The sequence below is a fragment of the Psychrobacter sp. FME13 genome (assembly GCF_014861395.1).
GTDB lineage: Bacteria > Pseudomonadota > Gammaproteobacteria > Pseudomonadales > Moraxellaceae > Psychrobacter.
The window spans coordinates 1-41,940 of record NZ_RRYV01000013.1 but is presented as its reverse complement, the minus strand read 5'-3'; the positions used below and the strand labels follow the sequence as shown (position 1 = coordinate 41,940).

General features: G+C 42.2%; 34 protein-coding genes, 4 tRNA genes and 1 pseudogene. 19 read left to right on the top strand and 20 right to left on the bottom strand.

Annotated features, from left to right (window positions below; translation table 11 throughout):
• On the top strand, nt 1–392 hold a 392-nt coding region (locus EI164_RS03355), incomplete at its 5' end, for a transposase (protein ID WP_192518588.1).
• Nucleotides 393–502: 110 nt separating this feature from the next.
• On the opposite strand, the gene EI164_RS03350 is transcribed toward EI164_RS03355, so the two are convergent.
• Nucleotides 503–2,296, bottom strand: coding sequence for an amino acid ABC transporter ATP-binding/permease protein (locus tag EI164_RS03350; protein WP_192518587.1), 1,794 nt, complete (start codon nt 2,294–2,296; stop codon nt 503–505).
• Nucleotides 2,293–4,188 carry a thiol reductant ABC exporter subunit CydD gene (gene cydD, locus EI164_RS03345; protein ID WP_192518586.1) on the bottom strand — a complete coding sequence of 632 codons (1,896 nt, stop codon included), beginning with the start codon at nt 4,186–4,188 and terminating at the stop codon, nt 2,293–2,295. Before cydD ends, EI164_RS03350 begins: the two co-directional genes overlap by 4 nt.
• 709 nt (nt 4,189–4,897) lie before the next feature.
• On the opposite strand from cydD, the gene EI164_RS03340 reads away from it, so the two are divergent.
• The 4 genes from EI164_RS03340 to hemL all read left to right on the top strand — a co-directional run bounded on the left by EI164_RS03340 (nt 4,898) and on the right by hemL (nt 9,279).
• On the top strand, nt 4,898–6,496 hold the full coding sequence (locus EI164_RS03340) for a cytochrome ubiquinol oxidase subunit I (protein ID WP_192518585.1): 1,599 nt from the start codon (nt 4,898–4,900) through the stop codon (nt 6,494–6,496).
• Nucleotides 6,489–7,625 carry a cytochrome d ubiquinol oxidase subunit II gene (gene cydB, locus EI164_RS03335; RefSeq protein WP_225739086.1) on the top strand — a complete coding sequence of 379 codons (1,137 nt, stop codon included), beginning with the start codon at nt 6,489–6,491 and terminating at the stop codon, nt 7,623–7,625. Before EI164_RS03340 ends, cydB begins: the two co-directional genes overlap by 8 nt.
• 27 nt (nt 7,626–7,652) lie before the next feature.
• The gene (gene cydX, locus EI164_RS03330) at nt 7,653–7,808 is read left to right on the top strand and encodes a cytochrome bd-I oxidase subunit CydX (protein WP_192518583.1); all 156 of its coding nucleotides are present in this window, start codon (nt 7,653–7,655) and stop codon (nt 7,806–7,808) included.
• Between the two features lie 169 nt (nt 7,809–7,977).
• On the top strand, nt 7,978–9,279 hold the full coding sequence (gene hemL / locus EI164_RS03325) for a glutamate-1-semialdehyde 2,1-aminomutase (RefSeq protein WP_192518582.1): 1,302 nt from the start codon (nt 7,978–7,980) through the stop codon (nt 9,277–9,279).
• A 177-nt stretch (nt 9,280–9,456) separates the two neighbouring features.
• On the opposite strand, the gene EI164_RS03320 is transcribed toward hemL, so the two are convergent.
• The gene (locus EI164_RS03320) at nt 9,457–9,789 is read right to left on the bottom strand and encodes a DUF962 domain-containing protein (protein ID WP_192518589.1); all 333 of its coding nucleotides are present in this window, start codon (nt 9,787–9,789) and stop codon (nt 9,457–9,459) included.
• Nucleotides 9,790–10,257: 468 nt separating this feature from the next.
• Between EI164_RS03320 and ppx the strand changes: the two genes are divergently transcribed.
• The 5 genes from ppx to EI164_RS03295 all read left to right on the top strand — a co-directional run bounded on the left by ppx (nt 10,258) and on the right by EI164_RS03295 (nt 16,329).
• Nucleotides 10,258–11,784, top strand: coding sequence for an exopolyphosphatase (ppx, locus tag EI164_RS03315; RefSeq protein ID WP_192518581.1), 1,527 nt, complete (start codon nt 10,258–10,260; stop codon nt 11,782–11,784).
• Between the two features lie 186 nt (nt 11,785–11,970).
• The gene (locus EI164_RS03310) at nt 11,971–12,774 is read left to right on the top strand and encodes an acetyl-CoA carboxylase carboxyltransferase subunit alpha (RefSeq protein ID WP_192518580.1); all 804 of its coding nucleotides are present in this window, start codon (nt 11,971–11,973) and stop codon (nt 12,772–12,774) included.
• 182 nt (nt 12,775–12,956) lie between these two features.
• Nucleotides 12,957–14,603 (top strand): tRNA lysidine(34) synthetase TilS, encoded by a 1,647-nt coding sequence (gene tilS / locus EI164_RS03305; protein ID WP_192518579.1) that lies wholly within the window; start codon nt 12,957–12,959, stop codon nt 14,601–14,603.
• Between the two features lie 196 nt (nt 14,604–14,799).
• Nucleotides 14,800–15,633, top strand: coding sequence for a pyrroline-5-carboxylate reductase (proC, locus tag EI164_RS03300; protein ID WP_192518578.1), 834 nt, complete (start codon nt 14,800–14,802; stop codon nt 15,631–15,633).
• Between the two features lie 126 nt (nt 15,634–15,759).
• Complete coding sequence (locus EI164_RS03295) at nt 15,760–16,329, top strand: YggT family protein (protein ID WP_192518577.1); 570 nt, start codon at nt 15,760–15,762, stop codon at nt 16,327–16,329.
• Between the two features lie 109 nt (nt 16,330–16,438).
• On the opposite strand, the gene EI164_RS03290 is transcribed toward EI164_RS03295, so the two are convergent.
• The gene (locus EI164_RS03290) at nt 16,439–17,233 is read right to left on the bottom strand and encodes a hydroxymethylpyrimidine/phosphomethylpyrimidine kinase (protein WP_192518576.1); all 795 of its coding nucleotides are present in this window, start codon (nt 17,231–17,233) and stop codon (nt 16,439–16,441) included.
• A 466-nt stretch (nt 17,234–17,699) separates the two neighbouring features.
• Between EI164_RS03290 and EI164_RS03285 the strand changes: the two genes are divergently transcribed.
• From EI164_RS03285 to EI164_RS03275, 3 genes are all read left to right on the top strand, one after another.
• Nucleotides 17,700–17,789 (top strand) — tRNA-Ser (locus EI164_RS03285).
• A 184-nt stretch (nt 17,790–17,973) separates the two neighbouring features.
• Nucleotides 17,974–18,050: transfer RNA gene (locus tag EI164_RS03280), tRNA-Arg, on the top strand.
• 212 nt (nt 18,051–18,262) lie between these two features.
• Entirely contained in the window at nt 18,263–18,925 is a 663-nt protein-coding gene (locus EI164_RS03275) for an RDD family protein (protein ID WP_192518575.1), read from the top strand.
• A gap of 39 nt (nt 18,926–18,964) precedes the next feature.
• Here EI164_RS03275 and EI164_RS03270 read toward each other — a convergent pair whose 3' ends face one another.
• The 10 genes from EI164_RS03270 to EI164_RS03225 form a co-directional block, all read right to left on the bottom strand.
• Nucleotides 18,965–19,945, bottom strand: a complete 981-nt coding sequence (locus EI164_RS03270) for a calcium/sodium antiporter (RefSeq protein ID WP_192518574.1) — start codon at nt 19,943–19,945, stop codon at nt 18,965–18,967.
• A 206-nt stretch (nt 19,946–20,151) separates the two neighbouring features.
• Nucleotides 20,152–20,532, bottom strand: a complete 381-nt coding sequence (gene panD / locus EI164_RS03265; RefSeq protein ID WP_192518573.1) for an aspartate 1-decarboxylase — start codon at nt 20,530–20,532, stop codon at nt 20,152–20,154.
• A gap of 96 nt (nt 20,533–20,628) precedes the next feature.
• Nucleotides 20,629–21,210, bottom strand: a complete 582-nt coding sequence (pth, locus tag EI164_RS03260; RefSeq protein ID WP_192518572.1) for an aminoacyl-tRNA hydrolase — start codon at nt 21,208–21,210, stop codon at nt 20,629–20,631.
• A gap of 191 nt (nt 21,211–21,401) precedes the next feature.
• Entirely contained in the window at nt 21,402–22,082 is a 681-nt protein-coding gene (locus tag EI164_RS03255; RefSeq protein WP_192518571.1) for a 50S ribosomal protein L25/general stress protein Ctc, read from the bottom strand.
• A gap of 413 nt (nt 22,083–22,495) precedes the next feature.
• The gene (locus EI164_RS03250; RefSeq protein ID WP_192518570.1) at nt 22,496–23,443 is read right to left on the bottom strand and encodes a ribose-phosphate pyrophosphokinase; all 948 of its coding nucleotides are present in this window, start codon (nt 23,441–23,443) and stop codon (nt 22,496–22,498) included.
• 108 nt (nt 23,444–23,551) lie between these two features.
• Nucleotides 23,552–23,627: transfer RNA gene (locus tag EI164_RS03245), tRNA-Gln, on the bottom strand.
• Between the two features lie 243 nt (nt 23,628–23,870).
• Nucleotides 23,871–23,946: transfer RNA gene (locus EI164_RS03240), tRNA-Gln, on the bottom strand.
• A 112-nt stretch (nt 23,947–24,058) separates the two neighbouring features.
• A complete protein-coding gene (gene ispE, locus EI164_RS03235; protein WP_192518569.1) occupies nt 24,059–25,021 on the bottom strand; it encodes a 4-(cytidine 5'-diphospho)-2-C-methyl-D-erythritol kinase in 963 nt (320 codons plus the stop codon).
• A gap of 54 nt (nt 25,022–25,075) precedes the next feature.
• Complete coding sequence (gene lolB, locus EI164_RS03230) at nt 25,076–25,696, bottom strand: lipoprotein insertase outer membrane protein LolB (RefSeq protein ID WP_192518568.1); 621 nt, start codon at nt 25,694–25,696, stop codon at nt 25,076–25,078.
• A gap of 129 nt (nt 25,697–25,825) precedes the next feature.
• Nucleotides 25,826–27,724 carry a hypothetical protein gene (locus EI164_RS03225; RefSeq protein ID WP_192518567.1) on the bottom strand — a complete coding sequence of 633 codons (1,899 nt, stop codon included), beginning with the start codon at nt 27,722–27,724 and terminating at the stop codon, nt 25,826–25,828.
• A 521-nt stretch (nt 27,725–28,245) separates the two neighbouring features.
• Here EI164_RS03225 and hemA point away from each other — a divergent pair.
• From hemA to EI164_RS03205, 4 genes are all read left to right on the top strand, one after another.
• Complete coding sequence (hemA, locus tag EI164_RS03220) at nt 28,246–29,691, top strand: glutamyl-tRNA reductase (protein ID WP_192518566.1); 1,446 nt, start codon at nt 28,246–28,248, stop codon at nt 29,689–29,691.
• A 644-nt stretch (nt 29,692–30,335) separates the two neighbouring features.
• Nucleotides 30,336–31,469, top strand: a complete 1,134-nt coding sequence (locus EI164_RS03215; RefSeq protein WP_192518565.1) for an aminotransferase class V-fold PLP-dependent enzyme — start codon at nt 30,336–30,338, stop codon at nt 31,467–31,469.
• 277 nt (nt 31,470–31,746) lie between these two features.
• A complete protein-coding gene (locus EI164_RS03210) occupies nt 31,747–32,184 on the top strand; it encodes a YeeE/YedE family protein (protein ID WP_192518564.1) in 438 nt (145 codons plus the stop codon).
• A 72-nt stretch (nt 32,185–32,256) separates the two neighbouring features.
• Nucleotides 32,257–32,676 (top strand): DUF6691 family protein, encoded by a 420-nt coding sequence (locus EI164_RS03205; RefSeq protein ID WP_192518563.1) that lies wholly within the window; start codon nt 32,257–32,259, stop codon nt 32,674–32,676.
• 456 nt (nt 32,677–33,132) lie between these two features.
• Here EI164_RS03205 and EI164_RS03200 read toward each other — a convergent pair whose 3' ends face one another.
• Nucleotides 33,133–34,797 (bottom strand): AMP-binding protein, encoded by a 1,665-nt coding sequence (locus EI164_RS03200; RefSeq protein WP_192518562.1) that lies wholly within the window; start codon nt 34,795–34,797, stop codon nt 33,133–33,135.
• Nucleotides 34,798–35,101: 304 nt separating this feature from the next.
• On the opposite strand from EI164_RS03200, the gene EI164_RS03195 reads away from it, so the two are divergent.
• Nucleotides 35,102–37,237, top strand: a complete 2,136-nt coding sequence (locus tag EI164_RS03195; RefSeq protein ID WP_192518561.1) for an NADPH-dependent 2,4-dienoyl-CoA reductase — start codon at nt 35,102–35,104, stop codon at nt 37,235–37,237.
• A gap of 112 nt (nt 37,238–37,349) precedes the next feature.
• Here EI164_RS03195 and EI164_RS03190 read toward each other — a convergent pair whose 3' ends face one another.
• Nucleotides 37,350–38,123, bottom strand: coding sequence for a lysozyme inhibitor LprI family protein (locus EI164_RS03190; RefSeq protein WP_192518560.1), 774 nt, complete (start codon nt 38,121–38,123; stop codon nt 37,350–37,352).
• Between the two features lie 129 nt (nt 38,124–38,252).
• Here EI164_RS03190 and EI164_RS03185 point away from each other — a divergent pair, with 129 nt between their 5' ends.
• Nucleotides 38,253–39,209 carry a hypothetical protein gene (locus EI164_RS03185; RefSeq protein WP_192518559.1) on the top strand — a complete coding sequence of 319 codons (957 nt, stop codon included), beginning with the start codon at nt 38,253–38,255 and terminating at the stop codon, nt 39,207–39,209.
• 32 nt (nt 39,210–39,241) lie between these two features.
• Here EI164_RS03185 and EI164_RS03180 read toward each other — a convergent pair whose 3' ends face one another.
• The 4 genes and pseudogenes from EI164_RS03180 to EI164_RS16900 form a co-directional block, all read right to left on the bottom strand.
• The gene (locus tag EI164_RS03180; RefSeq protein ID WP_192518558.1) at nt 39,242–40,147 is read right to left on the bottom strand and encodes a tetratricopeptide repeat protein; all 906 of its coding nucleotides are present in this window, start codon (nt 40,145–40,147) and stop codon (nt 39,242–39,244) included.
• A 105-nt stretch (nt 40,148–40,252) separates the two neighbouring features.
• On the bottom strand, nt 40,253–40,894 hold the full coding sequence (locus EI164_RS03175) for a hypothetical protein (RefSeq protein WP_192518557.1): 642 nt from the start codon (nt 40,892–40,894) through the stop codon (nt 40,253–40,255).
• 121 nt (nt 40,895–41,015) lie between these two features.
• Nucleotides 41,016–41,339 (bottom strand): hypothetical protein, encoded by a 324-nt coding sequence (locus EI164_RS03170; RefSeq protein ID WP_192518556.1) that lies wholly within the window; start codon nt 41,337–41,339, stop codon nt 41,016–41,018.
• Between the two features lie 450 nt (nt 41,340–41,789).
• Nucleotides 41,790–41,940, bottom strand: a pseudogene (locus EI164_RS16900) (IS30 family transposase); the annotation flags it as partial.

Here is a 41,940-nt window from a genome sequence, read left to right as displayed (position 1 = left end):
CAGCTGATTTAAAGGCCATCTACGGTGCTGATACGCTTGAGATGGCAGAGGCCAACCTTGAGCACTTTGATGAAGTATGGGGTAAAGAGTACCCGCATGTCATCAAGTCTTGGCGCAATAACTGGGAGGGCTTAACGGTGTTCTTTGGTTATCCTAAAGACATCAGAAGAGCGATTTATACCACCAATGCGATAGAGTCGCTAAACAGTGTGATTCGAACGGCGGTGAATAAGCGTAAGGTGTTTCCCTCTGATCAGGCAGCATTCAAGGTAGTATATCTGGCAACCCAGCAGGCCTCTAAAAAGTGGTCGATGCCAATCCGTAACTGGACGTCTGCTTTAAATCGCTTTATGATTATGTTTGATGACCGTATCAGCAAGCATTTAATCTAAACGGCAGTTACACAGAATTCGGGATGGTCTCTTTAAAGCAGCGGCTTCTTGAAATAAAAAACCACTTAGGTAAGGTCTAAGTGGTTTTTTTATTATCAATATGTTTACACTCACGTGGATGCAAGGTCACTGGTAAATACACTTTCCTCTAGTATTAATGATTTACAGTGTCCCATGTTCCACTCATGGTGGCTGACGATAATTAATAAATCATTTTTTTGATGTGCGCGCACATTTTGCCACACCTGTGCTCGATTATCTGTATCAAGACCGGCAAATGGCTCATCGAGCAATAATACTCGCCGCGGTTTGAGCAACAGTCTTGCCAAAGCGATACGTCTTGCCTGACCACCAGAAATAGCTGCACCATATTCGCCGAGTGGCGTGGCAAGCCCTTGTGGCTGTGCTCGTAACCACGATGAAAGCCCAACTTTATCTAAAGCCGCAATCAATTCAGCATCAGAGGCATTTGCCTTTCCCAAACGTAAATTAGCTGCCAAACTTTGATCAAAAATATCGAGCTGCTGGCCTAAGTAACCAAGTTGATCTTTCCAATCGTAATCATCCCAAGCTTTACCGTTTAAAGTCACCTCACCTGATAAGGCTGGTAGTTCACCCGCGAGCATTTGTAGTAGTGTGGACTTTCCGCATCCTGAAGGGCCGCGAATGATCAACGGTGTGCCCGATTGAATAGAAGCACTGACATTTTGAGCACCCACCAATGCTTTGGGTATTTTTGTATAGACGTTTTTCAGCTCTGCTGTGAGTACATCAGTAGGCAGTGGTAATGAAGGGTGAGGTACGTTTATTTCGGCAGGCTCGTTTGTGGCATCCACTTTGCTTACCTTGTCTTTTGTCATATTAGCACTATCAGACTGTTGCTTTAGCAAAGCATTCAAACGATTTTTGGCGGCAATACTGTTTCCTAGTGATAGATAGTTTTGACCTAAAGGCACAACGATCTCTTGAATACCAAGTAGCCCAAGTATCACTGCTAATATTAATGGTACATTGAAGGAGGCACTTGTATCTGATGTGGCAACAGCAAACAACACCGCTAAAATGCTTAAATAAAAGAGCCATTGAATACCTAAAATATAACCTGATCGCTGTTTCTGTGCCTGCCACTCTAACTTCTGTAAGGCATTGTCTTGAGCCGTATAGTCTTTGGTTTGTGTATACCATTGTTGCCATAAAAGTAGTTGGGTAATGATTGCTAACGGCGCAAGCAGTTTATGGCGGCGAGATTCAGATGCTTCAGCCAACCGCTGTGCTTGAGCTATCCCTAAGTAGCTGGCGCACAAGGGTAGAAATAGTGCTAGTGTTAGTAGAGCAAAGATAACCAGCTTTAATAGGGTACTGATAGGCAGTACAAAACCGATGAAGACAGCCAGCAGTATCATCGTTATGGTGCTAATCAACCATGGGGAAATAACCCGAAGTATGAACTCATCAAGCTTGTCGATGTCGCTGACCAGTCGATGCATATATTGAGCGGAATGTAGAGCTTGTCGTTGCTCTGCTAAAGGTTTAGCTGCCAAGCGATTAAAGAAGCTTAATCTGAGAGTTTTTAATAAATCAAACACTGCATGATGCGAGACCATTAGCTCACCATAGCGACTGGCTGTACGAGCCATCGCTAGCATGCGTATGATTCCTGCTGGCACCATGTAGTTAAAAGCATGTGAGCCAACGGCCAGCATGCCTGCTAAAGCGGCACTGGTGATAAACCAGCCTGATATCATCAGCAGGGCGATGATAGAAATGGCAAATATCAATCCTAGCAGCCATGAGATGAGCCATAAATCAAATGACGGCTTGAACATATCCCGCAATCGAAAAGCTGGTACATGCTTATCCGTCATCTGATGTTCATGCGGGTTAGGTGATATACGCTGGCTCATTGTGCGCCTCCTAACTGATTAGGTGGTTCATTATCATCGAGAGTTTGGTGGTTAGCCGATAATGGTAGTGATAGTTGAATCACATTGTCTAGCCAATCTAGTTGTTCATGCGCATGTGTTACCCACAATACCGTTTTATTACGACTAACCGTTTCAAGTAAGGCATGAATATGTTGGGCAGTATCGGGATCTAAATGTTCGGTTGGTTCGTCGAGTAGCCAAAGACTGTCATCACGCAGTAGTAGTTGAGCGATGCCTAAGCGCTGCTGCTGACCACCCGATAAGCCCTGTCCACGCTCACCAAGCTGAGTGTTGATACCGTCAGGTAAACGTTGAATCAGCGGCCATAGGGCCACCACATCCAGCGCGTTAATCAGATCTTGATCTGTTGCTTCAGGATTGGCTAGGCGCAAATTCTCTGCAATCGTTAATGGCATCAGTGCCACTTGCTGTGCCAAATAACCTATATTTTGTCGTAGTAACTCTGGGTCAATGTCGTGATAAGGCACTTGCTCCGTGCTATTAGCATTCATGAAAGTGATGTCACCTTCATAAGACACAAAGCCCATCAATGCTTGGAGCAGACTTGATTTACCACTGCCACTATCGCCAATCAAAGCGACCCGTTCGCCCGCTTTTATATCAAAAGTAGTGGGTGCCAGACGGGTTCGATAAATAGGTTGGCGGCTGGATTGAGTATCTGATGTAGAATCAGGTGGCAGTTGATTGTCTAACTTTGTCGAGGTGATTATTTGGCTACGGATATTTAGGTTTGACAGTTTTATACCGAAAGCTTGGTAGACATCTAATGACGTTGAACCAGTAGTATTTATATTAGGATCAAACTGATGATTGTTGCCATTTATATCAGTCGTGCTCACTGGTTTTGCCGCCTCAATAATAGGCAACAAGCTTTGTATAGCGCCTTCGGCTTCTGCTTTAGCATGGTAGTCAGCACCTAACTGGCGCAATGGTAAATAAAACTCAGGTGCTAATAACAAGATAAATAATGCGCCAAAGTATGGTACTGGTACATGACCTTTATCCCATGGCAAGATACCAATCAAGCCAAAGCCAAGATAAACGGCCACTAGCGCAATACTCAGTGCGGCCAGTAACTCCAAGATAGCACCGTTTAAGAAGGCAATTTTCAGTACATCCATAGTACGGCGGCGATAATCTTCGCTACTAATGGCTAAGTCATGGCCTGCGATCTCAGTGGCTTGTAAGCGCTTTAACGTTGGCATACCACGTACCCAATCTAAAAAGCGACCACTAAGCTGAGCCAACGCGGTAAATTGATCCGCACTTTTACTGGCTGTTAAATGGCCAATCAATATCATAAATATAGGCACTAGGGGTGCGGTCAATAGCAGGAGAGCTGCGGCAACCCAACTTTGCCATGCGACAGCAGTTAATAGAATAATAGGCGTACTGGCAGCAACCTTGCGTTGCACACTAAAACTGCGGATAAAACCATCTAGCGCATCAGTTTGGTCAATAATTTGGCTAGATAAACTACCATCACTACCAAAATAGCGTAGATTAGGCCCTAGTTTTGCCATGATTGACAATAAAGACTCACGAAGATCACTGCGTACTTTGAAACTGGCGCGACTACTAATGAGCTCGCGTCCACTGTTGAGCAGTGGGCGTAGTATAAAACAGACCGTTAGCGCTGCAAGCCAATAGTTATTGACATTAGTGGCGAGTGGTAACTCATTAAAGTAGTTGTTAAGCCAAGTGCTAAAAAGGCTAGCAAGTAACCAGGCTTGGTAGACAAACAGCAATGTGTTGATGATAGTAAACAGCCAAGCTAAGTTAAGAGGGCGTTTGACCGATGTTACTAGCTCTTTGAGAAACCGTTTTTCGGCATTTGAAAGTGTTGCCATAGTATTATCTGCCGGCACAGTAAAAGTTAAAATAATAGGGTATATCTTCAACTCGATCGATGATTATCTACATGAACTAACCAGGGCTGAGTTTTATACTCTTGGGTCATTATTTATAGATATAAATATACACTACCATCAGTTTATCAGACGGTCATAGTATCAGTAGAACAGACGTGACTGACAAGTGTTGTTGATACATTATATTAGTAAGCCTTCATAGTATTTGGCTTATCAGGGTCTAAACCGCTTTGATTTAGGGTGCTGACATTATGGCGCGGATGTAATTTTCTGTAAACTATGTAATAATCTAGGCTTAAAACCACATATTTTATGTGGTTTTAAATACTTGTGTTGATTTAGCTTAAACATTATACTGTTAAATATATTGTAATTGTTAATAGTTTAGAATTTTTGTTTTTATCTTATTGCCATTTTATTAGGGCTAATAGAGTGGTTATTGCTTCGCTTCTTGTTGGTTTTTTTGGTACTACTTTGTATTTAATCAAGTGTTTGCAGCTTTTAAGAATAGTGATGACAAACATAAATGAATATTGGTACCAAAAAGGCTCAATCTTATGGGTAACGCAGGGCTAGTAGCTAAGTTAATTGAATATATTCAATAGATAAATATCTCTGATATAACATACAGGGTGTTTGTCTTGATAGTGAACTGTGCTGGTAAGCCCTTATTTTTAGGGAGTTTGGTATGATTACTGAACATCTAGTAGACATGTCCCGCTTGCAGTTTGCGGTGACAGCGCTTTACCATTTTTTGTTTATTCCACTCACGTTAGGCATGGTTTGGCTCCTGGTGATTATGGAGGCTGTCTATGTAACCACAGGGTTACAAGTGTGGAAGGATATGACGCGTTATTGGGGCAAGTTATTTGGTATTAACTTTGCGCTTGGTGTCACGACAGGCATCACCATGGAGTTTCAATTCGGCACCAACTGGTCTTATTATTCACAGTATGTAGGCGATATTTTTGGTGCGCCGCTTGCCATTGAGGGGCTGATGGCCTTCTTTCTTGAATCCACAATGGTAGGGTTATTCTTTTTTGGTTGGGACAGACTGTCTCGCTTTCAACATTTAGTTGTTACTGTCTTGATGGCAGTCGGAACCAATCTTTCAGCATTATGGATTTTGATTGCCAACGGCTGGATGCAAAGCCCTGTCGGTGCTGAATTTAATTATCAAACCATGCGCATGGAAATGGTTGATGTTTCAGCCATTCTATTTAACCCGGATGCCCAGAATAAATTTGTACATACGGTATCGGCAGGTTATGTCGTGGGATCATTGTTTGTATTGTCTATTTCAGCCTTATACTTACTGCGCAAACGAGACGTTGAATTTGCCAAGCGCAGTTTTCAGGTAGCAGCGGCTTTTGGTCTGGCGTCTATTTGTAGTGTGATTGTATTGGGTGATGAATCAGGCTACTCCGTTGGTAAAGCCCAACAAACCAAATTGGCGACGATGGAAGCGATGTGGCACACTGAGCCTGCGCCAGCACCGTTCAATTTGATTGCTAGTATTAACGAAGAAGAGCAGAAAAATAACTGGGAAGTGCAGATTCCTTATGCGATGGGACTGATCGGTACGCGTTCTTTGGATACAGAAATCCCTGGTATACATGATATTAAAGAGCTAAACCGTGAACGCATTACCACTGGTATCACTGCGGTAGGACTATTAGAGCAACTGCGTGAAACGCCAGATGATATGGCATTAAGGGCTGAGTTTGATAAGGTCAAAAATGACTTAGGATTTGGACTTCTACTTAAAAAATATACTGCTGATGTCTCACAGGCCACACCTGAAATGATTCAGAAAGCTGCAGATGACAGCATTCCTAAGGTAGCACCGATGTTTTGGTCTTTCCGTATCATGGTAGGGCTTGGATTCTTAATGTTGGCGTTATTCTTAACCAGCTTGTGGTTTACTTTTAAAGGAACGTTTGCTGAAAAAACATGGCTACTTAAATGGGCTGTTGTGATGTTACCAGCACCTTGGATAGCAGCTGAGCTTGGTTGGTTTGTCGCTGAATATGGGCGTCAGCCTTGGACTATTTATGGTGTACTGCCAACTTATGTATCAACATCGAATATCGGTGTGGCGAATGTTTATTGGTCGCTTGCTGGGTTTGTTGGGTTTTATACCGTCTTGTTGATTATCGAGATGTACTTGATGATTAAATACGTGAAGTTAGGGCCAGCAAGTTTGGGTACAGGACGTTATGATGGCGAGACACCTCGCAATGTAACGCCGACTGCCGCGGATCAGGAGGTGACTCATGTTGTTTGATTATGAAACATTAAAAATAATGTGGTGGCTGATCGTTGGTGTACTGCTAATTGGTTTTGCCATTATGGATGGGCATGATATGGGGGTTTGTACCCTGTTGCCATTCATTGGTAAAAATGATGAAGAACGCCGTCTAGTTATTAATACGATTGGACCACATTGGGAAGGCAACCAAGTTTGGTTTATTACTGCAGGTGGTGCATTATTTGCTGCTTGGCCGATGGTGTATGCAACGGCGTTCAGTGGTTTTTATTGGGCGATGATGGCAGTTCTATGGGCACTATTTTTTCGACCAGTTGGGTTTAAGTATCGTAGCATGGTTAAAGATCAAAGATGGCGTAACGCCTGGGACTGGGGGCTGTTTGTAGGCTCATTTGTACCTGCAGTGGTCTTCGGTGTTGCTTTTGGTAATCTATTTTTGGGTGTGCCATTTAGCTTTGATAATACGTTACGATCGACTTATACAGGCAATTTTTGGCAACTATTAAGTCCGTTTGCTATTCTTTGTGGTTTAGTCAGTGCTACCATGTTAATCATGCAAGGCGGTACCTATTTAGCGCATCGTACAGAAGGTCTTATTCAGACACGTACGATTCGTTACACCATGATTTCTGCTGTGGTGATGGTGGCATTGTTTGTTGGCGCTGGATTTTGGGTACAAACGCTTGATGGTTATGTCATTACATCAACAATTGATCCAGCTGGCTTACCGAATGTGCTTAGCAAGGAAGTGGTTTCGCAGCCTGGTGGTTGGATGACTAACTTTGCGACTTATCCAGTGGCGTGGGTCTTCCCTGCATTGGGTGTATTGATGGCATTAGTAACGGCTATGTTATTAAAAATCGGCAAAACACTGACAGCGTTTGTTAGCTCAAGTATTGCCGTATTAGGTGTTATCATGACGGCAGGTATCGCATTATTCCCATTCATTATGCCATCATCAACCTTTCCAAACTCTAGCTTGACGATTTGGGATAGCGTCTCTAGTCATTTAACACTAATGATTATGCTCTATGCTGTGGCTATTTTTGTACCACTCATTGTGATCTATACCAGTTGGGCGTATAGCGTCATGCGCGGTAAAGTCACTGCCGCTTATATCCGTGAAAATGATCACACGCTTTACTAAACGGTCTACTAATTTGGAGAGAACAATATGTGGTATTTCGCCTGGGTATTGGGGTTAGGATTCGCGGTGTTATTGGCCATTGTTAATGCAATTTGGTTAGAGCATGAGCAAGGTCGCTTAGAGTCATTTTCTCCTAAACAGAAACAGCAGGAAACACCTGAACCTGAGAAACTACCTGAGTAAAGCAGTGGTCAATTATTCTGGTAAAGCGCCTGAATGATAGCTGTTTTTATAATAGGTTTTATTGGTTAGATACAAAGTGAGCTCAGATGAGCTCACTTTTTTTTGTTAAGATAGGCGCACCAAGCTGTTTAATCGATATTTTTTATCAATATAATAAAGAGTCATGACTATGAGTACTAAAAACGAACAACTTTTTGCCCAAGCTCGCAAGCATATTCCGGGCGGCGTTAACTCACCTGTTCGCGCGTTTGCTGGGGTAGGTGGCACGCCTATTTTTATGCACCGTGCCAACGGCAGTAAAATTTATGACACTGAAGACAACGCCTATATTGATTATGTTGGGTCTTGGGGACCAATGATTTTAGGCCATGCGCATCCCAAAGTAATCGATGCCGTTAAAAAAGCAGCCGATGATGGCTTAAGTTTTGGTACGCCTACGCCATTTGAAACCACCGTGGCTGATAAAATTTGCGAAATTGTTCCTAGTGTGGAGATGATTCGTATGACCAGCTCTGGGACAGAAGCAACCATGAGCGCGATTCGCTTGGCTCGTGGCTATACGCAGCGTGACAAAATCGTTAAGTTTGAAGGCTGCTATCATGGTCACTCAGACAGTTTATTGGTAAAAGCGGGCTCAGGCATGCTTGATATTGGTGAGCCAACATCAAAAGGTGTTCCAGCTGACTTTGCCAAGCACACGATTACGATTCCTTATAATGACCCACAAGCGATTAAGGATTGTTTTGCAAAATGGGGCGAAGAGATTGCCTGTGTTATCTTAGAGCCAATCGCTGGTAACATGAACATGGTCATTCCAACACAAGACTTCCATGATACGTTGCGTGCCGAATGTACTGCTAATGGTGCGGTATTGATTTTTGATGAAGTGATGACTGGCTTCCGTGTTGGTCTTGGCGGCGCACAAGCACACTTCGGTATTACTCCTGATTTGACTTGCTTTGGTAAAATCATCGGTGCAGGTCTACCAGTTGGTGCTTTCGGTGGTAAGGAAGCCGTTATGTCTTGTATCGCCCCACTTGGTGGTGTCTATCAAGCTGGCACGTTATCAGGTAACCCGTTAGCAATGCGTGCTGGTATCGCTATGTTTGAAGACTTAACGGTAGAAGGTTTTTATGATGAATTGGCAGCGAAAGTAGATCGTCTAGTAGACGGTTTTCAAGAGGCTGCCGATAAGCATGGTATCAACCTACGCACCAATAAACTGGGTGGCATGTTTGGCATGTTCTTCGTCAAAGACGCAGCGACTGATACACCTAGCAACTTTGATGACGTGACAGAGTGCGATATGGAAGTGTTTAATACTTTCTTCCACGGTATGCTGGATCGTGGTATTTATTTGGCACCATCTGCCTATGAAGCAGGTTTTATGTCAATCAAGCATAGCGATGAAGATATTGATGCGTCAATCAAAGCTGCTGATGAGATATTTGCAGAAATGGCAAAGGCTTAGCTTTATAAGTAATCGCTTTCGGCATTAAAATAAAAACCAGCCACTGTGCTGGTTTTTTTATGCCCTAATATTTAAATGTTCAACAGACCCTAGCAAAAACCATGATTTCTTCGTCTATAAAATAGATAAAAAGTTGTATTAGTCTGATATGAGCGGACAATAACCAAGCATTGAATTTTATCGTGCTTTATCAAACTTACGGTCTTTTAGACTCAAGTTACCACGTAGCACATCGCTATACATTCGAAAGTCACTGGCAAAGCTTTTTAATGGAAACTTAAAAGAAGCTGGTTTGTTTTTTTCAAAGAAAAAATGCCCAACCCAAGCGCAAGCATATCCTGCGGCAATCCCTTTTAATACTGGTTTTGGTGAGCGGTCTTTTATTGATTTTGCCAAGCCTAATAAGCCAAAACTACTGCCTGCGAAGTGCAATCTTCGGCACGCCATGTTTTGATGCTCGTCCAAGTAGAAATCATAAAATTTTTGTTTGATGGGTGTACTAGCTTTCATTATACTCTTGCTAGATTGAGCACCAGTGGCTTTGACCTTACTTTGTGTGGCAGTTTGGTTCATTTTTAGCTTCCTTGCTAATGGCTGATATAGTACAAAGTTAAATGGCTATTGCTAATTGACAAGCACTCCATACGCCTTAAAAATCCTTTTATTTGCTGCATACTTATAAATAGTCAGTAAGTCACTGTTATTTATTATAATATGAGTGGCTTTCAATGTAGCAAACCAATATTATTAACACAAGTATTAGATGTGACGTTGGATTTTATCAAGTAGCTTATGATGTGCTTGCGATTTCAGCTTGATTTTGCGTCACTTGCCAGTGTTTGGCATAAATGCTTTAATGGCAAAACCTTATTGATGTGTGTGGGTTTCGCTGTCTTTTGTACTTGTGATGTTTGCACACTAATTTTCTGATGCTAGCTTCTGTTCTTTCATTTATCTTACACGGTAACGATGTCACTTATGCCTATTGAACACCTTACAAACCTACCACTTGCTGATGACGAAATGATGGCAGCCATTGATATTGGTTCCAACAGTTTTCACTTAGCCATTGCGCGTCTTGATCATGGTGAGGTGCGAAAAGTAGTCTCTATGTCTGAAAAGGTGCAGCTCGCTGCGGGATTGGACGAAAATAAAATTTTAAGTGCGGCAGCCGAAAAGCGCGGGCTTGAGTGTTTGAGCCGTTTCGTGGCACGTTTAGACTCGGTGCCACCTGAGCGTATTCGAATCGTAGCGACCAACGCATTGCGACAAGCCAAAAATGCAAATGATTTTATTGCACGTGCTAATAAGATTTTGCCAAAGCCTATTGAGATCATTGCAGGACGTGAAGAAGCGAGGCTGATTTACTTGGGAGTCTCGCATACCAATGCTAGTAGCGATAAACGCTTAGTGATGGACATTGGTGGTGGCTCGACAGAGTTTATTATCGGTCAAGAGTTCGATCCGCTATTAACCGAAAGCTTGCAGATGGGCTGTGTTTCTTTTACACAAAAATACTTTGCTGACGGACTGGTTACTAAAGAGGCTTTTAACAGTGCTATTTCGGGCGCGCGCAAAGAAGTGTTGGCTATTAATGGTCGTTATCAAAAAACAGGCTGGAGTAGTGTGGTTGGCTCAAGCGGCACGATCAAAGCAGTACGTAATGTTTTAGTGTCTAAAGGGTGGGCTGATGAGCAGGAGCGTATCACTTATAAAGGTGTCAAAAAACTAGAAAAGCTGCTGACTAAGATTGGTAACGTTAGTGATATTAATTTAGAAGGTGTTAAAGAACATCGTAAAGCAGTATTTCCAGCAGGTGTTGCCGTATTGCGTGCAGTCATGAAGGTGCTAGGTGTTGAGACCATTACTTATTCAGATGGTGCGCTACGTGAAGGGGTGATGTACGATATGCTTGGCCGCTTTGTTAGCGAAGATGTGCGTGACCGTAGTGTGTTAGCACTAATAAAACGCTATTCAGGCGACAAAAAGCAAGCTAAGCAAGTTGTCAAGACCAGCCGTCATTTGTTTGATCAGGTGCAGGAAAAGCTTGATCTCAGTAGCGATGACGGTGATTTGCTCAGACGTGCCGCGTTTTTGCATGAGATAGGACTGGCGATCAGTCATAGTAGTTACCATAAGCACAGTGCTTATTTGCTCGAATATTCAGATATTCCAGGGTTTTCGCAAGTCGATCAAAAACGTATGGCGCAGTTAATGCTCAATCATCGCCGTAAGCTCAAAGCCGATATGCTTGAGCAAACCTGTACTATCGGTGGTGATCAGCTCGTGTATCTTTGCTTACTATTACGGTTGGCAGTACTGGCGCATCATAGCCGCAGTGATTATGAATTGCCAGAATTACAATTAACAGTTGTGGATGATAACTGTTGGCAAATTACCGTTACCAATAGTAGTGAGCACTACGCCTTCTTATTGCCTGATCTACATACTGAGGTTGATCAGTTCGCTAAGTGGGGCGTGAAGCTGAGCGTAGTCGAAGCTTAGGGACAATAAAAATTACTGTTGTGAGTATTAAGCTACAGTTTGCCGTAACAAAAGCAGCTCTGTCGATAATGTCATACCATATAAGATGTGCTACTATAGCCTTTATTGAGTTTACAACTGTACTTTTATTGTCTGAACATCGATAATGATGCCATTGTTGAATATAATTATTAAAGGGAAAGGTCTATGAGCACTGTCTGGGATAGTGTGCAGCTTGCACGACATGCCAAGCGTCCATTATTTATGGACTATGTTAATCAGCTGTTTACCGAGTTTGATGAGTTGCATGGCGATCGTGCTTATGCTGATGATAAAGCAATACTGGGTGGTTTGGCTCGTTTTGACGGTCAGCCTGTGATGGTTATTGGTCAGCATCGCGGCCGTAGTACTCGTGAGCGGATTGCTCATAACTTCGGTATGGCAAATCCAGAAGGTTATCGCAAAGTGATTCGTTTGGTCAAAATGGCTGAACGCTTTAATATTCCTGTAATGACTTTTGTGGATACCCAAGGTGCATATCCTGGAATCGGTGCTGAAGAACGTGGACAGGCGCAAGCCATCGCAGAAAGTATCGCAGTATTTTCCAGCTTAAAAGTGCCTATCATTGTGACCATTATCGGCGAAGGCGGTTCAGGTGGTGCATTAGCCATCGGTGTGGGTGATAAAGTAAATATGCTGCAAAACAGTATCTACTCGGTTATCTCTCCTGAAGGTTGTGCTTCTATCTTGTGGAAAACAGCTGAAAAAGCACAAGATGCCAGTGAGGCACTTAAGTTAAATGCTATCAATCTATATCAAATGGGTTTGATTGATGCAGTAATTGAAGAAGGCGAGGGCGCACATGTGCAGCCGCAACCTGTTATGAATGCATTAAAAGCTCTTATTGCTGAGCAATTAGATGAGCTCAAAGATTTGGATGCACAAGAGCGTTGCGAGCTACGTTACCAAAAACTTAAATCATTCAACTCTGAAGTGATGTTACCTGCCTAGTCGGCTAGTATTGCATCAACCTGATATTAAACGTAACGAATACGTGGCATTTAATATTAGATATTGAGCTTAGTGTTAAAATAAAAACGTGTCATTTAATGGCGCGTTTTTTTGTGTCGATAAGTCTGTGTTTTGATTACCCTAGTAACTCCACAAATAATAGCAAGCAAATAAGGCTGACTATGACCAGCAGTGCAATCCTCTCTTACGCTATCAAGCCAATCGCTGAATTACCTGTTGATGCTAAGCTAGCAGTGGCGTTTTTAGATAGCATGGCTGAGTACAGTGAACAGCTACACGGACGCCGCATTTGGCTAGCCTGTAGTGGTGGCCGTGATTCATTGGCATTAGCCGCACTGTGTGTGCAGCTTTATCGACAAGGTAAACTGTCATTTTTACCACAGCTTTTACATGTGAATCATGGCCTGCAAGCAGATAGTGGGACTTGGGCAACACATGTCGCTGATTGGGCAGCGATGCAACAGATACCGTGTCAAGTTTTACAAGCGCAAGTGAACGGTCATGATGAGCAAGCGGCGCGGCAGGCCCGTTATGATGTGATGCGCGCATGTCTTAACCAAGATGATGTTTTATTGTTAGCGCATCACGCCGACGACCAAGCAGAAACGGTACTGATGCGATTAATTCAAGGGGCTGGAGTAAATGGGCTGTCAGGTATGCAGCCGTGGAGTGTACACACACAGGGCGCACATCGTATCGTATTATGGCGACCTTGGCTCACTATACAGCGCGCTGATATTAGTGCCTACGCCACGCGCTTACAGTTACCATATATTGATGACCCAACCAATGATACTGGTGATAATGTCCGTAGTGGACTGCGCCGTGATGTCATGCCCGCATTGGCACAATATAATTCCAATGTAATTGATAATATTGCTCGTAGCGCACAGTTACTGCGTGATGCGCAGTCAATTATTAGCGCACAAGCGGTAGAGGATTTACAGCAGACAATAGTGCCATCATTACAGCTACCACCTGTACAGCATGTGTTAAATATAGATAAGCTACAAAGATTGCCACTTTATCGCCAACGTCAATTATTGCACTATTGGCTTGGTCAAGACGAACCGTTACCGCCTGCGAAACAACTGATAGATGATGTATTGAACTTAGCACAGCGCACTGACCAAAACCATCAGACGAAGCTGTTTTGGCAAGGTCGCAAACGCGCCTATACTATCCGTCGATACCGTCAGCAGTTGTACAGGCTGAGCTGTGAATGGTTGGCATGGTTTGAGATACCGCTGAAGGAGCAAATGCAGATATTACCTCAGCCTTCTTTACCTGATATGGATGTCGCGGTTGACCGACCTGTATGTATGACCGTACGTCATGGTCAAAGTATCAAGTGGCAATTACAGCTTCAGACAGATGCATTGGATCAAGTCCTACTAGCTGGTGATAAAGCACTATTGAACAGTAATAAAGAATTATTGAACAGTGATAAGGATGCAGTAGTGCTTGAGACTGTAAGCCCAGCGGTATTAAAAATAACCCCATTACTTCGTCATCAGCGCGTAAAAACAGCCCTAGCATCTCGCCCACAATCTGGCAAGAAGCTCTATCAAACGCTCGGTATTCCATCATGGTTGCGTGAAAGTTTGATCGTGATTAGTGTTGTTTTGCCAGCGAGCAAAGAGTCATTGCCTGTGGAGTTGCCTTTATTGTTGATATCGCCTTTTGAGAGTTGGTTATTGAGTAGTATTACCTCAAATGCTGATGACTCAAATATAGATAAATTAACTTTTGGTAATCAATTGACCAAACTGATAGTAAGCAAGCTAAATCTGAATGCAAAACCCTAGGCCTAATGAGGCTTCAGGAGTCGTTTGATAGTGGCATTAAAGTCTTTTAGTTTATTGAGTTTTTTATAATATATTGACAGTGATGGCTTATTGAATTTATCAAACGGCTCCAGTAGCAGTATGATAAACTGGACGTCATTTTACATAAGCTTATGTTAGTTTGAGTATTTTTAAGTTTTGGCAAAAGGGAGTAGCAATGTCAGTATTAGACAATAAAAAAATAAGTTTTATCGGTGGCGGCAACATGGCAAGAGCGCTTATTAGCGGTCTGATTGGCTGCGGTGTCAAGCCTGAGCTTATTACGGTATCAGCGCCTAGCGAAGAGACACGTGCGCAGTATGATAAGCAGCAAATGAATACGGTTGATGCCAGCAAAAACCCCAAAGCTGCTGTAACTGGCGCAGACGTCGTCATACTGGCGGTCAAGCCACAAGTCATGAGACAGGTCGTTGGTGAGTTTGCAGATGCTTTAGACAATCAGCTGGTGATTTCGGTAGCAGCAGGATTGTCGACCGCACTTTTATCTGACATGTTAGGTGGTTACGATAATATTGTGCGTGCGATGCCAAACACGCCTTCTATGATTCAAATGGGTGCGACAGGGCTGTATGGTACTGGCGATATTTCTGCGGAACAAAAGCAGCTAGCAACCGCAGTGTTAGAGGCTTCTGGGTTGGTTATTTGGGTCAATGACGAAGAGCAGATGCATGCAGTAACTGCCGTATCGGGGTCAGCGCCAGCTTATATGTTCTACTTTCTTGAGTCCATGATCGATGGCGCAGTTGCGTTAGGTCTAGACAAAGAACAAGCGTCAGCATTGGCGATGCAAACCATGCTAGGCGCTGCAAAAATGGCAATGAATAGTGACGACGCACCTGCTGAATTACGCCGTCAGGTTACCTCGCCTAAAGGTACGACTCAAGCCGCAGTTGAATCGATGCAAGCCAATGAGATCGGCCGCCAAATTGGTGAGGCTATGAAAGCTTGCTCTGACCGTAGCCAAGCGCTTAGTGAAGAGATGAGCAAATAGTTCTGCATACCTGAGGTGTGTCATTGTCTATTTTGCAATGATACGCCTAAGCAGTAATACCAAGTATCTGACCATGACGTTTGTCATCTTAAGACCTGTTAATAATGTCACATAGAGTAGCACTTCATGAACAATATGTTATTTCAAATCTTTGATTTGGTCACCACCTTCGCCATGATGTTGGTATTTATTCGTTTTATGCTGCAGTTTGCGGGTATGGATGCCAGTAATCCTATGATTGCACCTGCTTATAAAGCGACTCATATCGTCGATGTCTTTGGGCGTATTTTTCCAACCGTTGGTCAAGGTCGTATCAGTATTGCGGCGATTGTACTGATGTTTTTGATCCGTTTGATTGACATCTCTGGTAAAGCAGCATTGACGCACCATGGTATTGCTCCTGTACCGTTATTTTTTACTGGTACTACTAGCTTGGTTCTAGACTTTTTGCGTATGTGTCGCTACTTGGTGATCGGGTCTATTATCGTTAGTTGGATTGTCGTATTTACGCAATCTCAGCATCCGATTATTGGTATTATTATTAATCTTGCAGAGCCAATCTTGGCACCGTTTCGTCGTATTACACCAAACTTAGGCATGCTTGATTTATCACCGATGGTAGCTTTCTTGGCGTTCTATTTACTTGAGATATTTATAGGTGGTTTGGCAGCGAGCTTTGTGCCCATGTTAGGTTAAATCAAGACCTAACACTCTCTAAGAATGATTGGTAGCCCAAAAAAAGGCGCTCTATATAGATAGAGCGCCTTTTTTATATCTACTTATTGTTTAATAAGCACAGAGCAAATCAGTGGTGAAAAAAACGATTGGGTATCAATTGGGCATTGCTATCATCAGGGTGCGGTGCATCAGCTGCGCGTAGTGTTTGAGTAATCCAGTTGTCTGCGGCCTTCACTGCATCAACAAGGTCGTCGCTCAACGCTAAGCGTCCAGCGATAAAGCTGGCTAATGAGCAGCCTGAGCCGTGAAACTCACCTGCTAAGCGCGGCAAAGTGCTCTGGTGTACCATTTCACCTTTCACATATAGATATTGCTTGATATCACCGCTATCAAAATCATGTGATGTTTTGACCAACACGGCATGGGTACCTTGGGCACATAGTTTTTGCGCACCAATATGTAAGTCTTGCTCACCACTTAAGGCACGTAGCTCATGAGTATTTGGGGTGATTAAGGTTGCATAGGGGAGCAGTGCTCTAAACGCAGTGACTAAGGTTTGCTCATCACCCAAGCTGCCACCGCTATTGGCGACCAATACTGGGTCTAACACAAAAGGTGTATCAGCAGTGATAACCTGCTTGGCAAACAATTGAGTCAGCATGGCAATGTTATCTGTGGTACCTAGCATACCTGACTTAATGACACTGACAGGTAAATCACCGAGCACTGCTTCAGCTTGCTGTTTTACCAAGCTTGCAGCACAAGCATCAAAGCCAAATACCTGCTGTGAGTTTTGTATAGTAATTGCCGTGCAGGCGATAGCTGCATGAGCACCTGCTTGGCCGATGGCTTCAATGTCTGCTTGTAATCCAGCCCCGCCTGAAGGATCCAATCCTGAAAAACACAACACCACTGGTCGCATAAAATGTCCTTTAATATATTTTAAAATAAGTAAAACATGCGCATTATCGCCGATTTCTATCTTATCTAGATCACAGCTTTGATAAGCTAGTAGCGCTCTGTTATGTCTAGTTATGAATATTCTGATAAATACTATAGCCATCCATTGCTAAAAAAGCCATAGTAGAAAAGATATTGAACATAGACAACCAAGCTATAGATAAAAAATGTATGAGAAAGCATTCTACATGGTTTAAATATGAATTTTTTACCAGTAACTATTGGTGTTTTGGTCGTAAAAAAGAGTATAAAGCCATATAAATAAAAAATTATGATAAAAGCTGCATTAAAACTGTAGACAATGCTTGCAATTCATTTTGGCTTTGTTATAATACTCGCCCACGACATAAGACGTATCATTAGCATTGATACTATGTTTAAAGAAATGTTTTTATTGAAAATATTTTGATAAGTGTCTTAAATCGTTAGGTGAAGTGGGTGAGTGGCTGAAACCAGTTCCCTGCTAAGGAACCATACGTGTAAGCGTATCGAGGGTTCGAATCCCTCCTTCACCGCCATTTATTCAGTTGTTGTTAGAGTAGTATTGCAAAAATAAGCGTTAATTATATTTTTAGTATTTCGTTCAAAAATAATTTGAATTTAATTCATAAAAATGTTGACACAAGCGATATTATCTATATAATGACCAACCTAATTTGCTGTAATTGTTATTAATAATTCAGTAAATGATGTGCAAAATACGCGCCTGTAGCTCAGTTGGATAGAGCACTTGGCTACGAACTAAGGGGTCGGGAGTTCGAATCTCTCCAGGCGCACCATTTGCATACTAGCTTTTATTAAGCTAAAAAATATTAAATCAATCGCCTGTCTTATGACAATTTGGCGATTTTTTTATGTCTGAATTTTATGTTTGATGACTCTCTCATATGACTTTACCTTTGGCGAGATAGCACCCTAGGATAATATACGATACGGTCGTAAATTACGGTACAATAGAGCTATTATTCATTGCTTGCTATGAGCTTGTACCATGTCAAAAAGTTTATCTAAACGAACCTCCAAAGCTACCACGAAATCAAAGTCTCAACGTAATTCTTCTACGCAGCAAACGTCTGACGAAGAGCCTACGATTGCTAAGCCAATGACTCGTGTAGTGGCTATCCTCTATGATGGCATGCTGATTTTGGCATTGTTATTTTTGGTAGGCACTATACTGGTAGTGCTTGGCACCTTAATGACGATGAATTCGGGTGTAGACTCATCGCAAGCCGAATCGTTACCAACATGGTATCAAAACCTTATTATGACACCGTCTTTTGTACTGACGTTAGTAGGATTTTATGGAATATTTTGGCGTCGTGGTGGGCAGACATTGGGTATGCAAACTTGGCGTCTAAAAACGGTCAATAACGCAGGTTATTTATTAACATGGGGACAGTCATTTAAACGTATTTTGGCCGCGTGCTTAATGCCATTGCTTTTTGGCATTATTGGTAGCTTGATTGGTGGCTCACGTCAGATATTGTTAACCAGCGCTTTATTAGGTTTTATTTTTAATTATGCATTTTGCTTTTTCAATCGTCGCGGCTTAGCAGTGCAGGACATGCTATCCAACACCATTACCCTAAAAATGCCAAAAGTGGCACATGAAGGGCTATGGAAGGGCTTTAAAAATCGTAAGAAAAATAATTAGCATCTCTTTTCATTGTTGTAGCAGCGTGAACAGTCAATGTTACATATTAACGGTTTGCATAAGCCATAGCGTATAACCGATAAAGAATATAATCAGTATTATGCCAGAAGCTCGACCGAATGGACGTTTGGTGATAAAGGCAAAAACGCACAGTACGGCGAGTAGTAGGGTGATTATTCCCATTGTTAATATATCACGAGACAATATAATGGGATTGGCAGTGATAGGAGCGATAATTGCTGCAAGACCGACAACGCCCAATGTGTTGAATATATTAGAGCCAATGATATTGCCCAAGGCCATATCATGCTCACCTTTACGTGCTGCTGACAAGCTCGCGACTAACTCCGGTAGCGATGTGCCAACTGCGACAATGGTTAACCCAATCACTAGCTCGCTCAACCCCCAAAGCGTTGCAAGCTCAACGGCACCCCAGACGATGGCTTGTGAGCTTGCTACTAACATTGATAAGCCAACAAACAAACTGCCCAAACCACGTATTAAGCTGGTGTGCATGAGCTCTGCATTACTTGCGCTTTCTACGCTATCCTCTTTATTTTCTGAGTTACCTTCGCGCAAACTGAGCACAATTTGAATACCCAAAACAACAACCAACATTGCCAACAACATTAGCCCATCGGTTAGGTCTAATCGACCATCACGCAGCTGCCAAGCAGCCAAAGCGGTAATCAATAGCAGTATCGGTAGATCTCGCTTTATAATGCCCTTATGGATGATAATAGGGCTGATGAGTACGGTTGCACCCAACACTAAAGCAATATTGATGATATTAGAGCCGTAGGCGTTCCCCAATGCTAGCTCAGGATTACCGTTTAATGCTGCTAATACGGACACGACCATTTCAGGCGCAGACGTGCCTAAGCCTAAAATGATCACACCAATCAAAAAACTTGGTGCATTGAATTTTTTTGCTAGTGCTGTTGCACCATCAATAAATACATCAGCGCTCCAAACCAAAATCCCTAAACCGACCAGTACTGCAATGACTGCCAACCACATTAGTAATTTTCCTTTTTTATTATCTTGTTATCCAAGATAAAGCGATGATTCGTGCTGTCAACTTTGTTTAGCTCGCCCTAGATGGATAAATGTAAAAAAAGCCGAACCCAATGTAGATTCAGCTTTTGAATACTTTAATGCCGATCACTGACTGCTAGTGATACAAGAAAGCTCATAATCAAGCGTAATCGCACCGCAAATGATGATTAAGCTACTTGTACTGGGATAATATTTGCAGTGTCTTTAACCGTATTGTCTTCGTTACAATAAACCAGTTTTGGCTTATAAGTTTCGGCTTCTGCTTCTTCAAACTGAGCATATGCACAGATGATAACGATATCGCCCAAATCTGCCATATGGGCTGCAGCGCCATTTAACGAGATAATACCAGAGCCAGCTTCTGCACGGATAGCATAGGTACGAAAGCGTTTGCCATTGGTTACGTTGTAGATGTCGATAGACTCATTTTCGCGTAGCCCAGCAAGATCTAATAAATCACCATCGATACCGCATGAGCCCTCATAGTGTAGTTCAGCATGGGTAACACGAGCACGGTGTAATTTGCATTTAAGCATAGTAAGTTGCATAGGTTGCTTCCTCAGCGTAACTGATATTAACTAAATCAAAGAGTTAATGGGGATTAACTGGCTAAAATAAAAGGCACTTATCTTTGAGCTATCCTATTATTCAGGCAGTTTAAAGCCATTTATTTGCGAGCGGGCCTTTTCGATGTCACCGTCTAACAATAATGGTAGCGCTTCAAAAGCAGCTGTCAAAGCGCTATCAATGGCAATTTGCTCATCTGGAGCGGCTTTGGACAGGACATGGCCGCTCACTTTAGATTTGTGTCCAGGGTGACCAATTCCTACGCGCAGGCGATGAAAGTCATTACCGATATGCGGCGTGATATCACGTAAGCCATTGTGACCACCATGTCCGCCATTGGTTTTAAGTTTAATACTACCAGCTGGAATATCTAGCTCATCATGGGCGATAAGCAATTCATCATTTTGGATACCATAGAAATTTACCATTGGTACCACTGATTCGCCAGACTTATTCATGAACGTGAGCGGCATCAATAGACGAACATCATGCCCGTGGATTTGTCCGCGTCCTGTTACGCCATGGAATTTCTTATCAGGAGAGAGGGTGATATTAAACTGTTGAGCCAAATGATGGACAAACCAAAATCCTGCATTATGACGTGTAAACATATACTGCTGACCAGGATTACCAAGACCGACAATAAGTTTTATGGCCATAAAAATACCCTGCTTGAATTTAATAAATGAGTGGTAATTTTTGAATATATAAGTGTTGAATATGTAAGGTTTATATTATGCCCAAATCTTACTTACAAAAACAGCAGGAGATATTCATCGCCTGCTGTTTTTTGACTAAATCAACCTGTTATTAAGTAACAAGTACAAGACTGCTACCTAATAGTCGGTTGTTATTCGCCGTCTTTGTTATCTTCAGCTTCACCTTGCGCACTAGCAGGTACATCAGCTGCATCAACTTCTTCAGCATCTGTATCAACTTCTTCCACTGTTGGTGGCTGCATGTTGACGATAGTACGGTCATGGCCGTCCTCTAACTCAAGCTCATGAATGACAACGCCTTCAGGAAGTTTGATGTCTGATAAACGTAACAAATCACCGATTTCCATACCAGATACGTCTACTGTGATATATTCAGGTAGTAGTGATGGTAGGCAAACGATTTCGATATCAGATACTAGTGTTGATAGAACACCAGAAGCTTTAGTACCTGGAGCTTCTTCACGACCAGTGAAATGCACAGGAACATTCATGTGGATTTTCTGACCTTTTACAATGCGCTGGAAATCAGCATGCATTGGGAAGCCTTTAGCAGGGTGACGTTGTAAGTCTTTGATAACAGCTTGATGCTCTACGCCGTCAACATTGATGGTCAAAACGTGTGAGAAAAATGCTTCGAATTCAAGTGCTTTTACCAACTCGTTAATTTTGATAGAGATTGATGTTGGCTCTTCATTGCCACCATAGATAATAGCAGGAACTAGGTTCTGCTTACGTAGGCGGCGGCTCGCACCTTTACCTTGTTGTTCAGCAGAACGATCAACTGCGTTTAGCTCAAAATGGTTAATGCTCATGGATATAATCCTATAAAAAGAATGATGAAGTGTCTGGTCATAAAAAAGTGGATTTGCGACCAATCCACTAATACGTGATGATAGCTATGCGTGATTTAGCATGGTAAGCAAAGCTCACGATACTTACGCTTAGCCATTTGCTTATAATAGAAACTCTCATGATGATGGTCATCGTGGTAGTCGTTATTTTCAAGCATGATCAGCACTTTTAATAATGCCGACCTGATTGAATCAATCAAACGGTTAGCACAGGCGCGCATTATACGTGATTTTGTAGTAATAATAAAGACCTACGCAAAAGGCGCGCACAAAAAAACAGCGCCAAGTAATGATACTTGACGCTGTTTTTTAGTATTTAAATATTTTACGACGAGCATTGCTGTTAAAAATAAGCAATGCCAATGGTTTAAATATTAGTCGTCAAACATTGCGCTAATAGATTCTTCGTTATTGATACGGCGTAAGCTTTCTGCGAGCATCGGAGCGATACTTACTTGGCGAATCTTACTACACGCTTTTGCGGCGTCAGACAATGGAATCGTATCGGTAACAACCAACTCATCAAGTGCAGACTCGCCAATATTTTTTAGCGCATTACCTGATAGGACAGGGTGGGTGACATATGCTAAGACACGACGAGCACCATTTGCCTTCAATGCTTCGGCAGCTTTGCATAGTGTTCCTGCAGTATCAGCCATATCATCAACAATCACACAATCACGGTCACGAACGTCACCGATGATATGCATGACTTGTGACTCATTGGCACGAGCACGGCGCTTATCGATAATCGCCATGTCGGTATCACCCAACTGCTTAGCCATTGCACGTGCACGAACCACACCGCCAACGTCAGGTGAGACTACCATGATGTTGTCATAATCTTGCTTTTGTAGGTCGTTTAGTAGTACAGGCGTGCCATAGATGTTGTCTACAGGAATATCAAAGAAGCCTTGAATCTGGTCTGAGTGCAAATCAACCGTCATCACGCGATCGATACTAACGATATTTAGCATGTCAGCGACGACTTTAGCAGAGATAGGTACACGAGCTGAACGTGGACGACGATCTTGACGAGCGTAACCAAAGTAAGGCATAACAGCTGTGATGCGGCCAGCACTAGAGCGACGCAAGGCGTCAGCCATCATCATGATTTCCATTAGATTGTCATTGGTCGGTGCACAAGTAGGCTGCATGATAAACACGTCTTTACCGCGCACGTGTTCTTTGATTTCCACGGCAATTTCGCCATCAGAAAAACGCGTGATGTCAGCTTTACCAAGAGGTATATGGAGATGGTCGGCTACGGTTTTCGCTAATTCAGGGTGGGCATTACCCGTAAAAATCGCCAAATAAGGCATGACAGAAGTCCTATTGATTACTCAAGCAGCGACCGCTAAGCAGTGTCAAACTGCTCAAATTAAGAAAAGAGTGGTGAAAATAATTGAAGACTACTATTACAGTAAAAATGGCAGGGGTAGCTGGACTCGAACCAACGGATGTCAGGATCAAAACCTGATGCCTTACCAACTTGGCTATACCCCTGTAATGTCTAGATTGTATACGTCTAATACCTAACTATAACTTATAAATAGTTATTTTTAGAATAGCGTAACGACCTATCAGTTATATGAAAAACAGATAAACTGTCTAAAACATAACTTTTCCCTAGCGGTGTTCATTGCGAACTATACCGAAACTGGGATGGCGTTGTCAATGACAATAAAATAAGTGACGTTTTATAATTCACTTATTTTAGGTGCATATCAAACACTTGGAACTTAAAAATGGCAGGGGTAGCTGGACTCGAACCAACGGATGTCAGGATCAAAACCTGATGCCTTACCAACTTGGCTATACCCCTATTGTGGCGACCTATTATAATTAGATTTTTAGATTTTGCAAGTCTTTTGCGCCTTTTATTCGTAACTTATAAAGGATGTTGTATTTTTATTAGGTAAGTGCCGAAGATTATTCTACAAACTTCTTACTACACAACCTACACAAGGCGCATCTTCAATCCACTTTGCTAAAAGTGCTTTGTCAGTAGTTACACTCGCATCTAACGGTAAAAATACCGCGCTACCAGAGCCAGTCATTCGTGCTGTGCCCATTGCTTGAACCTCTAATTCTTGTAAATAACGTAAAGCCTTTTCAACAGCAGGCGCGAGGCTCGTAACTACCGGTGTGAAAACACTGTGATATGGCGCGCTGAGCGTTTGCACATAATCATTGGACTGATTTGTGATGGTTTCAGGAAGTAGTGTGGCAATATTTCGTTGCAGTTTAGGATGGGCAAACAGCTTAGCAGTATTGACGTGTGCATCAGGCGTTAAGATTAAATACTGTTGGTCGGGAAGGTCAATGGCGGTCAGTTCCTCACCAATACCCATCGCAATCGCATCTTGCCCAAAGATAAATATTGGTACATCCGCGCCAATCGTAGCAGCAATTTTTATTAGTTCATTTTTGTTAAAGTTAAGCTGCCAAATCTCATTTAATACCAGTAAAGTAGTAGCGGCATTGGATGAGCCACCGCCTAGACCAGCACCCATCGGTAAATGCTTGTCCACATTAATTTGTACTAATGGCAGCTGTTGGGGTAGCGTCTTGAATTGTATGGCAGACGCTAGCAATGCATGTGCTGCTTTAAAGATGAGATTATCTTCTATGCTTTTCGTTATCGATTCCGCGCCAGTCAGTGTGACTAGCTGATGACAAAGCCTTGTAGTGTCTAACGCATTATTACTGGTATCAACAACGACTTTATTGTCTACTGAAAAGTGCAAATAATCGCCCCAATCGAGTAGGCGAAATACCGTTTGTAAATTATGATAGCCATCGGTGCGCTTGCCAGTAATATGCAAAAACAGGTTGATTTTTGCCGGCGATAAGCGAGTGATAGTAGCGGCATGCGGCATAGATATATACTCAGTCATAAATGGCTATCTTAATGAGCAGCGATTATTTGGGCAGTAATATTTAATTGATGGTTAATGATTAATCGTCATCACTACTTTATTGCCTTGAGGCTGCACAGCGCTGATTTTGCTTGGTAGCTTGTCAGAGCCTTTGTAAGTAAAGCTGGCACTCCAATCACCATTCACTGAGCTTATCAAGCGGTTTTGGTCATCCATCTCTGGTGCGCTGTCTGAAGGTGCAGGATTACCTGATATCCAATAAGGCATTTGCGAGATAGGTGCTTGCCAGCCAGTGGCTTTTTTCAATAACTCTTCAGGATCATCAGCGGTTAATGTGCCTGTTTTTTCACTCACTAAGGTGGCCGTTTGACCATTATATTCGATGTTGGTTTTGCCAATACCCAAGGCGCCAATCAGTTCGATAGCAAAGCGATCGTCTTGCTGACCCCAAGCATAAAATGCACTACCACCTTGAGCGCCTGTGGTGTCATTAGCGGGCGTTGTAACACCGATTTTGCCAGTGATATTAAAACTTTCAAGTTTTTGAGGTTGGTTTTGTACAGTAGTCATTGACTGATTGGTCGCATTGGCCGTTTTTAATGACTGACAGCCAGAGGTTATCACTAGTGCGGCAGTCATGGCACTGAATAGAGCAAACTTATTAAGCTTATAAGAAGGTGTTGATAATGACATGTTATATTCCCAATAATGACCAAATTTACTAGCTTAAATGTTATTTGTTACTCAGTTATGCGCCGCTGTTAGCTTCTTATAAGTGCCTTGTAAGCAAAAATCTAGAATTTGCATACTCTCATATTAATACTAATACAGTTGCGTACGGTCATTGATATTATGCTGACCAAATGAGAAACGCTGCTGCAAGTCTGCCAGTAATGACTCAACTTTTACATTGTTACCTAGGCCTTGATAAGCGCGAAGTAGTAAAGCCCCTGAGCGTAAGGTTGGCAGTACATCATAAGGTGTCTGCAGGTAGTTGATAACTTGTTGGTAGTTTTCGTTGGCCAGCGCATCGCTTGCTAGGACGTTGAGTGCTTGTAGATGCAGCTCATTGTCATAACGTGGGTCATCATAGCGAATTTGAATGATAGCTGTTGCTAGCTTGAGACCTTGCTCAGAACTGTTTTGATTGGCCAATAATAGCTGAGCATAGCTGAGCTGATACGATAAATTACTAGGATCCAATGCTTGCAAGTGATTGAGCAGTGTGCGCTTAACGACGTAATCATCTTTGTCGTCTAGCAGTTGGATACGGGCAAATAGTAACATCTCATTATTAGGAGATTGACGAGCGGCTTGCGTTAACAGACGCAGGGCATCGTCAGATTTATTTTGCTGTCGTAAAATATCTGCTTGCATTACGAAGGTATCTGGTGCAAAAACACTGAAATCTTTGCGCAGTTTTTTTAAGGTTGCTATTGCCGCTTCGGTATCGTCATTGAGTAAGTCAAGTGCAACGACTTTCCTACGGGCTTCTAACACTAAATCTTCTTGCATGACGCTATTAAGATAGTATTTAGCCTGTTCAAAGTTATGTTGGCGCTCGGCACTGATACCGAGATAGTAATAAGCTTGATCCAGATAAGCTTGGTTTTTTGCGAGCATATTAAGTAATTGGTCCGCACTATCATACTTTTCGATATCCAAGCTTACCAGCGCCGCTAGCAAGGTGATTTCGGCATCATCATTAAAATGCTCGTGTGCGTCGAGCAATAGCTCCCATGCTTCTTCGCTTTGTTTCAAATCCAGCAAATAGCGAATTTCATACAGATATAAGCTTTTACTGTCTGGATTGCGCAAGCGTGCTTGACTGACGTAGTTAACAACCGTTTCAGCGGTTACGATTTTGCGCAATATGTCAGCCTTCAGTGTGATAAAAGGTACGTAATCCGGTTGGTGTTCTAAAGCACGGTTGATATGGATAATGGCACTTTCAGGCTCATTAAACTGGTAAAGCAAACCGGCTTTTAACACGGAGAGTGAAGCATTTTGTTCGCTATCAAGTGGTTGCAGTGCCGCGAGTAGTTCACGTTTGTCTTGATCGTTATTGGGATAAATACCGATAAGAATTTCGCTGAGATCTGCTCGAGGATCATAACGTAAAATACGGTTTAAGGTTTCGCCAGCGAGTAGGTAGTCGTGGGCGCGTAGGGCTAAATGCGCCACATAAAACCAAGCGGGCACGTGATCAGGGTTTTGATCTTGCCATGTTTTGGCAAACTGCAATGAGTCTTCAATTCTTTCATTACGCAAAGACAAACTAAGTGCTCGCTCAAATACTGCAGTCGCGTCTTCTTTAAAAGATTGCTGCTTATAAATAGCTATTGCGCGTTGTTTATCATCACGATCGGCTGCAAACTCGGCATCTAATAGTGCATATAAACTTGGTTCTTGTAGCTCAGGTTGCAATAAGGTTGTGGGCGCTAAACTGTTTATGTTTTCTATGGTCTGTATATTTTTAAGATTCGACACAGTTTCGTTTTTTACAGCAACCGATGTGGTGGTTGTGTTGGCGTCTTCGGGCAATAGCACATATTGGCTGGCATACACAGACGAAGACCCGAGGCATAAGCAAACGGCCAACGATAGTGTTAGCTTATAACGTTGGCACAGACGTTCAATAATGCCATGCCATAAAGCACGAAGGTCAAATTGGTCGTCATGTGCAAGTTTTGATTGAAATAATGACCCAAAGAAAATCATAGATAACCGTGTTTGCCCATTGTGTACCTATGCTGATAAGAAAATTATCTTGTCAGCGCTGCAGACTAATTGTTGGTAATGAGTACCGATGATAAACATTATAAGAGTAGATGGATGTTATAAACAATAGTGGCCGTGTTACTCAAATATTGGTAATAGTTTTTCTACTGACTACTGTTTAGCAAAGTATGGCTTTCTGACTATTTATATTGGTTGGCATACTATAGAAATATAACAAGTTAGCGTGGAGGAGGCGAATAGTTTATGTCAGTTTTTATAAACATTTGCTAAAACATAAATATTGGCTTTACCAATCATATGAGTGGTTGATTTGTTACATGTATGCCCAGATACAATCAAATAGCTATCATAGATGGGTGAGTGTTAATTAAAGCCAGCAATAATGATATAATGAGCGATTTTTAGGGTACTCCTTTCAACGTTGTCACTCAAAACTGTCTTTTCAAAATAATAAGATAGTGGGGCTGGCAGGTGAGCGTCATTTTTATGGTCTATCAATAATGAGATTAGTGGTTATCGGAGTCAATCACAAAACTGCACCAGTCGCTCTAAGAGAGCGCTTGGCGCTAGTAGGTGACGATGTGAATGTCGCGCTCAAACAGTTAGAAGCATTAACAGATGGTAGCGTAATCGTTTCCACCTGTAACCGAACTGAGATTTACGCACTAGTACCACAAACTCTGGCCACTTCAAAACCGGCATCACAAAGCTCAGTCTCACAAAAATCAGCCTCGCAAGTGTTGGTTTCCCCTTCCGCAGGTGCGCAAGTAGCAAATCCTGCTATAGCACCAGTTTCTAATAACGCCTTTAGTAGCAGTGCCACGTTGTCTTCTGCTGCTATCAGTGCTCATATTATCAAAATTAAAACATGGTTGGCTACTTTTAAGCAATTGTCTCTTACTGAGGTTGACCCATACCTTTATGTGCATCGTGATACTCACGCATTGACTCATTGGCTCCGCGTCGCTGCAGGGTTAGATTCTATGATATTGGGTGAGCCGCAGATACTGGGTCAAATCAAGCGCTCAGTACACCTTGCACAAGAGGAAAACACACTGAGTAATCAGCTTGGTTGGGTCGTCGACCAAGTGTTTGCTGCTGCGAAGCGAGTGCGTAACGAGACCAAAGTAGGTACCCAAGCGGTCTCGCTTAGCTATGCAGCCGCCAAGTTGGTCACACAAATATTTGATGACTTACCTAGTCGTACTTTACTGGTCGTTGCCGCAGGGGAGATGAATCGACTGGTAGCCACGCATATCGCAGGTCTTGGCGTTGGGCGTGTTATTATCTGCAACCGCAATCCTGAGCGGGCGGAAGCATTGGCGGCGGAATTGCGCAATCCTAATCGCCGTGTGGAAGTCCGAACCCTACAAGAGCTGCCGCAAGTATTGGCGGATGCTGATATTGTCAGTAGTTGTAGTGGTAGTATGGATTTGTTAATTGATAAAACCATGACTGTGCAGGCGCTAAAGCGTCGTCGTTATCAGCCTATGTTGATGATTGACTTGGCTGTACCACGAGATATCGACTCGACCATTAGCCGTATCGATGATATTTATTTGTATTCTGTCGATGACCTGCAGCATGTCATTGCGGGTAACATCGAGCAGCGCAGGCAAGCAGCTGTAGATGCGGAGTTACTGGTCAGTCAGTTGGTCGTTGAGATGGATCGTCGCTTTCAAGTGCGCCAAGTCGGTAAAGATATTGAGCAGTATCGATCGTGTACGCAAGGTCAGGTAGATAAGCTATTACATGAGTCCTTAGCTCAATTGCAGCAAAACAATGCCACTCCCGAAGCAATCATCACTGAGCTGTCACGCCGTCTGACTCAGACATTGACACACGCACCATCGAAGCTGATGCGCAAGGCTGCCCGAGAGGGTGATAGTGAGCTGCTGGATTTTGTGGTGTCGGGACTACAAGATGCGCATCGCAGTCATCGATAGCCGCTATTTATTGATCAGGTAACTTATCAAAACCTCTTGATATGAGCTGGCGCAAGTCATCGCATAAACATATCGTTGTCAACCTACATTATCAGTGCTAATATCAAGCTGTTATGAGCATATTAAGTGATGATAATATGTCAAAACTTGCTAATGGTCATGTGCTAGAAGTTTTAGTGCCAGCTAGATCTCTACCTGTTCATCTCATTAATACCCCATAACTCTCGTTATCAATCTACCACCGTGTAGCATCTATAACGGCGCATCTATCTTTATATAACTTGATTTAAAGTTAATAAAACGAATGCGTAAAAGACATGGTTACCAACGGCAATAGCACTAGGATAAAGTGCTATATCGTCAACCCTGCATCATACTCTCGATTATTACTCGATATTATACCAAATCCAAAAAGCACGATTAGCCGCATCAAACTTGCTTAATCTATCATGCGTAGTACTTCCTCTCGCTACTCTAATTTTTGTGAATGGTAGGCGTATACGATTAATATTGGCTAGAGTTGTTTAGAGAGTGTTTGAATTTTAGTGTCTACTTTTTGATATTTGGATTTTATTTTCTGAATTTTTTTTGTAGCCAATCATTAAGAATTATTAAATTACCTAACAATAAACTAGGAGTGTCCCATGACTGCATTACGCCAAGATATTGATCCAAACGGCTTATTAGAATACTCAGTGGTCTATACTGACCGTGCCCTTAATCACATGTCGAAAGTCTTTCAGCAAGTGATGAATGACTTATCTAGTGAGCTGAAATCAGTGTATAACGCTGATGCTGTTGCTATCGTTCCTGGTTCTGGTACTTCTGGTATGGAGGCCGTAGCACGCCAATTGGCAAATGATGAAGATTGTCTGGTCATCCGTAATGGTTGGTTTAGCTATCGCTGGACGCAAATCTTAGAAAAAGGCAAGATTGCCAAGTCGACCACCGTATTGACTGCGCACCGTGAAGAAGGTGATACGCCAAAACCATTTTCACCTGTTGATATTGATGAAGCGGTTGCTAAGATTAAAGCAGAAAAGCCAGCAGTCGTATTTGCCCCACACGTTGAAACCTCATCAGGTATTATTCTGTCAGCGGATTATATTAAAGCATTAAGTGCTGCCGTGCATAGCGTAGGCGGTTTATTGGTCATTGACTGTATCGCGTCAGGTTGTGTCTGGTTGGATATGCAAGCTTTAGGTATCGATGTTCTTATTAGCGCGCCACAAAAAGGTTGGAGTAGTACGCCGTGTGCTGGTTTGGTCATGTTAAGCGATGCTGCTGTCAAAAAAGTAGACAGCACGGAGTCTGATAGCTTTAGCCTAGACTTGAAGCAGTGGTTAAATATAATGCGTGCCTATGAGAACGGTGGCCATGCTTATCATGCGACCATGCCAACGGACAGCTTGCGTCAGTTCCGCGATACTATTTTAGAAGCCAAAAAAGTTGGTTTTGATACATTGTGTGATGCGCAGTGGGAACTGGGCAATCGTATTCGTCAAGTCTTTGCCGACAAAGGTATCGAAAGCGTGGCGGCGAAGGGATTTGAAGCGCCAGGTGTTGTCGTGGTTTATACCGACCGTGATGATATGCATAAAGGTAGTGCGTTTGCAGCAGCAGGTATGCAGATTGCGTCTGGTGTACCACTTAAAGTGGGTGAGCCTGATAATTTTAAGACCTTCCGCTTGGGCTTATTCGGTCTAGACAAATTAACTGATGTTGATGGTGCGGTTTCGCGTTTTGAGTCAGTACTTGATGAAGTATTGGCTGAATAGTAAGTAAGTTTTTTAGGTTATACCAATCCCAAAAAATACGATTAGCGGTGTCAAACTTGTTTAGTCTACAGTGAGTAGCACTTGCACTCGTTTTCCTTGCTACTCTAATTTTTGTGCATGGTATTAGATAGGTTTTTTAGAATAAAAGAGTACTGAGCCACAGCATTATGCTAGGTTCGGTATTTTTTGGCTTTTTATTATATTTTATAATATAATGTATTTATATAAATTAATTATTGAAGTCTGTTTCTAATAAACATAAGACTGGGTAAACAATATGAATATACAGATAGACTGGCAAGCATTTACGCCAATTTCCTTGGTAGGTGGTCTAATACTAGGTGTGGCAACGGTCATATTGCTGCTCGGTATCGGACGTATTGCAGGCATTAGCGGTATTTTTTCTAGCTTGTTGAAGCCCAAGCGCGTAGAGATGTGGCAAGTGCTATTTATCGTAGGTCTCATCGTCTCGCCAATCTTATATAGCATCGTCAAACCGTTGCCTGAGGTGGCAATCAGCAGCTCTTTGCCATTATTAATTGGTGCAGGGTTGTTGGTTGGGTTCGGGACACGTTTGGGATCTGGCTGTACTAGTGGCCACGGTATCTGTGGTAATGCGCGCTTGTCTCCACGTTCGATGGCAGCAACGGCGACTTTTATGTTTTTTGGTATTGTGACGGTTTATATCGGTCGGCAGATTTTAGGCTTGATTTAGAAAAGGCAAAGACCGTATTTAGCTGTATTGATAAGAAGCTGTATTGATAAGAAATAATAGCGAGAAACGACAATGTTAAAAAATTTGATTGGATTAGTGGCAGGGTTGCTGTTTGGCTTTGGATTGCTAATATCTGGTATGACTGATCCTGTGAAAGTACAAGGGTTTCTAGATATCTTTGGTGCATGGGATATCTCCCTTGCATTGGTTATGGGCGGTGGATTAATCGTGGCAATCGTTGGTGTGCAACTTGCCAAGCGCCAACAGACTAGCTGGATCGGTACAATGATAGAACTGCCGAGCAAAACGGTGATTAATAAAAAGCTCCTCATCGGCGCGATGCTGTTTGGTATCGGTTGGGGTTTGGTGGGTATCTGCCCAGGACCAGGTATTGTGCTGCTTGGCACAGGGCAATGGCAGGCTTATGTCTTTATCCCCGCCATGATCATCGGTATGTTGATTTATCAATGGCTTGAGCCCAAACTGGGCTGATAGATGAGTTCTCTATAAACTAGCGCTCAAACAGCCTCGCTTAGTCTACTATTTGGAGTGCTTTTACTTGGCTTCTTTATCTCCAAATTATATTGAACCAATTACAGTATAAATAGGTTAGGGCGTGTTGAACATTCAAATGTGGTGCTGGCAGTGACTATTTTTTAGACAATATGCAGTGAAATTTTTGATGCCTAGTCATTCTAGGTTAAACAATTTCGCCATATATTGGCAAAAAAGAGTACTGCCCCAAAGGGCTGATGCTAAAATCACCCCAAACGTTGTTGCAAGCCTAGCTAAGATCTCGATATTATCGTCGGTTTGCGCCTAGTTTGGTGCAATTTTAGCGATCAGCAGTCCTAACATTTGAATGTTCAACACGCCCTAGTGTTCGCAAAAAAGGTCAGCTATATATAGCTGACCTTTTTATGAGTTGTAATTTAATAAATTACCGCTTTATTGAGCGCTAGCCGTGACTTTTGGTGTTTCGTGTGCCAATGATTTGGCTGCATGGCGCAGTTCAAATTTTTGTACTTTACCAGTACTGGTCTTTGGTATTTCAGCAAAGATAATATATTTTGGTACTTTAAAGCTTGCTAAATGTTGCTTGCAATGTTCCATCACGGTGTCGCGTTGTAAAGTATTGCCTGCATGAATTTCAATAAAGGCAACGGGTACTTCACCCCATTTATCATGTGGTGCGGCAACGACGGCACAGCTTTCAATTTCAGGCATTTTATACAGAACATTTTCGACTTCGATACTAGAGATGTTTTCACCGCCTGAGATGATGATGTCTTTAAGCCTGTCCATGATTTTGATGTAGCCATCAGGGTATTTGACACCCAAGTCACCCGTACGAAACCAGCCATCAGCAAAGGCATCTTCGGTGGCTTTACGGCTTTTAAGATAACCTTTCATCACCATATTACCACGCAGTGCTAGCTCGCCCATCTCTTCACCATTGGCTGTGACGGGCTCAGTGGTACCTTGTTTGAACACTTCAAATCCCGTCATGAGGTGAGATATTACCCCTTGGCGTGATTTTTTCTGGGCACGAGCGGCGACATCTATCTCATCCCAGTCTTCTTGCTCTGCACAGACCGTCACTGGCCCATATACTTCTGTGAGGCCATAAACGTGAGAAATATGAAAGCCCATTTTCTCCATTGCCGCTAGCATGGTTTCAGATGGTGGTGCCCCAGCGACCCAGCCATTGACTTGATGGGTAATCGCCTGTTTATATTCAGGTTTGCCGCCTGCAATCATATTATGTACCACAGGTGCTGAACAATAATGGCTGACTTTATACTTAGCAATCAGCTGTAAAATCAAGTCTGCATCTATCCTGCGCAAGCAGACATTGACACCAGCACGCTCTGCAATAGTCCACGGAAAACACCAACCATTACAATGAAACAGTGGTAGCGTCCAGAGATACATCGGATGCTTGGGCATATCCCAATCTAAAATATTAGAGACGGCATTTAGTGTGGCACCACGATGATGGTAGACCACCCCTTTGGGCTTGCCTGTTGTACCAGAGGTATAATTCAGTGCAACCGCGTCCCATTCGTCTAATGGTTTTTCCCAGTTGTCTAAACTGTCAGCGCTAGCAACCAATTCCTCATAGCTCATTTGTCCAAATCGTTCGACCTTGATGGCAGTGTCTGTCGCATGAATGACGATTAAGTTGGGAAAAGTTTCATCGATAATCTCGGCATACTCAGCAAACTCACTGTCTAAAATGAGAACTTTAGCCTCTGAGTGCTGCAGACAAAAGGTGAGGGCATTGATGTCGAGTCGGGTATTTAAAGTACAGAGCACGCCACCTGACATGGGTACGCCAAAGGCACATTCGATCATCGCTGGCGTATTCGGCATCATTACTGCCACCGTATCATTTTTATCAACCCCCAGTTTGCGTAGTCCATCAGCTAACTGCCTGCAACGATCATAGGTCTGTTGCCATGTTTGAGTAAGGTTGTTGTGTTCTAGATCGTCGTAGATGATGGCAGTCTTGTCAGGGTACACCTGCGCACTGCGAATAATGAAGTCAATAGGGGTTAGTGGTTGATGGTTGGCCGCATTTTTGCCAAGACCAGTGTGGAAGTCTGTCATGAAGATAATCCTTTATCCTGTTTTTTAAATTCGCTAATATCTTAGTCGCGGTCAGCGCTATGGTCGAAGGACCAAGCCCGTGCTAATTCTAATCGACGGTATCAGCATCTAATGATTATAAACGGTCATAACAGACAATTGTACTGATTTTTTGGTGTTTATTTAACCAGTTACTGTAGAGGTGTCTACTGTCGTTAATATAATGTCCACTCACCAGTCGTTTGTCTGCATAGCTGACAATAATAGCGGTGTGTTAGGATATGAGTCATGTTACGTCCCGCAAGCCATTCATAAGGAAAATGATATGTCAGCCAGCCGCACTGCCACGCCGATTGAAACTGCCAATACCAACCAATACTATCCACATTTATTTGAACCACTCAATTTGGGTTTTACGACGCTTAAAAACCGTATGGTTATGGGTTCTATGCATACAGGACTTGAAGATCGTTTTTATAATTACGGCAAGTTGGCAGCATATTTCGAAGAGCGTGCAAAAGGCGGCGTGGCGATGATGATTACAGGTGGTATCTCACCCAATCGCGAGGGGTGGTTGCTCCCTGCGGGTGGTACCATGAACACCAAAGCCGACGTTATGAACCATCAACGTGTGACCCGTGCGGCTCATAAGCACGACAGCAAAATCATTATGCAAATCTTGCATAGCGGGCGTTACGGTTATCATCCTTTTGTACTGTCATCAAGTCCGATTAAATCGCCAATCTCACCATTTAAACCGCGCAAGATGAGTATTAAAAACATCGAGCAGACGGTAAAAGACTACGCTCGTTCAGCCAAGCTTGCCAAGCAAGCAGGGTATGACGGTGTCGAAATCATGGGCTCAGAAGGGTACTTGCTCAACCAGTTTTTATCGCGTCATGTGAATCAGCGTGAAGACATTTACGGCGGTGATATCCACGGCCGTATGAAGTTCGCTGTTGATGTGGTCAAAGCGGTTCGTGCCGCTGCCGGTGAAGATTTTATTATTCTATTCCGTCTGTCAGTGATTGATTTGGTCAAAGACGGTAACGTCATGGACGAAGTCATCACCGTGGCAAAAGCGCTAGAAGAAGCAGGCGTGACCATCATGAACACTGGCATTGGCTGGCATGAAGCGCGTGTTCCGACCATTGTCACGAGCGTACCACGGGCAGCCTTTGTTGATTTTACCGCTGAAATCAAAAAGCATATTAATATCCCAATGATGGCGGCCAACCGCATCAATATGCCAGAAACAGCGGAAGACATCGTCGCTAAAGGTCAAGCTGATATGATTCAAATGGCGCGTCCATTCTTAGCTGATGCCCATTGGGTCAATAAAGCTAAAAATGGTCAAGCGGACCGTATTAATACTTGTATCGCCTGTAACCAAGCCTGCCTCGATCACACGTTCGAAAACAAACGCTCAACGTGTCTGGTCAATCCTCAAGCTTGTCATGAAACTGAACTGGTCTATAAAAAAGTTAAAAAACCTAAAAAGGTAGCGGTTATCGGTGGCGGTGTCGCAGGTATGTCAGCGGCACATGTGGCAGCGCTGCGTGGTCATGAAGTGACATTGTTCGAAGCTAAAGATGTCTTGGGCGGTCAGTTCAACTATGCCAAAGTCATCCCTGGTAAAGAAGAGTTCTTTGAGACCATTCGCTACTATATCAATGAGCTTGAGCATTTAGGTGTTGAGATTCAACTCAATACTAAGGTTGATAAAGCCATGATCGAACAAGCCAAGTTTCATCACGTCATCGTGGCAACAGGTGTCGTGCCTAGAAGCCTAGAAGGTAAATTAGAGGGTGCTGAGTTACCACAAGTGATGAGTTATGCTGAGCTGCTCTCTGGCGAGAAATCAGTTGGCAATACTGTAGCTGTCATCGGTGCTGGTGGTATTGGTTTTGATGTCAGTGAATATCTAACCGCTAATCATGGCCAGTCGCTGGATGAAATTGGCCCTGATGCGCTAAAAGATCCAAGCTATCGCACCACACCGCAGTCTATTAGTGAGTGGCGTGAAGAGTGGGGCGTGACCAATGATGTCAATTATCAAACGGATGGTGGTTTGGTTAAGCCTGAAGCCATTAAACCTGTTCGCCAAGTTTACCTCATGCAGCGTAGCAAAGGCCGCTTGGGTAGTGGATTGAATAAAACCTCTGGTTGGGTGCATCGTGCGCATATCAAATCACACGGCGTCATCCAAGTCGCGGGTGTGCAGTATGACAAAATCACCAACGAAGGTATTTGGGTCACCAACAGTCAAGGTCAAAGCCAGTTATTACGTGTTGATAGCGTTGTCGTCTGTGCTGGTCAAGAGTCTGTTGTTGAGCTGATGCCAAATGTCGGTGATGCACCAGATGCGCAGTATCACTTAATCGGCGGTGCTAAGCTAGCAGCTGAGCTAGATGCCAAACGTGCGATTCGTGATGGGGCTGAGGTTGCGGTTGGGATATAAATATTAGATCAAAACATAAAGGTGGCGAGGTTGTTTACCTTGCTGCCTTTTTTGTATAAAAAACCTGCCGATTTGAAAATGTTCAGCGAAGTCTAATTTTAAATTAGCAAACCTAACTCACCCCACGTTTCAACACAATCCCGTCAAAATACCCTCGCATACCGCAGTGCAGTTTTCTATATTGGTCGTCCATGTCTCTTAATAACAATTGATTCTTACCTTGATAAATTGCTGGATATAAACGCAGATCAACGCTTTGATCTGGCTGATCATCGTTTATGACCCAATGATTCTCTGACCATATGGCTTTGCTTTCTCCCAAATCACAGATATGCGCATTGGTAAAAATCAAAACGCCCTCGATAATGGAAAGGTGAGGCTTATTAGCGACACTATGAATTGATACCGTGTTTGTTGCTTCTCCTGTATCTTCCCATTTCTGCGTTTCTGAATTATATATTGAGATTTGAGAGGTTTGAGAAAAATCCCCAAAGGCACTTTTGCTCGGTAAATCAGAACGACTTAGCTCATCTGAAAAACTCCAAGCCACACCGTAATTGGTTTGCTCTTCGATATATTCTTTATACTCGCGTATCAGACATTCTTCACTTTTACAGGTATCACGCTGAAACATGAGCCATGTGCGTTGATTCGCAATAGTTCTATTTTTAAAAGCTGTGCTGTCTTCATAATCAGAAGAAGTAGCAAGATTGCTTTTATATTTTTTTGCCATTGTGTCATCAAGCTTAGAAAGCTCAGGACTTTTGCAAATGGTTTTTTCTACCCAAGTAGCAGCTTTGTTGCAATCAAAACTTGCTGCATTTGCAGGCGTAGATAGTAGGCAAGTACCCAAAATACTTAGTATCGCTACGAGTAGATTTTTCATAGTGTTCTCATTGCTAGAAGATGTTTTTGTAAATGGCTTAATATCTAATCTAGAGACTTCCTAACAGCTTTCTTAATAATAGACATAAGTATATCATTATGACTATACAGTATCTTAAAAGAGACATTCATGAGAAAAAACGAATTTCTATTCGGTGATGTGACATTTAAATGGGGTGATAAGTTATCTGATATAAAAGCTCAGCTTCCTGAAAAAGATACGGTAACTCGCTCTTATGAAGAAAGTTATATGCCTAAAATAGTAACTATAAAATTAGCTAAGTTTTGGTCTCTCAACGTTGCTTACTGTCATTTTAGTGCAGCAGATGACGACCGATTGATTGATTCAATATGGATCAATATCCCAGCACAACTATTTAATAGGCAACAGGTTATTAAAAAACTTATAGCGTATTTAGGTCCGGGGTCAAACTATTTCTCTGATAGCCATTACTATAGTGATAATGTAGTAGAGCACTGTGAATGGGCATTTGATAATTGTGTTATTGGCGTTAGCATGTATGGCGGTGTACGAGAGGAAGATAACGAAAAAATTATTGGCTCTTTATCTATATCGTTAAGTGATATAGATCTTTTAGATTCCTTGTACTCAAAGCCTATACGTGAGCTGGAGTCTGAAATGGCTGATCAGGTTGATATGAGTACTATTGAGTCTTTTCAGACAAAGCAAGCACAAAGTATGCCTCGATCAAGAGAAAGAGAGGAGTTCCCAAACCATCCTGCTGCTTTCGTCATCCGAGCATTCGATGGATTACACAAAGAGGCACTGTTTCAAACGCCATTAGCAGTTCAATCAGTTATCACGGAGTCTGAAGTTTGTACGTGGCAATCTACGATAGGTGACTATTATTTATCGAACTACTGGCAAACGGTACAACTAGAGAATGATATTTTTTCTAAGTGGACCAATCTATTACCTACTAAGTCTGCTGGCGTCTGCTATGTTTCGATAGGAGGTTTGCTGATCGTTGATGAAGATAGTCGACCCGAGACCAAGATATTCGTCAGACATATCGAAAAGATCATTAAGTCTAAGATGGAGTATCACGAAGCATATGACTGTTAGGTTACCTAAGTTGATATCTAATAGAACGATCTCTATTCGCTCAAGCTGCCCTCAAGATCACCCAATGTGAGACCCGTTTCTTGAGTGCTGTAGATAGTAATGCCTGTATCGTCGATTTTATCATTCATGACTAATCTACCGATGCGATTGCTGGCTTCTTGGTTGCCTTGATCAGCTGCCTTTTGATACCACTCAAAAGCTGTGTCATAATCTTGCGGCACGCCGTTGCCATTCTCGTAGAGACCACCGATGTTAAGTTGTGCTAAATCTAAACCTTGATCAGCGGCTTTGGTATACCACTCTAAAGCCTTATCATAGTCTTGCGGTACGCTGTAGCCGTTTTCATAAAAAGTGCCAAGATTATTTTGGGCATCAAAGTCTCCATTGTCAGCTGCCAATGTATACCATTCAAAAGCTGTGTCACAGTCTTGCGGCACACCATAACCGTTCTCATAGAGACCACCCATATTAAGTTGTGCTACACCTACCCCTTGATCAGCAGCTTTTTTGTACCATTCAAAAGCTTTATCATAGTTCTGATCTACGCCTTTGCCAAAATAGTATAGTGAGCCTATATTATTTTGATCCTCAAAGTCTCCATTATCAGCTGCTAACAAATACCATTGCATTGCTTTTTCATAGTTTTGATCAATGCCTATGCCGTTTTCGTACATAACACCAAGATTAAATTGAGCATCAGAGTACTTCTGGTTAGCAGCTTTTTGAAACAGTTCAAAAGCTTTATCATAGTTTTGAGGAACCGAGTCGCCCTCATAGTAGGCTAGTCCGAGTTTATATATTTCAGCAGGGGTGCTTTGATTAGATAATATAGGTGTGTTTGAAGACTCCGCTGAACAAGCAGCAGTTATCAAACTACTGGATAGCAGTGTCGTTAGTAGTAAAGGCTGAATTAAAGGTGTGATTCTTTTTTGATACATTAAAACTCCAGTAGAAAATACTATTTAATCGGCTGATTTGGACTCACTTGCTCATACGTTTTACCTTCTGGTACGGGTATGCAATCGACCTCTTTTTGAAATTTATCAACCAACACATGGCGCCAAAATAGATACGTCAGCTGACTCAGCTTCAAAGTCAAGCTTCTCGTTTAGACACTCTATTTTTTCGACTAACTGCTGCTCTTCTTCCTTGCTTAAACGCTGCTCGTTTTTATAATCTATCTTAGAATAACGGTTGAGAGCAAGCGCTACACCATACTCTCTGTCTATTCTATATCTTAAGTAATCTAATTCAACAGTTTTCATGCTTGTCTCTTTTGGCATGTCGTTTATATCACTTGGAGTACATTTACAGATTGTGAATGAAGAACTAATATACGCTAATATTAAAGCGTCTCCTGATTTTACCAATACCCTCGGAGAGGGATAGTAAATGGAGCCTGTACTATATTCGTACCATGCCTTACTATAATTTTTTTTGGTAAAATTTATATCTCCCTTTTTACTAAGCTCGAGTAAAAATTGATAATTTCTTGCTTTTTCATCAGGACTCATGGGTTTCTTCCATTGTTTTACAAAGTGACGTAGAACGGCTTCATTATCTTCACGTTCGTCAACTACTTGCTCTTTTTCTTCTATAGTTTGCTCATTATTTATTTTTGAGCTGTCATGTTTTTCAGTAGGAGCATCACTGGCCTGATCCTGATTAGGATCATTGTTAGCCATGCAAGACGTCAGTAGGATGAGGGTCAACAGAGTGAAAACTTTTTTTTGCATTAGGTTATACCTTTCTGATTATTAGCTTACCTACGTATCGCCTATCAGTCTGCCGATGGAAGGATAGTTGTCACTCAGGTGTATAAGGATAATTAAACTCTTTTTGAAAACTTATAAAATGATCTTTCTTATCGTCTAAACCTCCAATTGAAACTATTAACAATTGCCTATCTAACTTAGAATAAGTAATTTGTTCTAAATTAGGATTATTAGAGTTTAAACATATTTTTTGCCCATCTCTCAAACTGAAATAATTTTTATTCTTGGGTTTAATCTGTATTTTGACATGATCACTTATTTCAGCATTCGGATCCAATATAGCAAGCTCTTCCATTTTAATATAATTAAAAATTATAGGATTTTCCATAACGACGGCAGAACTGAATATTGGCATAAAACATAAATCACCTTTGCTGTTTTTCGATATATCAATACTTCCTTCGATAGGAGGGCTATGCGTAGGATAGTCTTGGAAACATCCAAGAAGACTAGTTGTTGATAGCACGAATATTATTTTAAGTATATTGAATATATAAGAATTCATTACTCGATCTAAACACCTTATTCTACTTTTTCGTATCAATAATAGCATCTAGAAATTCCTTATTACTCAACTAGGTAAGGATAGTCAAATTTTTTGTAAAAAATTATCGAGATTTCATTTTTGTCATCTATGCCAGCAATTGAGACTGACAATGATTGCTTGTTTAAAGGTGTGTAAATAGTTTTTTCTAAATTAGGATTGTTAGAATTTAGACATATTTTTTGTCCATTTTTTAAAGTAAAATATTTCTTACTTTTAGGCTCAATATTTATTTCTTAGATTAACACACCAAGTGCAACGCTAATTAATATTATAGAACGCCTGCATAGGCGTCTTAAACCCTAATCGTTTTCTTGGTCTGTTGTTTAATTTGTTCTCAATGTCCTGCATCTCATCATCAGAGACTTGTCTAAAGTCACAACCCTTAGGCAAGTACTCTCTGATAAGGCCG

Bases quoted from the DNA above. Each gene is read 5' to 3' on its own strand.
- EI164_RS03350 (WP_192518587.1), bottom strand. From the start codon at position 2,296: ATGAGCCAGCGTATATCACCTAACCCGCATGAACATCAGATGACGGAT.
- cydD (WP_192518586.1), bottom strand. From the start codon at position 4,188: ATGGCAACACTTTCAAATGCCGAAAAACGGTTTCTCAAAGAGCTAGTA.
- EI164_RS03340 (WP_192518585.1), top strand. From the start codon at position 4,898: ATGATTACTGAACATCTAGTAGACATGTCCCGCTTGCAGTTTGCGGTG.
- cydX (WP_192518583.1), top strand. From the start codon at position 7,653: ATGTGGTATTTCGCCTGGGTATTGGGGTTAGGATTCGCGGTGTTATTG.
- hemL (WP_192518582.1), top strand. From the start codon at position 7,978: ATGAGTACTAAAAACGAACAACTTTTTGCCCAAGCTCGCAAGCATATT.
- EI164_RS03320 (WP_192518589.1), bottom strand. From the start codon at position 9,789: ATGAAAGCTAGTACACCCATCAAACAAAAATTTTATGATTTCTACTTG.
- ppx (WP_192518581.1), top strand. From the start codon at position 10,258: ATGCCTATTGAACACCTTACAAACCTACCACTTGCTGATGACGAAATG.
- EI164_RS03310 (WP_192518580.1), top strand. From the start codon at position 11,971: ATGAGCACTGTCTGGGATAGTGTGCAGCTTGCACGACATGCCAAGCGT.
- tilS (WP_192518579.1), top strand. From the start codon at position 12,957: ATGACCAGCAGTGCAATCCTCTCTTACGCTATCAAGCCAATCGCTGAA.
- proC (WP_192518578.1), top strand. From the start codon at position 14,800: ATGTCAGTATTAGACAATAAAAAAATAAGTTTTATCGGTGGCGGCAAC.
- EI164_RS03295 (WP_192518577.1), top strand. From the start codon at position 15,760: ATGAACAATATGTTATTTCAAATCTTTGATTTGGTCACCACCTTCGCC.
- EI164_RS03290 (WP_192518576.1), bottom strand. From the start codon at position 17,233: ATGCGACCAGTGGTGTTGTGTTTTTCAGGATTGGATCCTTCAGGCGGG.
- EI164_RS03275 (WP_192518575.1), top strand. From the start codon at position 18,263: ATGTCAAAAAGTTTATCTAAACGAACCTCCAAAGCTACCACGAAATCA.
- EI164_RS03270 (WP_192518574.1), bottom strand. From the start codon at position 19,945: ATGTGGTTGGCAGTCATTGCAGTACTGGTCGGTTTAGGGATTTTGGTT.
- panD (WP_192518573.1), bottom strand. From the start codon at position 20,532: ATGCAACTTACTATGCTTAAATGCAAATTACACCGTGCTCGTGTTACC.
- pth (WP_192518572.1), bottom strand. From the start codon at position 21,210: ATGGCCATAAAACTTATTGTCGGTCTTGGTAATCCTGGTCAGCAGTAT.
- EI164_RS03255 (WP_192518571.1), bottom strand. From the start codon at position 22,082: ATGAGCATTAACCATTTTGAGCTAAACGCAGTTGATCGTTCTGCTGAA.
- EI164_RS03250 (WP_192518570.1), bottom strand. From the start codon at position 23,443: ATGCCTTATTTGGCGATTTTTACGGGTAATGCCCACCCTGAATTAGCG.
- ispE (WP_192518569.1), bottom strand. From the start codon at position 25,021: ATGACTGAGTATATATCTATGCCGCATGCCGCTACTATCACTCGCTTA.
- lolB (WP_192518568.1), bottom strand. From the start codon at position 25,696: ATGTCATTATCAACACCTTCTTATAAGCTTAATAAGTTTGCTCTATTC.
- EI164_RS03225 (WP_192518567.1), bottom strand. From the start codon at position 27,724: ATGATTTTCTTTGGGTCATTATTTCAATCAAAACTTGCACATGACGAC.
- hemA (WP_192518566.1), top strand. From the start codon at position 28,246: ATGAGATTAGTGGTTATCGGAGTCAATCACAAAACTGCACCAGTCGCT.
- EI164_RS03215 (WP_192518565.1), top strand. From the start codon at position 30,336: ATGACTGCATTACGCCAAGATATTGATCCAAACGGCTTATTAGAATAC.
- EI164_RS03210 (WP_192518564.1), top strand. From the start codon at position 31,747: ATGAATATACAGATAGACTGGCAAGCATTTACGCCAATTTCCTTGGTA.
- EI164_RS03205 (WP_192518563.1), top strand. From the start codon at position 32,257: ATGTTAAAAAATTTGATTGGATTAGTGGCAGGGTTGCTGTTTGGCTTT.
- EI164_RS03200 (WP_192518562.1), bottom strand. From the start codon at position 34,797: ATGACAGACTTCCACACTGGTCTTGGCAAAAATGCGGCCAACCATCAA.
- EI164_RS03195 (WP_192518561.1), top strand. From the start codon at position 35,102: ATGTCAGCCAGCCGCACTGCCACGCCGATTGAAACTGCCAATACCAAC.
- EI164_RS03190 (WP_192518560.1), bottom strand. From the start codon at position 38,123: ATGAAAAATCTACTCGTAGCGATACTAAGTATTTTGGGTACTTGCCTA.
- EI164_RS03185 (WP_192518559.1), top strand. From the start codon at position 38,253: ATGAGAAAAAACGAATTTCTATTCGGTGATGTGACATTTAAATGGGGT.
- EI164_RS03180 (WP_192518558.1), bottom strand. From the start codon at position 40,147: ATGTATCAAAAAAGAATCACACCTTTAATTCAGCCTTTACTACTAACG.
- EI164_RS03175 (WP_192518557.1), bottom strand. From the start codon at position 40,894: ATGGCTAACAATGATCCTAATCAGGATCAGGCCAGTGATGCTCCTACT.
- EI164_RS03170 (WP_192518556.1), bottom strand. From the start codon at position 41,339: ATGCCAATATTCAGTTCTGCCGTCGTTATGGAAAATCCTATAATTTTT.